The sequence below is a fragment of the Streptomyces sp. NPDC093094 genome (genome assembly GCF_044754345.1).
In the GTDB taxonomy this organism is placed as follows: Bacteria; Actinomycetota; Actinomycetes; order Streptomycetales; family Streptomycetaceae; genus Streptomyces.
The window spans coordinates 49,994-106,042 of the sequence record NZ_JBIVOX010000022.1 but is presented as its reverse complement, the minus strand read 5'-3'; the positions used below and the strand labels follow the sequence as shown (position 1 = coordinate 106,042).

At 70.3% G+C, this 56,049-nt stretch carries 52 protein-coding genes and 3 pseudogenes; 18 read left to right on the top strand and 37 right to left on the bottom strand.

Annotation, left to right across the window (positions count from 1 at the left end):
* Window positions 1-1,135: 1,135 nt before the first annotated feature.
* The gene (locus tag ACIQGV_RS33760) at window positions 1,136-1,420 is read left to right on the top strand and encodes a hypothetical protein (protein ID WP_402501646.1); all 285 of its coding nucleotides are present in this window, start codon (window positions 1,136-1,138) and stop codon (window positions 1,418-1,420) included.
* A 532-nt stretch (window positions 1,421-1,952) separates the two neighbouring features.
* On the opposite strand, the gene ppk2 is transcribed toward ACIQGV_RS33760, so the two are convergent.
* Together ppk2 and ACIQGV_RS33750 are read right to left on the bottom strand one after the other, a co-directional pair.
* The gene (gene ppk2, locus ACIQGV_RS33755) at window positions 1,953-3,104 is read right to left on the bottom strand and encodes a polyphosphate kinase 2 (protein WP_402501644.1); all 1,152 of its coding nucleotides are present in this window, start codon (window positions 3,102-3,104) and stop codon (window positions 1,953-1,955) included.
* 46 nt (window positions 3,105-3,150) lie between these two features.
* Complete coding sequence (locus ACIQGV_RS33750) at window positions 3,151-3,393, bottom strand: DUF6411 family protein (protein WP_402501641.1); 243 nt, start codon at window positions 3,391-3,393, stop codon at window positions 3,151-3,153.
* Between the two features lie 84 nt (window positions 3,394-3,477).
* Here ACIQGV_RS33750 and ACIQGV_RS33745 point away from each other — a divergent pair.
* Window positions 3,478-3,882, top strand: a pseudogene (locus tag ACIQGV_RS33745) (helix-turn-helix domain-containing protein); the annotation flags it as partial.
* Between the two features lie 576 nt (window positions 3,883-4,458).
* Here the strand turns inward: ACIQGV_RS33745 and ACIQGV_RS33740 are convergent.
* The 3 genes from ACIQGV_RS33740 to ACIQGV_RS33730 all read right to left on the bottom strand — a co-directional run bounded on the left by ACIQGV_RS33740 (window position 4,459) and on the right by ACIQGV_RS33730 (window position 7,182).
* Window positions 4,459-5,295, bottom strand: a complete 837-nt coding sequence (locus tag ACIQGV_RS33740; protein WP_402501690.1) for a class II glutamine amidotransferase — start codon at window positions 5,293-5,295, stop codon at window positions 4,459-4,461.
* 1,141 nt (window positions 5,296-6,436) lie between these two features.
* A complete protein-coding gene (locus ACIQGV_RS33735; protein WP_402501639.1) occupies window positions 6,437-6,712 on the bottom strand; it encodes a hypothetical protein in 276 nt (91 codons plus the stop codon).
* Between the two features lie 104 nt (window positions 6,713-6,816).
* Entirely contained in the window at window positions 6,817-7,182 is a 366-nt protein-coding gene (locus ACIQGV_RS33730) for an STAS domain-containing protein (RefSeq protein WP_402501637.1), read from the bottom strand.
* 153 nt (window positions 7,183-7,335) lie between these two features.
* Between ACIQGV_RS33730 and ACIQGV_RS33725 the strand changes: the two genes are divergently transcribed.
* Window positions 7,336-7,800, top strand: coding sequence for an ATP-binding protein (locus ACIQGV_RS33725; protein WP_402501687.1), 465 nt, complete (start codon window positions 7,336-7,338; stop codon window positions 7,798-7,800).
* 262 nt (window positions 7,801-8,062) lie between these two features.
* Here the strand turns inward: ACIQGV_RS33725 and ACIQGV_RS33720 are convergent, their stop codons facing one another.
* Both ACIQGV_RS33720 and ACIQGV_RS33715 read right to left on the bottom strand, forming a co-directional pair.
* Complete coding sequence (locus tag ACIQGV_RS33720) at window positions 8,063-8,725, bottom strand: response regulator (RefSeq protein WP_402501634.1); 663 nt, start codon at window positions 8,723-8,725, stop codon at window positions 8,063-8,065.
* On the bottom strand, window positions 8,700-9,872 hold the full coding sequence (locus ACIQGV_RS33715; RefSeq protein ID WP_402501632.1) for a sensor histidine kinase: 1,173 nt from the start codon (window positions 9,870-9,872) through the stop codon (window positions 8,700-8,702). The genes ACIQGV_RS33720 and ACIQGV_RS33715 overlap by 26 nt, the downstream gene beginning before the upstream one ends.
* A gap of 175 nt (window positions 9,873-10,047) precedes the next feature.
* Between ACIQGV_RS33715 and ACIQGV_RS33710 the strand changes: the two genes are divergently transcribed.
* Window positions 10,048-12,315, top strand: coding sequence for an MMPL family transporter (locus ACIQGV_RS33710; protein ID WP_402501630.1), 2,268 nt, complete (start codon window positions 10,048-10,050; stop codon window positions 12,313-12,315).
* A 439-nt stretch (window positions 12,316-12,754) separates the two neighbouring features.
* Here ACIQGV_RS33710 and ACIQGV_RS33705 read toward each other — a convergent pair whose 3' ends face one another.
* A complete protein-coding gene (locus ACIQGV_RS33705; protein WP_402501628.1) occupies window positions 12,755-13,156 on the bottom strand; it encodes an STAS domain-containing protein in 402 nt (133 codons plus the stop codon).
* Between the two features lie 111 nt (window positions 13,157-13,267).
* Between ACIQGV_RS33705 and ACIQGV_RS33700 the strand changes: the two genes are divergently transcribed.
* From ACIQGV_RS33700 to ACIQGV_RS33680, 5 genes are all read left to right on the top strand, one after another.
* Window positions 13,268-13,600 (top strand): helix-turn-helix transcriptional regulator, encoded by a 333-nt coding sequence (locus ACIQGV_RS33700; RefSeq protein WP_402501626.1) that lies wholly within the window; start codon window positions 13,268-13,270, stop codon window positions 13,598-13,600.
* Window positions 13,601-13,744: 144 nt separating this feature from the next.
* Window positions 13,745-13,888, top strand: coding sequence for a hypothetical protein (locus ACIQGV_RS33695; RefSeq protein ID WP_402501624.1), 144 nt, complete (start codon window positions 13,745-13,747; stop codon window positions 13,886-13,888).
* A 14-nt stretch (window positions 13,889-13,902) separates the two neighbouring features.
* Window positions 13,903-14,034 carry a hypothetical protein gene (locus ACIQGV_RS33690; RefSeq protein WP_402501621.1) on the top strand — a complete coding sequence of 44 codons (132 nt, stop codon included), beginning with the start codon at window positions 13,903-13,905 and terminating at the stop codon, window positions 14,032-14,034.
* 203 nt (window positions 14,035-14,237) lie between these two features.
* A complete protein-coding gene (locus tag ACIQGV_RS33685) occupies window positions 14,238-14,870 on the top strand; it encodes a class I SAM-dependent methyltransferase (RefSeq protein WP_402501619.1) in 633 nt (210 codons plus the stop codon).
* Window positions 14,871-14,932: 62 nt separating this feature from the next.
* Window positions 14,933-15,508, top strand: a complete 576-nt coding sequence (locus ACIQGV_RS33680; protein WP_402501616.1) for a transposase — start codon at window positions 14,933-14,935, stop codon at window positions 15,506-15,508.
* A 181-nt stretch (window positions 15,509-15,689) separates the two neighbouring features.
* On the opposite strand, the gene ACIQGV_RS33675 is transcribed toward ACIQGV_RS33680, so the two are convergent.
* Window positions 15,690-16,316 (bottom strand): methyltransferase domain-containing protein, encoded by a 627-nt coding sequence (locus ACIQGV_RS33675; protein ID WP_402501614.1) that lies wholly within the window; start codon window positions 16,314-16,316, stop codon window positions 15,690-15,692.
* A gap of 45 nt (window positions 16,317-16,361) precedes the next feature.
* Between ACIQGV_RS33675 and ACIQGV_RS33670 the strand changes: the two genes are divergently transcribed.
* Window positions 16,362-16,841 (top strand): MerR family transcriptional regulator, encoded by a 480-nt coding sequence (locus ACIQGV_RS33670; protein ID WP_402501612.1) that lies wholly within the window; start codon window positions 16,362-16,364, stop codon window positions 16,839-16,841.
* 171 nt (window positions 16,842-17,012) lie between these two features.
* Here the strand turns inward: ACIQGV_RS33670 and ACIQGV_RS33665 are convergent, their stop codons facing one another.
* The 5 genes from ACIQGV_RS33665 to ACIQGV_RS33645 all read right to left on the bottom strand — a co-directional run bounded on the left by ACIQGV_RS33665 (window position 17,013) and on the right by ACIQGV_RS33645 (window position 22,995).
* Window positions 17,013-18,200: an ABC transporter ATP-binding protein gene (locus ACIQGV_RS33665; RefSeq protein WP_402501610.1), complete on the bottom strand. Its 1,188-nt coding sequence runs from the start codon at window positions 18,198-18,200 to the stop codon at window positions 17,013-17,015.
* 90 nt (window positions 18,201-18,290) lie between these two features.
* A complete protein-coding gene (locus ACIQGV_RS33660; RefSeq protein ID WP_402501607.1) occupies window positions 18,291-19,124 on the bottom strand; it encodes a carbohydrate ABC transporter permease in 834 nt (277 codons plus the stop codon).
* The gene (locus tag ACIQGV_RS33655; protein ID WP_402501605.1) at window positions 19,124-20,074 is read right to left on the bottom strand and encodes a carbohydrate ABC transporter permease; all 951 of its coding nucleotides are present in this window, start codon (window positions 20,072-20,074) and stop codon (window positions 19,124-19,126) included. Before ACIQGV_RS33655 ends, ACIQGV_RS33660 begins: the two co-directional genes overlap by 1 nt.
* Before the next feature lie 70 nt (window positions 20,075-20,144).
* Window positions 20,145-21,452 carry an ABC transporter substrate-binding protein gene (locus tag ACIQGV_RS33650; protein ID WP_402501603.1) on the bottom strand — a complete coding sequence of 436 codons (1,308 nt, stop codon included), beginning with the start codon at window positions 21,450-21,452 and terminating at the stop codon, window positions 20,145-20,147.
* A gap of 490 nt (window positions 21,453-21,942) precedes the next feature.
* Complete coding sequence (locus ACIQGV_RS33645; RefSeq protein WP_402501601.1) at window positions 21,943-22,995, bottom strand: saccharopine dehydrogenase family protein; 1,053 nt, start codon at window positions 22,993-22,995, stop codon at window positions 21,943-21,945.
* A gap of 142 nt (window positions 22,996-23,137) precedes the next feature.
* Here ACIQGV_RS33645 and ACIQGV_RS33640 point away from each other — a divergent pair, with 142 nt between their 5' ends.
* Window positions 23,138-24,082, top strand: a complete 945-nt coding sequence (locus ACIQGV_RS33640) for an AraC family transcriptional regulator (protein ID WP_402501599.1) — start codon at window positions 23,138-23,140, stop codon at window positions 24,080-24,082.
* Between the two features lie 80 nt (window positions 24,083-24,162).
* On the opposite strand, the gene ACIQGV_RS33635 is transcribed toward ACIQGV_RS33640, so the two are convergent.
* Window positions 24,163-24,630 (bottom strand): hypothetical protein, encoded by a 468-nt coding sequence (locus ACIQGV_RS33635; protein WP_402501685.1) that lies wholly within the window; start codon window positions 24,628-24,630, stop codon window positions 24,163-24,165.
* Between the two features lie 112 nt (window positions 24,631-24,742).
* On the bottom strand, window positions 24,743-27,574 hold the full coding sequence (locus tag ACIQGV_RS33630) for a hypothetical protein (RefSeq protein WP_402501597.1): 2,832 nt from the start codon (window positions 27,572-27,574) through the stop codon (window positions 24,743-24,745).
* Window positions 27,575-27,732: 158 nt separating this feature from the next.
* Between ACIQGV_RS33630 and ACIQGV_RS33625 the strand changes: the two genes are divergently transcribed.
* Window positions 27,733-27,861 carry a hypothetical protein gene (locus ACIQGV_RS33625; RefSeq protein ID WP_402501595.1) on the top strand — a complete coding sequence of 43 codons (129 nt, stop codon included), beginning with the start codon at window positions 27,733-27,735 and terminating at the stop codon, window positions 27,859-27,861.
* Between the two features lie 49 nt (window positions 27,862-27,910).
* Here the strand turns inward: ACIQGV_RS33625 and ACIQGV_RS33620 are convergent, their stop codons facing one another.
* The 3 genes and pseudogenes from ACIQGV_RS33620 to ACIQGV_RS33610 form a co-directional block, all read right to left on the bottom strand.
* Window positions 27,911-28,519 carry a hypothetical protein gene (locus ACIQGV_RS33620; protein WP_402501592.1) on the bottom strand — a complete coding sequence of 203 codons (609 nt, stop codon included), beginning with the start codon at window positions 28,517-28,519 and terminating at the stop codon, window positions 27,911-27,913.
* A 185-nt stretch (window positions 28,520-28,704) separates the two neighbouring features.
* Window positions 28,705-29,679 carry a helix-turn-helix domain-containing protein gene (locus ACIQGV_RS33615; RefSeq protein ID WP_402501590.1) on the bottom strand — a complete coding sequence of 325 codons (975 nt, stop codon included), beginning with the start codon at window positions 29,677-29,679 and terminating at the stop codon, window positions 28,705-28,707.
* Window positions 29,680-30,064: 385 nt separating this feature from the next.
* Window positions 30,065-30,286, bottom strand: a pseudogene (locus ACIQGV_RS33610) (VOC family protein); the annotation flags it as partial.
* Window positions 30,287-31,184: 898 nt separating this feature from the next.
* On the opposite strand from ACIQGV_RS33610, the gene ACIQGV_RS33605 reads away from it, so the two are divergent.
* The gene (locus tag ACIQGV_RS33605) at window positions 31,185-31,583 is read left to right on the top strand and encodes a hypothetical protein (protein WP_402501587.1); all 399 of its coding nucleotides are present in this window, start codon (window positions 31,185-31,187) and stop codon (window positions 31,581-31,583) included.
* Between the two features lie 228 nt (window positions 31,584-31,811).
* On the opposite strand, the gene ACIQGV_RS33600 is transcribed toward ACIQGV_RS33605, so the two are convergent.
* The 12 genes and pseudogenes from ACIQGV_RS33600 to ACIQGV_RS33545 form a co-directional block, all read right to left on the bottom strand.
* Entirely contained in the window at window positions 31,812-33,734 is a 1,923-nt protein-coding gene (locus ACIQGV_RS33600) for an Ig-like domain repeat protein (protein ID WP_402501584.1), read from the bottom strand.
* Between the two features lie 297 nt (window positions 33,735-34,031).
* A pseudogene (locus ACIQGV_RS33595) lies at window positions 34,032-34,263 on the bottom strand (hypothetical protein); the annotation flags it as partial.
* A gap of 145 nt (window positions 34,264-34,408) precedes the next feature.
* Window positions 34,409-34,843, bottom strand: a complete 435-nt coding sequence (locus ACIQGV_RS33590; RefSeq protein ID WP_402501581.1) for a YdeI/OmpD-associated family protein — start codon at window positions 34,841-34,843, stop codon at window positions 34,409-34,411.
* A gap of 133 nt (window positions 34,844-34,976) precedes the next feature.
* On the bottom strand, window positions 34,977-35,390 hold the full coding sequence (locus tag ACIQGV_RS33585) for a VOC family protein (protein ID WP_402501578.1): 414 nt from the start codon (window positions 35,388-35,390) through the stop codon (window positions 34,977-34,979).
* Between the two features lie 108 nt (window positions 35,391-35,498).
* Window positions 35,499-36,164 (bottom strand): glyoxalase, encoded by a 666-nt coding sequence (locus ACIQGV_RS33580; RefSeq protein ID WP_402501575.1) that lies wholly within the window; start codon window positions 36,162-36,164, stop codon window positions 35,499-35,501.
* Window positions 36,164-36,706 carry a helix-turn-helix transcriptional regulator gene (locus ACIQGV_RS33575; RefSeq protein ID WP_402501572.1) on the bottom strand — a complete coding sequence of 181 codons (543 nt, stop codon included), beginning with the start codon at window positions 36,704-36,706 and terminating at the stop codon, window positions 36,164-36,166. The genes ACIQGV_RS33580 and ACIQGV_RS33575 overlap by 1 nt, the downstream gene beginning before the upstream one ends.
* Window positions 36,707-36,922: 216 nt before the next feature.
* Window positions 36,923-37,333: a VOC family protein gene (locus ACIQGV_RS33570; RefSeq protein WP_362135024.1), complete on the bottom strand. Its 411-nt coding sequence runs from the start codon at window positions 37,331-37,333 to the stop codon at window positions 36,923-36,925.
* 792 nt (window positions 37,334-38,125) lie between these two features.
* Window positions 38,126-38,575: a hypothetical protein gene (locus ACIQGV_RS33565; RefSeq protein WP_402501568.1), complete on the bottom strand. Its 450-nt coding sequence runs from the start codon at window positions 38,573-38,575 to the stop codon at window positions 38,126-38,128.
* A 299-nt stretch (window positions 38,576-38,874) separates the two neighbouring features.
* Window positions 38,875-39,558, bottom strand: a complete 684-nt coding sequence (locus ACIQGV_RS33560; RefSeq protein WP_402501565.1) for a response regulator — start codon at window positions 39,556-39,558, stop codon at window positions 38,875-38,877.
* Window positions 39,555-40,793, bottom strand: a complete 1,239-nt coding sequence (locus ACIQGV_RS33555) for a sensor histidine kinase (protein WP_402501562.1) — start codon at window positions 40,791-40,793, stop codon at window positions 39,555-39,557. Before ACIQGV_RS33555 ends, ACIQGV_RS33560 begins: the two co-directional genes overlap by 4 nt.
* Before the next feature lie 23 nt (window positions 40,794-40,816).
* A complete protein-coding gene (locus ACIQGV_RS33550; protein WP_402501559.1) occupies window positions 40,817-41,551 on the bottom strand; it encodes a hypothetical protein in 735 nt (244 codons plus the stop codon).
* A 458-nt stretch (window positions 41,552-42,009) separates the two neighbouring features.
* On the bottom strand, window positions 42,010-42,501 hold the full coding sequence (locus tag ACIQGV_RS33545) for a GNAT family N-acetyltransferase (RefSeq protein WP_402501556.1): 492 nt from the start codon (window positions 42,499-42,501) through the stop codon (window positions 42,010-42,012).
* 599 nt (window positions 42,502-43,100) lie between these two features.
* Between ACIQGV_RS33545 and ACIQGV_RS33540 the strand changes: the two genes are divergently transcribed.
* Window positions 43,101-43,667 carry a dihydrofolate reductase family protein gene (locus ACIQGV_RS33540; RefSeq protein WP_402501553.1) on the top strand — a complete coding sequence of 189 codons (567 nt, stop codon included), beginning with the start codon at window positions 43,101-43,103 and terminating at the stop codon, window positions 43,665-43,667.
* Window positions 43,668-45,250: 1,583 nt separating this feature from the next.
* The gene (locus ACIQGV_RS33535) at window positions 45,251-47,518 is read left to right on the top strand and encodes a fibronectin type III domain-containing protein (protein WP_402501550.1); all 2,268 of its coding nucleotides are present in this window, start codon (window positions 45,251-45,253) and stop codon (window positions 47,516-47,518) included.
* Between the two features lie 134 nt (window positions 47,519-47,652).
* Here ACIQGV_RS33535 and ACIQGV_RS33530 read toward each other — a convergent pair whose 3' ends face one another.
* Window positions 47,653-48,666, bottom strand: coding sequence for a helix-turn-helix transcriptional regulator (locus ACIQGV_RS33530; RefSeq protein ID WP_402501547.1), 1,014 nt, complete (start codon window positions 48,664-48,666; stop codon window positions 47,653-47,655).
* 150 nt (window positions 48,667-48,816) lie between these two features.
* On the opposite strand from ACIQGV_RS33530, the gene ACIQGV_RS33525 reads away from it, so the two are divergent.
* On the top strand, window positions 48,817-49,503 hold the full coding sequence (locus ACIQGV_RS33525) for an alpha/beta fold hydrolase (RefSeq protein ID WP_402501544.1): 687 nt from the start codon (window positions 48,817-48,819) through the stop codon (window positions 49,501-49,503).
* Window positions 49,504-49,773: 270 nt separating this feature from the next.
* Here ACIQGV_RS33525 and ACIQGV_RS33520 read toward each other — a convergent pair whose 3' ends face one another.
* Entirely contained in the window at window positions 49,774-50,265 is a 492-nt protein-coding gene (locus tag ACIQGV_RS33520; protein WP_402501541.1) for a hypothetical protein, read from the bottom strand.
* A 684-nt stretch (window positions 50,266-50,949) separates the two neighbouring features.
* Complete coding sequence (locus tag ACIQGV_RS33515; protein ID WP_402501538.1) at window positions 50,950-51,885, bottom strand: alpha/beta fold hydrolase; 936 nt, start codon at window positions 51,883-51,885, stop codon at window positions 50,950-50,952.
* A gap of 106 nt (window positions 51,886-51,991) precedes the next feature.
* Between ACIQGV_RS33515 and ACIQGV_RS33510 the strand changes: the two genes are divergently transcribed.
* Both ACIQGV_RS33510 and ACIQGV_RS33505 read left to right on the top strand, forming a co-directional pair.
* Window positions 51,992-52,606 (top strand): TetR/AcrR family transcriptional regulator, encoded by a 615-nt coding sequence (locus tag ACIQGV_RS33510; protein WP_402501535.1) that lies wholly within the window; start codon window positions 51,992-51,994, stop codon window positions 52,604-52,606.
* A 186-nt stretch (window positions 52,607-52,792) separates the two neighbouring features.
* Window positions 52,793-53,500: a GNAT family N-acetyltransferase gene (locus tag ACIQGV_RS33505; RefSeq protein ID WP_402501532.1), complete on the top strand. Its 708-nt coding sequence runs from the start codon at window positions 52,793-52,795 to the stop codon at window positions 53,498-53,500.
* A gap of 214 nt (window positions 53,501-53,714) precedes the next feature.
* On the opposite strand, the gene ACIQGV_RS33500 is transcribed toward ACIQGV_RS33505, so the two are convergent.
* The 3 genes from ACIQGV_RS33500 to ACIQGV_RS33490 form a co-directional block, all read right to left on the bottom strand.
* Window positions 53,715-54,392, bottom strand: a complete 678-nt coding sequence (locus ACIQGV_RS33500; protein ID WP_402501529.1) for an FkbM family methyltransferase — start codon at window positions 54,390-54,392, stop codon at window positions 53,715-53,717.
* Complete coding sequence (locus ACIQGV_RS33495; RefSeq protein WP_402501526.1) at window positions 54,389-55,594, bottom strand: hypothetical protein; 1,206 nt, start codon at window positions 55,592-55,594, stop codon at window positions 54,389-54,391. The genes ACIQGV_RS33500 and ACIQGV_RS33495 overlap by 4 nt, the downstream gene beginning before the upstream one ends.
* 90 nt (window positions 55,595-55,684) lie before the next feature.
* Window positions 55,685-56,049 (bottom strand): hypothetical protein (locus tag ACIQGV_RS33490; protein WP_402501523.1); only part of this gene is annotated, 365 nt, incomplete at its 5' end.

Below are 56,049 nucleotides of genomic sequence, written 5' to 3'. Positions count from 1 at the left end.
GGGACCGGATCTCCTTTGACGCCCAGCCGGCCGGTGCAGGACCCGAGTGCCCGCTCGCACTGCTCACCCGCGTGGGAACACCGGGCGGCGCCCTGATCCTCGGTCCCGGCAAGCTCGTCGACGTTCTGCGCTGCCGGCGCTCGCGTCGGGTCGGTGCGGTACCCGATGAATCTGTGGCCAAGATCTATCCCTGTGGCTGGTTTCTGGTGCATGGTGTGCGGGCGGGTACCGATCCGATCCCCCGGGACCGGACCCCATTGCCGGGCCCTGCCGTGCCGCCGCTCTTCGGCAGGGCCCGCCGCACCTCCCGGCTCCCCACGGGAGGCCACGCGGCTGCCCCCAGCCCACCGCGCACAGCTCGATATCCGGCCGGCAGCCGGGGAGTCGTCCTTCACTCAGCCTGGACCGGACGGAAGGCAAGGGAGCGGTGATGTTCCTCCTGGTGGGCGGGGTCGTCACCGGGGTCGGGGGTGAAGGGCAGCTGAAGACAGACGCACAGGACGTCGATGCAGGTCCGGCGAAGGCCGCCGTCGGGGCATCCCCGGCGACCGGGTACTGCACGAAGCACCAGCCGCCGGCGCCGACCCGCTCCATCTCGCCCCGGTCTTCAACCTGTTCCACACCACCGCAAGCCGCTGCGTGGCTATCTCCCAGGAGCTCCTCGACGACCGGTCCGCCGGCGCTCTTCGAGCTTGGCGCTGACTCCTTCTCGGATCAGTCGGATGCCTGTAGCTCTGCGCGTCCCAGCAGGTCGGCGAGGGGAGTACCCGTTCGTGCTGCTGCGATTCGGCGGGCGCGCAGCTGAGCTCGGGTGCGGGGACGGAACTTGGGTTCCTTGCCGCAACCTGCACGGTTCTCGGCCCTCGTATGGAGAGGCGACGAACCCACCGCGCTTTCGAGCCTGCCTGCCGAAGACGCCATGGGTTCCCGGTGAAAGCTCCTCGGTCACGCTGAACCCACGACCGTCGCGCGGGTAAGAGCACTGTCACCGGTCCTGTCGGCTCAGACCGTAGGGCGACCCTTTCCACGGCGCGACTGGAGGGGCCTTGACCCAAGGCCCGTCCGGGTCCCGCCGTCTTCGTCCCGTGACGGCGGGACCCGCGGCTTCGACGCAGCCGGGCGGGATGATGGAGTCATGAACGGACGTATCAGCTACCGCGGGCCAGCCACGATCGACGGCGTGCTGATCCCGAACGTCCAGCTCCGTGAGAAGGCGTCCGGCAGCGGCCCGCGGACGTGGGAAGGCCGCTCGTCCTTCAGGGTGGCCGAGGCGCCGGAGGGCTTCGGGCTGGCCCCCGGCGGACCCGTGGCGATCGAACTGGCCGACGGGCGTCGTGGCGATGTCCTCGTGCGGAACGTCAGCTTCGACGGACGCCGCTGGACCATCGACTTCACAGGCACCGGTCCCGCTCCGAGGTGACAGCTGCACTACGTCCGTAGTTGCCTCTCGTGCGATCACGCCTCACCCCGGGCCGCAGAGCCGGGACGCCCGCAAGGCCGGCAAGGGCTACGAACTCACGAAAGCGCAGGTCATCCCCATTTCCGAAGAGGAACTGCGCAGTATCCCGTTGCCGACGGCCCGGGCCATGGAGATCGTCGCGTTCCTGCCGCTCGGCAGTACCGGCTCCCTCCGGATCGGCCAGGGCAAGGCAGCCACGCAGACGGCGGCGGGCCGACGCCCGCGAAATGCATGAGGTATCGCTTCACCCGCCGGCGTAACCGGGAGCGCCATACGTCCGCCGCCCGTGAACACGGGCACACCCTGGCCTCTTGTCGCTGTGCTCAGGGCGTGAGGTCCGGTACGCGGACCAGTTGTGCGCGGCGGCCCACGCCTCCTGACGCGCAATGGCCAGGGCGCCGGCCAGAGCCTTCTCTCCGCTCCCTCGGCCCGTTCAGCCGGAGTCGGCAGCGTTTCGGCGAGACGCGCCGGGCAGGAGCGCAGCGATGGTCCCTCAGCCGCAGCTGTCGCGGCCGGCCGGTCCCGGCCTCCTCAGGGAAGGGATACGAACATCAGCGCCTTCCCCCGCAACGAAGTCTTCGGCACCGTCCCGGGACCGGCGCGGCTCCCCGCTGCCTGACAGCGCGTGCCCGAAGGCTCCGGCAGTCGTCCCGCCGGCCTGGGCCGGGTGTGTGCCAGGGCCCTGCCCGGGCCCGGCCAGGGGGGTGGGAGAGAGATCGGTGGGTTCCTCGCCGGCTTCCAGGAGGGTGTCGGCAGCGCCCACGATCAATGGATCCGGCCTGCCCACTGCCTCCGGATCCTTGGCCGGGTAGTCGCAGCGGTCGAGCAGGCTGCGCATCGCTTCGAGGCGGCCTCTGCGCTTGTCGTTGCTCTTCACCACCGTCCAGGGGGCGTGCTCGGTGTCCGTGGCGCGGAACATGTCGACCTTGGCGGCGGTGTAGTCGTCCCAGCGGTCGAGGGAGGCGAGGTCGGTCGGGGAGAGCTTCCAGCGGCGTACGGGGTCGACCTGGCGGATGGCGAAACGGGTCCGCTGCTCGGCCTGCGAGACCGAGAACCAGAACTTCACCAGCAGGATGCCGTCCCTCGCCAGCATCTGCTCGAACTGCGGGGCCTGCTCGAGGAACGTCCGGTACTCGTCCTCGGTGCAGTAGCCCATCACGCGTTCGACGCCGGCCCGGTTGTACCAGGAGCGGTCGAAGAAGACGATCTCACCGCGCGAGGGCAGATGGGCGACGTAGCGCTGGAAGTACCACTGGCCCTGCTCGTGCTCGGTGGGCTTCTGCAGGGCGACGACGCGGGCGCCGCGAGGGTTGAGCCGCTCGGTGAACCGCTGGATCGCGCCGCCCTTGCCCGCGGCGTCGCGCCCCTCGAAGAGCACGACGATCCGCCGGCCGGTCTCCTTCACCCAGCGCTGCATCTTCAGCAGCTCGATCTGCAGAATTCGCTTGGTCCTGTCGTACTCCCGGCGGCTCATCCTGCTGTCGTAGGGATGGTTCTCCCGCCAGGTCTCCACAGGAGTGCCGTCCGCGGCCAGCAGTACAGGTCTCTCCGGGCGGCGCCGGTCCACGCTGAGGCCGTCGAGGAGCGCAGCCTTGATCTCGGGCTCCTCGTCGTCCGGCGGGCCCATGTCCTCGTGCTCCGACATCCGTGCTCCGACATCTGTGCTCCGACATCCGTGCTCAGATCTGCGCTCAGAACGGCATGCGGCCGCGGGCCCGACGTCCGGCGGCGCCGCTGCGGCCCATCGCCCGTGAGCTGGAACTGAACGGTTTGCTCAGCAGGCGGCCGAGGACGCCGGGCGCCTTCGATCCGGCACGCGAACCGGCTCCGAGACCGCGCTGGGCACCGTTCTGCGGGTGCCGCGACAGACGCGGCAGCAGGAAGGCCAGCACGGCCAGAACCACACAGGCAGCAAGGACAATGCCGATGACCATCGCAGTCTCCCAATCATCTTGGCGTGGCACCCCTCTGTGCCTTTGCTCCACCGGCTGCCCCGCTCTCCTTCGCCCACACCACTCATGACTCATGCCTGTCGTGCAAGGTCGCCCGCCCGCAGGCCCGCTCCACATGGGCCGCCAGTGACCCGATGCAGAGATCTGCCTTGGTTCGGCATGAATCGTCATGGCCCGAAGATCCCGTCGTTGTCGGTGACGGGTGTGTCGCCGGTCGACGGCCCAGGCTCCGGCATTGCGGTCCCGGATCGTTCCGGAGCGCGCCCAGAGGCACTCCGTCATGGAGGTCTCACGTCGGCTGAAGATCGCTCCGGAGCGGTCCGCACCTGGCGAAGGCGCTTCCTCGACCGCGGTCCGGGCGGCCTGTCCGACGAGCCCGGGCCGGGTGTCCCCAGGAAGATCACCGATGCCGATGCGGAACGGGTCATCGTCAAGACGCTCGGGGAGAAGCCGGCGAACGCCACGCACTGGTGGACCCGGTCGATGGCGGCGGCGACCGGGATGTCCCGGTCGGCCGTGTCCAGGACCTGGCGTGCCTTCGCCCTGGCCCCGCACCGCTGCGAGACGTTCAAGCTGTCCACGGACCCGTTGTTCATCGACAAGGTCCGTGATGCGGTCGGTCTCTGCCCCGGCCCGCCGGAGAAGGCCCTGGTGCTGTGCGTGGACGAGAAGTCACAGATCCAGGCCCTGGACCGGTCCCAGCCTGTCCTGCCGATGACGCCCGGCGTCCCCGAACGCCGCAGCCACGACCACGTCACTCACGAGACACCCGCCGTCAAGAAGTGGCTGCCGGCACACCCGCGTTTCCGTCTGCACTTCACACCGACGCGTTCGTCCTGGCTCCACCTGGTCGAGCGGTGCTTCGCCGGGCTGACCCGGAAGAAGCTCAAGCGCGGCGTCCACCGCTCCGTCCAGGCCCTCGAACGCGACATCCGGAACCGGCTCGTCGACCGGAACGAGCACCCCCAGACCCTTCACATGGACCAAGACCGCCGACGAGATCCCCGACACAGCAGCCACCTGCCGCCGGTGAATCTCCGGCTCAGGTCACCGGAGGTCGGGCCGGAAGGCGTGGAGCACGTCCTGGCCCGGCTGGATGATGCCGAAACTGTTCTCCGGTACTTCGTTCCAGGCGCCGGGGAGGTCGCCCAGCGGTTCGGACACGACGAGGCGTGTCGTGTCGGAGATGTCCCGCAGGTACTCGGCGTCCGGATGGAGTGCGCGCAGGGTCTCCACCTCGGTGCTGTAGTACAACGACCGCGAGCGGCCTTCGCTGGAGTGACGGAAGGCCCATACGCGCTCGCCGTCGGCGACCGCGACGGTCATCTGGAGCGGGTGCCGGACGTCGTGCGCCTGCCCCGTTCTCTCGATCAGGCCCGCCATGCGCGCCACTGCACCGGGCGGATCCTCGGTGAGGCCGAAGGTGAGGGCGAGGAAGAACATGAGCTCGGAGTCGGTGGAACCCTCGATGTCGGGGTACAGCACCGGATCGACGGCCAGGGCGAGGTCACGCCGCAGGAGGCGGAAGCCGTTGATCATCCCGTTGTGCATCCACATCCAGCGGCCGCTGCGGAAAGGGTGGCAGTTGGACTGCTGAACGGCTGTCCCGGTCGCCGCCCTGATATGAGCGAAGAACAGACCCGAGCGAACGTGATGGGCGACCTCCCGCAGATTGCGGTTGTTCCAAGCCGGTCCCACGTCCCGCAGGACAGCCGGAGTACCGGCCGCCTCCTGGGCGTACCAGCCGATACCGAAGCCGTCGCCATTGGTCGTCTCGACTCCCATGCGGGAGTGCAGGCTCTGGTCGATCAAAGAGTGTGCCGGCTCGAACAGGACCCGGCTCAGCAGGACAGGGGTACCCGAGTAGGCGATCCAGCGGCACATCTTGGACCCTCCGCTCATGGGATCGACAGCGGCCTTCGGCCGGCGCGGGCCCGGTATGGCTGTGCGGCACCGAGGGGACCGGCGTACAGCATGGGCCAGAGGTGACATCGACGCCCCTGGCGGGCGCCGGTGTGGTGTTGCGCCGTACCGATCCAGGCGGGCCCTGATGCAGCCGACTGGGAGCGTTGTGCAGGTAATCACCAGTGTCGCTGGCACGGGCCTCCGGGGCACCCTGGGCGTGGCCCGGACTCCCGCGGGCATTGCCGCCCTGGCGGATGGCCTGCAGTGGGCGCGGGTACGGCCCAGGACGCCGACACGAGTGCGGCCGCGGTGACGTCGTGGGCAGCCAGTTCCCCGGCCGGGCCCTCGAGCTCGGGCTCGTCGGCGCTCTGCAGCCGAAGGAGCCGAGGGAGCCGACACGCCCGCCTCCCGGTGACCGCGCGGCACCGCTGTCGGGGCAGCCGCCGTTCCGCGGCCGGTGGCTGCCGCGAAGCAGCGCTGATGAACCTGCCGCCGTCTCGGTGGGCCCATGGCGTGCGTGCCTCGGCGAGCTCCACATCGAGAGGTTCGAAGCGGCATGCGGTCCGGCGCGCCGCGGCCTCGTCTCCCCGATGGTGAAGCGGGGTCGTCTCGGCGCAGCCGGCGCGCAGCCGAAAGCGCGTCGGAGATCTGTGTGTTCGCCTGCTGCGCCCTGTGCCGGTACGTATCGCCGCCGGGGGGCGCCATGCGAGCGCCTGCCACGTCGACAGGGTGCAGCAGGGCGTCGGCAGGCGGGCGGGACGAGCAGGGATCATCGGTCATTGCGTCACCACAATCTGGAGGGTCAGGCTCCGCCGCGCGTTGTCCGACCCTTCTACCGTTCGTGCGACTGCCGATCCGGCAAGCAAAGCTGCGGTGGCCGTCACTTCACGCGATGGGGCGGCTCTGCCGCATGAACGCGCCTGGCCGTGAGCCGATCGACCGCCGGGACAGCCGCTGCCCGCAGGTTGGTTCGCCGGTGGTGACGACGGGACAGGGCAGGCGACCGGCCCCGCGTCACCAGGGCCATCGGCTCGGCCGTACGGTCCTGCCCGCCGTGGAACCTGACGCGACCTCCCGGCTGCGGCCAGGCGTCCCGGCCGCGGTCGGGACGCCTGGCCGGTCAGGCAGCAGCGCGGGCCGCGAGTGCAGCGGCCACGGTGAGCATCGCCACCAGCATCATGACGGTGCGTACGGGGATGCGGCCCACCCGGCGCACACACCGGCCGGGTCTGCCGGCCGCGCGGTCATGGGCGTCGTCATGACCGGCGGGGGTGTCGGCCCGGGCATCGGAGCCGTTCATGGCGTCGCACCAGCCGCACCAGCCGTCGTCCCTGTCCGCCCGGCCCGGGAGGCGGGCGGTGAAGAGCGTTGTCCTGCTTTCGTCGATTGCCGTCATGCCGCGCTCAACGACGGCCGACCCGGGCGGCCACCGGCCGGCATCGCTTCGTGATGCCACCGTTGTGGCCCTGTTGCAAAGCCCGCCACCGGCAACGGTGCAGGTCAGGCGTTCAGGGCTTGCTCAAGGGTGGAATGACAGCCGATGATCTCGTCGAGGCCGACCAGCTGCATCGTGCGCTGCACGGCCTCGGTCGGGCCGGCCACGCGCAGCCAGCCGCCGCTGTCGCGGGCGGCGTTGTGGGCGGCGATGAGGAGGTTGACGCCGCTGGAGTCCATGAAGGTCACCCCGGCAAGGTCCACCACGATCCGGCGGACGCCCGTCTCCTGAGGAAGGGTGAGTGCGTGGCGCAGGGGCGCCGCGGTGTGGTGGTCGATCTCTCCGCGTACGGTGACGACGGCGGCACCGGCCGTACGGCCGGAAGTGATCGTCAGACCGTTCCGTCCTGCAGCCCCGTGGTTGTCTGTCACACTTCCCCTCGATCCCGGCGTCGGTCGCATGGCTTCCTACGGGGACTTCAGCATGGTGCCGGGTGAGGGCGCGTGCAAGTGTGCCTGCCCGGACAGGCGTGAGGTACGCGCGCACGTGTGAAAGGGGGGTGGGAGGTGACGCAGACGCAGCCGATGCCTGCACGCTCGCAGGCTTGTGCCCCGGGGCCGTGGCGCGTGTCCGCCGCGTTCGGGGACGGCGGGGCGGGCCTCACCGAGGCCCGCCGTCTCGCGGCCGGCTTCCTGACCGGGCTCCACACCGGCCACGGGGTCGCCGTCTCGGCCCGGGCGGTGGAACTCACGCAGCTGGTGGTCAGCGAACTGGTCACCAACGCCCGCAAGTACGCCCCCGGACCGGTGCTGCTCGAACTGTCCGTCACGAACGCGACGGTGGAGGTGACGGTCTGCGACAGCAATCCTGTCCTGCCGGTGGTCCAGGCCGCCGACCCCACACGGGTGGGACAGCACGGACTGGAGATCGTGACAGCGGTCGCCGAAGAATTACAGGTACACCGCGAACCCGTCGGCAAACGCATCACCGCACGTCTCGCTCTCCAGGACGACTCAGGCGATGCCGCGGGGAGCCGCTGCCGGGTTTGACCGGCATCTGGGCCCACAGGCGTGCATCGTTTCGCCGTGGGACCACGGACCGGCCACGGACTCATGCCCCGCTGCCCACTCGCCCCAGACAGGCTGAACGTTTCTGCGTCGCTCCCCGCCTGCCGCGACGGAACGTGGGAGATCGGCACGGTCGACTCCGAGCGCTCCCCTCCGGGGCGGGTGAGGCACGTGGAGCCGACGTGAGCCGGCCGGTGCACTGATGTCCGGGCGGGGACTCATGGGACACGGCCCGGCATCCGGCTCAGGTTCCGGGGAGGATACGGCGCGTTTCGTAGGCCCACATCGCGATCTCGACCCGGTTGCGGGCGCCGAGTTTGGCCATCAGGCTGGCCAGATGCGTCTTCACCGTGCTGAGGCTGATGTGCAGTGCATCGGCGATCTCGGTGTTGGTCAGCCCGCGAGCGACGGCGAGGAGCACCTGCTCCTCGCGGGCGGTGACGGGGGAGACCGGCTGGGCCACGGGCCGGCCGGCGGGCAGGTCCGCGAACGCCTGGAGCAGACGGACGGTGACGCTGGGCGCGATGAGCGCCTCACCGTCGGACGCCGACCGTACGGCCTGCGCCAGAAGGTCCGGTCCCGTGTCCTTGAGGAGGAATCCGCGGGCGCCGGCACGCAGTGAGCCGTAGACGTACTCGTCGAGGTCGAACGTGGTGATGACGACCACGGCCAGCGGGTCGGCGACGCCCGGGCCGGCGACCAGCCGGGTGGCCTCGAGCCCGTCGATCACGGGCATGCGGATGTCGAACAGGCAGACGTCGGGGCGCAGTTCGCGGGCCAGACGTACCGCTTCCCGCCCGTCGGCGGCCTCGCCGACCACCTCGATGCCGGGCTGGGCGTTCAGCATGATCCGCAGCCCGGTGCGGATGATGGTCTGGTCGTCAGCGACGAGGACGCGGATGGGCACCGCTCTCGGTCCTCCCTCTCGGCAGCTCGGCTTCGACATGCCAGCCCTGGTCGGCGCCGGGGCCGGCTTGCAGTGTGCCGCCGAGCAGCGTCGCGCGCTCGCGCAGTCCGGTGAGTCCGTATCCGGCACGGCCTCGGCCGGTGCGGTGGCCGTTGTCGCGCACGCTCACCCGTACCGTGTGCCGTTCCGCGGTGACCCGGACGACGACCTCGGTCGCGTCGACCGCATGGCGCATGGCGTTGGTCACCGACTCCTGCACGATGCGGTAGACGGCCGCGTCCACGGCCGGGGGCAGCGTGTCCAGTTCGCCGTCGAGACCCAGGTCGACCCTGAGGCGACCACCCGGGGTGCGCACCAGGCGCTCCAGATCCGCGACGCCGGCAGGCGGCGCCAGCTCGGCGCCGGCCCCGCGGTCGCGCAGCGCGGCGACCATGGCGCGCATCTCCTCCAGCGTGCGCGCCCCTTCCTCCTCGACCCCCTCCAGCGCCTCGACGGCGGCGGACGGGTCGGTGCCCGCGAGCACCCGGCCCGCCTGGGCGCTGATCACCATGGCCGAAACGTGGTGGGCCACGGTGTCGTGCAGTTCCCGGGCGAGCTGCTCACGCTCGCGGGAGCGCACCTGCTCCAACTGCCGCTCGCGAGCGGTCCTCCAGAACCGCACGGCGGCCCCGATCAAGCCGGGCAGCGACAGGAAGACGAAGCCCCCGACCTGTTCGGCGGCCGGGGTGTCGTCCGCGGTGACCCCCAGCGCGAAGGCCGTGAGGATCACCGCGCTGCCCAGCACGATCTCCCGTCCCGATCCCCACCGGGGCAGTGCATACACCAGCACGAGCACGACCACGCCGGTGTCCAGGCCGACGGGCTCGCGCGGCGCGGCGACCAGTGAGGCCAGCTGGAGCAGGATCACCGAGCCGAACGCCAGCGTGACCATCGCCAGCGGGCGGGTCCGGCGCCACAGGGGCAGCAGGCACAGCCATACGGCGAACACCACCGCCACCGGCCGCCACACGACGTCCTCGCGCAGGGTGGCCTCCAGCACCACAGCGCCCAGGCTCGCGGCGAGCAGCGCCCAGTCCCGCCACACCCGGGCGGGCGCGTCGGGCGGCCGGGGTTCGGTCCACAGGGTTCGCAGGTCGTCTCGCAGCACGGTTCTCAGCCTAGGCGCCGCGCAGTGCCGCGCATCGGCCGAAAGGACGGGTCGTCACTCCGCCCCGGGGCCGACGGATCCGCGGCCCGCGGGCCGATGCCGCGGAGCGCCGTGGCGACGAACCTCGGCATCGGCGGCCGTACAAGGACGGCCGACGAGGTGGTTGGAGGACCCGATGCTCTCGAAAGCCCTGTTGCGCCTGGGCACAGGCGCCGCCCGCCATCCCTGGCGGGTGATCGCGGCATGGCTGGTCGCCGCCACGCTCGCCGTCCTCGCCGCCGTCGCCTTCGGCGGGCGGACCGCGGACTCGATGACCGCTCCGGGACTGGACTCCCAGCGGGCCGCGCAACTGATCGAGCGGGCCGGCACCGGCCAGGAGGGGATGACCGCCCAGGTGGTCGTCACCCCCCTCGACAACGGTGCGACGTTCTTCGACGACGGCGCGCGCACCGCTCTCACGCGGCTGCGGGCCGAGGTGCAGCGGCTGCCGCACGTGCTCGGCACGAGCGACCCGGCGGGGGCGCTCGGCGCGGGCGGGGACACCGCCGTGCGCGGCGGCCTCGTCTCGGCCGACGGGCGGATCGCGGTCGTCCGGGTGCAGTACCCCGACCAGAGCCGGCTGTCGGCCGAAGACCTCGACGCCCTCGTCGATCTCGGCGACCGGCTGCGCGCCGAGCTGCCGCTGCGCATCGAGATGGGCGGGAACCTCTTCTACGTCTTCTCCGACCCCGACGGCGGCGCGAGCGAGCTGATCGGCCTCCTCGCCGCGGCCGCGATCCTGTTCCTGGCGTTCGGTTCGCTCGTCGCCGCCGCGCTGCCGATCGGCATGGCGGTCTTCGGGCTGACCGTCGGGGTCGCCACGATGACGGTACTGGCGGGCGTGACGGACGTCCCGACCTTCGCCCCTGTCCTGGGCAGCATGGTCGGGCTCGGAGTGGGCATCGACTACGCGCTGTTCGTGCTCGCCAGGCACCGGGAGCACCTCGCGCGCGGGCTCGATCCGCAGGCGGCGGCCGGACGAGCGGTGGCAACGGCGGGGCGGCCGGTGGTCTTCGCCGGCGGCACCGTCGTCGTGTCGATCCTCGGCCTGGCGGTCGCGAACGTGCCGTTCATGACGGTGGGCGGGGTTGCCGTCTCGATCGTCGTCCTGATCATGGTGGTCGCGTCGGTGACGCTGCTGCCGGCCTTCCTCGGTGCGGCGGGCCCGCGCCTGGCCCGGGCCGGCCGGATCGGCCGGGCTCTGCAGGCCAGGAAGCCGGGCCGGCTCGCACGGCGGCGGGACCTGGTGGCGGGCGCCGCCCACGCCGCCGGGTGGCGTCGCTGGATCGGGCACGTCAGCCGGCACCCGGTGCCGTACGCGGTCGGCGCGGCGGGGCTGCTGCTGACCGCGACGCTGCCCGTGCTCGGCCTGCGCGTCGGCCTGCCCGACGACGGCTCACTGCCGCAAAGCCGTACCGAGCGCCGGGCCTACGACCTCGTCGCCGAGGGGTTCGGCCCGGGCACCAACGGTCCCCTCGTCATCGCCGCGGACCCCACCGGTGATCCGGGAGTGCTGGACCGGCTCGTCGGGGCGGTCGCGGCGGATCCGGGCATCGCATCCGTCGCGCCGACGCACATCGATCGGGCCACCGGCATCGCGACCCTCGTGGTGTTCCCGGCCACCGGCCCTCAGGACAAGGCCACGGCCGACACCATCGCCCGGCTGCGCACCGACGTGCTGCCCACGGCGATCGGGCACGGCCCGGCCAGGGCCCACGTCGGCGGCGCCGCCGCGAGCCTGTCCGACGTGGGGCAACGCACCAGCGAACGCCTGCCGGTGTTCGTCGCCGCCGTGCTGGCGATGTCGTTCCTGCTGCTGATGCTGGTCTTCCGCTCGATACTCGTACCGCTCAAGGCGGTACTGCTGAATCTGCTGAGCATCGGCGCGGCCTACGGCATCATGGTCGCGGTCTTCCAGTGGGGCTGGGGAGGCGCACTCATCGGGCTGGAAGCGACGGTTCCGATCGTGTCGTTCATCCCGATGTTCCTCTTCGCCATCCTGTTCGGCCTGTCGATGGACTACGAGGTGTTCCTCCTCTCCCGCGTACGCGAGGAGTACCTGCGCACCGGCGACAACGGCACGGCGATCGTCGAGGGCGTCTCGCGCACCGCCCGGATCATCACCTCGGCCGCCCTCATCATGGTGGCGGTCTTCCTGTCCTTCGCCGTCGCCGAGGACCCCTCCACCAAGATGTTCGGGCTCGGTCTGGCCACCGCGATCTTCATCGACGCCACGGTCGTACGCATGGTGCTGGTACCGGCGACCATGACACTCCTCGGCCGGACCAACTGGTGGCTGCCGAAGTGGCTGGACCGGATGCTTCCCCGCGGCCCGGTCGGCACCGACGGCACCGACGCGGAATCCACGGGTGAGGCCCCGCGTCCCCGGCTGGTCGACCGTTGACCCGACTCCTGCCCGCCCTTGGTGTCCGGCACCTCGGCGCGTCACCAGGGGCATATCGAGTCGTGATCATCGGGTGGTCCTGGTGAGGTCCTTGAGCCAGATCATCGAGGCGCGCAGGTGGAGACCGGCGAGGCAGCTGCCGGGAGTCCTGTCGTATCGGGTGGCGATGCCTCGCCGTGCTTCGAGCTTGTCGATCAGGCGCTCGAACTGCTGCCGCGGTCGCTCGGGGTACGGGCCGTACTCGCCGATCGGCAGGTACGGCTCGATACGGGCCCCAGGCCGAGGGCCCTGCAGCGACCGAGCAGACGGTTGCCTGTCGGCCGTGCCCGGGGCCGAGCCAGGCGGACCACCTGGAAGAGCCCTTCCGTGATGTGCCTTCGACAGCAGCACGCTGCCGGCAACCGCGGTGGCGGCTCCAGGCTGGGGCCGGAGGCGGTCGTCAGGCCGCGGCGGCGTCGTCGACTGTGCCGTGGACGGCGAGGAGGCTGTCCATGCCGGTGATCTCGCACAGCCGCTGGACCTGGAGGGACGGCGCGACCAGACGCAGTGCGGCCGTGCGGTGGATGCGGACCAGCAGGTTCAGGAAGGAGGAGTCGGCGAAGGTGATCTCGGAGGCGTCCAGGACGATCTTGGGATACTTCCCGGCCGCAGTGTCCAGCGCGTCCGCCAGCGGTTTGATCGAGTCCATGTCCCAGGCGCCGTGAGCGGCGATCACACCGGCCCCGTGCCGTTCGTACTGCCGCACCCGGGCCTCCTGGGGACCGTGGCCGGCGGTCTGCGGCAGCCGCGTCGTCCCGGTGTCGCTCGTGGGGGCCGGTGTGGCAGTCCCGTCCCAAGGCACCTCGGGCTCCTCCCTTTTACGGCTCTTCCAGCGGAGCACACGTCATCGATTGCACGACAACTATGTCATGTATCTGGATACCGGCAACAGGGGGCCTGTAAAATCCTCGCCATGGCAGGAGTTCCCGAACCACACAGCGGATGGACGTTCATCACCAGCCACGCGCGCGTCCTGGCGGCCATCGCCGACGACCCGAACATCCGCATCCGCGACATCGCCGCCCACTGCCGGCTCACCGAGCGGGCCGTCGCCCGGATCATCTCCGATCTCGAGCAGGCCGGCTACCTCTCCCACACCCGCGTGGGACGCACCAACACCTACCGCATCGCACCCGACAAGGTGCTGCGCCACCCCGCCGAAGCCGGACTCCCCGTGGCCTCCCTGCTCTCCCTGCTCGTGCAGGACGAGACCCGACGCACCATGACTTCGGCAGCACAGCCCTGACCGCACCGCGGCCTGTCGGCGAGTCCGTCCCGCGGGGCCTCACCGGGACTGGGCCGACCGCGCACACGACGCCTGATCCGCTTCACCGGCACTCTGCCCGCCCGCACACCGGCGATGCCGACCGCAGGCGGCAGTGCCCCGGCCGTGGACGAGCAGCTGATCGACGAGCCGGTGGGCCGGGCAAAGGCTGAGGGCCTGCAGCCGACCGGCGAGGGCGCACTGCTGCAGCAGCTGACCAAGCGGCTTCCGGAGTCCGCCCTGTCGTCAAGAAGCGGCAGAAACGCCTGACCGGCGTCGACGAGATGGTCATCTCGCCGGCCGCGAAGGGCCTGACCACCGGCAAGGGCCAGGCCCGCTGGACCATGCGCTGGGAAACGGCATTGACCGCCTTCGACATCACCTTCGACGGCCGCCTCTCAGCAGCCCGCCAGTAACCCCCACTGCCCCAGTTGCACCACTCGTTCGACAGTCCCGATGGACAGGCGCAGGTTCTGTGATGACGGAGTCGCCGGCGCTCTGTGACGGTTCGATCCGGCTCAGGCCGGGCTGTCCCAGTGCCGGATCGGCGACGAGCTTCGGCGGGTTCCCGATGGGGCTGGCTGGTCATGGAGTTGAGGGCGTGTCTCATACTGCCCGGATGGACAGCACCTCCATCCGGGACTCCTACGACGCGGTCGCGGACGTGTACGCACAAGGTTTCACCGCGGATCTGGCCTCCAAGCCGCTGGACCGCGCCATGCTGGCGGCCTTTGCCGAGCAAGTTCCGAACGAGGGCCCTGTTGCCGACGTGGGATGTGGACCTGCCCAGGTGGCGTGCTTCCTGGCCGGTCTCGGAGTTCCGGTCCTGGGCTTTGATGTGTCACCGGGCATGGTGGAAGTGGCCCGGGCCCGGATGCCTGGCCTGGATGCGCGGGTCGGATCGATGCTCGGTCTTCCGCTGGGCAACGGAGAACTGGCTGGTGTGGTGGCGTTCTACTCGCTGATCCATCTCCAGGTCGAGGAGCGGCCGCTGGCTTATGAGGAGTTCGCCCGGGTGCTGCGGCCGGGCGGCCTTGTCCTCGCCGCCTTCCACGCGGGCCAGGAGGTTCGGCACCTGGACTCCTGGCTTGACCGCCCAGTCTCGCTCGACTTCTTCGCTCTGCGCCCCGAAGAGGTGGCCGCGGGCCTTACCGCTGCCGGGTTTGCGGTAGAGGCAACACTGATGCGAGGACCGTATCCGGGCGAAGCGGACACCGAGCGCGCGTATCTGCTGGCCCGCAGGTTGGGATGACTCGGGACCGCACAGATCGGTGGCCGCTCAGGGCCGACGTTGAGGGTGCATCCCGTGGGTGGGTGATCGACGAGTGGGAGGGGATGCCGGCGGGGTTGCATGCCCGGTTCGCGTCGCGTTTCGTGAGGTCGGAGCCGCGTGGGCGGGCGCTTGCGTATATGCGGGGGCTGATCGCGCCGTCGGAGCGGAGGAACGGCTGGACGCCGGCGGAGCGGGCCGGTGACCGGCTTCCGATCGAGATGCAGCGTCTGCTGGGCGAGGTGGACCGGGACGAGGTTCGTGACCACGTGCGGGACTTCGTCGTCGGGACGATCGACGACAGGAACGCGGTGCTGATCGGTGATGACACTGGCTTCCTGAAGAAGGTAGACCGATGCGCACCACGGCGGGGAACCCGTCGGAGTTCCGGCCCGCCGGCCTCTCCCGACAGGGCGTCCGTCACGGCAGCAGACATGCCGCAGGTGCGCCGGCTCGGTGAGGCTCTGGCCTTCCCCGTGCCTGGCGCGGCCAGCGGATGGGCAAGGCTCGCGACTGTCCGCAGCAGCGCGGAGCAGGCCGACGACGCCGCGGGACAGACCGACGAAGCGTGGGAACGGGGAGCAGCCCCGGGCCTGTACGACTCCGCGCTCTTCGCCTGAGGTTCATTCCCGCGGGTGCGGGGAGCAGTCGGTGCCGAGTGCCGGCGAGCTGCGGATGTGGGATCCGTCCCCGGGGACGCGGGGACGGACCCGGCCCGAGCTTCTTGCCGAGCGCGCCCTTGATCTGCTCCCCGCACCCGTGGCCGGCTCGAGCGCCTTCAGCGCCGGCCGGACACCGAAGTCAGTGCCGCACTGCTGTGAAGACGTCGAGACTGCGCAGCTGACTGCGGGTCACGTCCGCGAAGAGACTCTCCAGTTGGTGGTGGATCCGGCCGAGCTGCTCCTGTGTCATCTGCAGGCCCCGGGCCGTACGCCCTGGTGAGAATCCACCGTGCCATGCGATCAGGACTGTTCCGCCGGTGCGCACCACCCTGTGCAGTTCCCGCAGCCCCGCTTCCAGGTTGTGCCAGATCGCGACATTGTTGACCGAGACGGCCCAGTCCACGCTCTGATCGTCCAGGCCGGTGCCATCGGCTGTGCCGCGTCGCAGCAGGACGCGGTCGGCGTGCTTGACGCCGCGGATGGTTTCGGCCGCGGCACGGCACATCTCGGGCGAGGGATCGACACCCTGGATCAGGGCGGCTTCGGTGCGGTCTGCCAACAGCCGAAGGAGCCCTCCAGGGCCGTACCCGACCTCAAGCACCCGGTCACCCGGCTGGATGTCGAGGACTTCGAGCACGTCCTGCTGGTCGTGCATGTTCGTCCGCAGCATCAGTCGTCCGGCGAGACGGCCCAGGACGCCGCTCGGACGGGTGAAAGGTGAGGAGAAGCGCCGGTTCATGGCCCACGAGCGCTGGTTCTTGTTCATTTCTCCAGGCTGGTACTTCAACTCGGCTTGAAGTCAAATGGTGCCGTGGAACTCATCGGAATCGGCGAAGCAGCCCGCAAGCTGGGAGTCAATGCCTCAACGCTGCGCTATTACGAGGACCGGGGCCTGGTGCGCCCCGCGGTCCGCCGAGCCGGCAGGCGCATGTACGGCCCCGAGCAACTGCGCCGTCTGGCTTTCCTGCAGCTCATGCAAAAGCTCGGGATGAGCCTGGACAGCGCGTGCGCGATCCTGGACGAACCCGGTGGCCGGTGGCGGGACGAGGTACATCACCAGATAGCGGAACTCGACCGGCTGATCGCCCGGGCGGAGAGCGCACGCTTCTTCCTCCGCCACACCCTGGAATGCACCGTCGACCACCCCACGCGGGAATGCTCGTCCATGATCGAAACCCTGGACCGACGGCTGGCCGGCGTCCCCTTCGAGGACCTGGCGGTCGAGCACGGCCAGGCCCTGCCCCCAGAACACCAGCCACCGCCCGGAGGTCTGCGTCGGAGGCACACCTGAGGCCGGCCGTACAGCGGCGTGCCGGCGCAAGCAGGTGACTGCACCATCCAGGAACGTTCCGCCTCGCCACGGCTCACGGCGGGGGAACACCACAGGGCCGGTACCCGCCGAGTCTCCCGCCCTGCACCCGGGCCGTTCCGCCGTCCGAGCGGCTGAAGCCGGGCGCGGTCGTCAGCGGTCCCGCTCCTCCGGATGCGTCAGGTTGGTGCCGGTCGACGGATCGAACACATGGGCCTTGCCCATGTCGACAGTGAGCTCCAGGCTCCCTCCCTCGCGGGCGCGGGTGGCGGGGTCGAGGCGGGCCACCATCTGTTGAGCGGCCCCCGCCCCGATGTCGCTGCGGCCCGAGTCCGTGGCGAGTTCGTCGAGTTCGGCGGACCGTGCCGGTCCGCCCTCTTCGGTGAAGTACACGTACACGTCGGAGCCAAGGGACTCCAGCACATCGACGGTGACGGTGACGACGGCTCCGTGCCCGTCATGAGCGAGCGCCGCGTCCTCGAACGCCTCGGGCCGTAGTCCGACGATGACTTCACGGGGCGCGTCCCGCCGTTCGAGTGCTCGGCGCGTGGCGTCGTCCAGCGGCAGCTCGCCCAGGGCCGAGCGCAGGACGGGCCCCTCCACGGTGGCGTTGAAGAAGTTCATCGCCGGGGAGCCGATGAAGCCCGCGACGAACAGGTTGCGCGGCAGGTCGTACAACTGGGCGGGCGTCCCGATCTGCTGGACCACTCCGAGCCGCATCACCACGACCCGGTCCCCGAGCGTCATGGCCTCGGTCTGATCGTGCGTGACGTACACCGTCGTGGTGCCCAGACGGCGTTGCAACCGGGAGATCTGGGTGCGCATCTGGACGCGCAGCTTGGCGTCCAGGTTGGACAGCGGCTCGTCCATCAGGAAGACCTTGGGGTCACGGACGATGGCCCGCCCCATGGCCACGCGCTGGCGCTGACCGCCGGACAGAGCGGCCGGCCGACGGTCCAGGAAATCGGTCAGATCCAGGATGCGGGCGGCTTCGTCGACCTTGCTGCTGATGGTTTCCTTGTCCACCTTCGCGAGTCGCAGGGGGAAGCCCATGTTCTCGCGGACGGTCAGGTGCGGGTAGAGGGCGTAGCTCTGGAACACCATGGCCACGTCGCGGTCCTTGGGGGACAGGTCGTTCACGACCCGGTCGCCGATGCGCAGCGTGCCCGACGTGATGTCCTCCAGGCCCGCGATCATGTTGAGGGTGGTGGACTTGCCGCAGCCGGACGGTCCGACGAGAATGACGAACTCGCCGTCGGCGATGGAGAGATCCACGCCCTGGACAGCGAGCGACCCGTCGGGAAAACGCTTGGTGACGCCCTCGAGGACGATCTCGGCCATGGGTGGTGCCTCCTTGCCTTCACGACTTCCAGGTCCGGGCTGCGGTGACGTCGAGCCGGACCGGTGACCGGTCCGCCGGCAGGGCGCCGGTCACCCCTTGACCGCCCCGGAGGTCAGTCCGGCGACGATTCGCCGCTGGAAGAACAGAACGAAAATGATGATCGGGACGGTGATCACCATCGCCGCGGCGGCGATCGATCCCGTGGGCTGCTGGAACTGCGAGCTGCCGGTGAAGAAGGCGATGGCGGCCGGCACGGTGCGCGCCGCCTCGGTGGAGGTCAGCGAGATCGCGAACAGGAAGTCGTTCCAGCAGAAGATGAACACGAGGATGGCCGTGGTGAACACGCCGGGCGCCGCCAGCGGCACGATGACCAGACGGAACGCCTGGGCCGGCGTGGCCCCGTCGACCTTCGCGGCCTTCTCCAGGTCCCAGGGGATCTCCCGGAAGAACGCCGACAGCGTGTAGATGGCCAGCGGCAGCGAGAAGGTCATGTACGGGATGATCAGACCGATCCAGGTGTCGAAGATTCCCAGGATCCGCTCGATGTTGAACAGCGGGGACACCAGCGAGATCGGCGGAAACATGGCGATGAGCAACGACATGCCGATGAGGAGCCGCTTGCCCGGGAACCTCAGTCTGGCCACCGCGTAGGCCGCCATGGTCCCCAGGACGACCGCGATGGCTGTGGCGATCAGGGCGATGCCGATCGAATTGATCAGCGCGCGGGTGAACTCGCTGGTGCGGAAGATGCCCTCGTAGTTCTCCCAGGTCCAGTCCGTCGGGATGTAGTCGCCGTCGGTGAGGGTGCTGGGATCCTTGAACGACAGCGCGGCGATCCACCACACCGGGAAAAGGGCGTACAGCACCACCACGACGTTCACCACGGCCCATCGGGTGGCATGGGTCTTGCCGGCTGCGGCCATCAGCGCTTCACCTCCGCGCCAGGAGCGGCCGCGCCGAACAGTCTGACGAAGGTGAAGGCGATGATCGCGACGCAGATGAAGATCAGCACCGAGACGGTCGAGCCGATACCCAGGTTCAGCGCGGTGAACAGGTTGTCATAACCGAGGATCGACACGGATCCGGTGTCGTGCGCCCCCGCGGTGAGGATGTAGATGTTGTCGAAGATCCGGAACGCGTCGAGCGTACGGAAGAGGAGTGCCACCAGGATGGCAGGCTTCATCAGCGGCAGCATCACCTTGGTGAAGCGCTGCCATGGGGTGGCGCCGTCGACCATGGCGGCCCGCAGGGTCTCCTCGGGGACCAGGGCGAGACCGGCGAGCAGCAGCAACGCCATGAAGGGCGTCGTCTTCCACACCTCGGCGAGGATGATCAGCCACAGCGCGGGCCAGTGCTCGGTCAAGGGGGCGCTGCCGTCGGGCAGGAGGGCGGCCAGATAGCCGAGTTGGGGCGTCCAGGCGTACTGCCAGGAGAACGCGGCGACCACGGTGACGATGCCGTACGGGATGAGCACCGAGGTGCGGACGACGCCGCGGGAGAAGATCGTACGGTGCATCACCAGGGCGAGCGCCATGCCGAGGACGAGTTCGACGGTCACGGAGACCACGGTGACGAACACCGTCACCCAGAACGCGTCCCACCAGTACGGGGAGGAAAGCACCGCCCCGTAGTTGCTCAGCCCGATGAACTTCGCCCGTCCCGGAAACCGCAGGTCGTATCGCTGAAGTGACAGATAGACGGCATAGCCGACGGGGTAGGCCGTCACGGCGACCATCACGACGACGGCAGGCGCGCACAGGATCCAGCCGAGGCGCCGCTCCTGGCGGGCACCGGCCGACAGGGCTGCCCGGTCGCCCTGCGGCTGCTCCTTTGCGGGCGGCCGGCTCGCACCGGGGCGCGTCTGCTCACTCATCCGGCACCACCCCGGTGCGGGCGCAGCGCCCTGCGGCACCGGGCCGCGAAGGGATACGGGCAGGAGCGGTTCACGGGATCACACCCTTGGATTGCAGGGCATCGCTGATCTGGTCGCTCATGGTGTCGACGGCGCTCTCGGGGTCGATCCCGGACGGCGGAGAGAGAGTGTGGGAGACCACGATCGATACATTCTGATAGGCCGGTGTCTGCGGGCGCACACTCGCCGATTCGAGAGCGGCGAGCACATCGGCAGCGAACGGGTATTCCTTCACGAGCGCGTCCTCCTGGTACAACGCCCGTAGTGTCGGCGGGAGTCCGCCCTCCAAGGCGGCGGTGAGCTGGTTCTCCCGGTTGCGCAGGCACAGGGCCGCCTCGAAGGCGAGATCGGGCCGGCGCGAGTAGGCACTCACGGCAAGATCGATGCCTCCGATCGTCGGCCGCGAGGGACGGCCGGCGTCGACGCGAGGGTACGGGGCCCAGCGGAAGTTCTTGAAGAGCTTCGGGTTGTTCGCCTTCATCGACGGATAGACGAACGGGTAGTTGAGTTCGAACGCCGCTGAACCCGATTCCATGGCCAGCCGGTTCTGGTCCTCCATCTGGTTGGACAGGGACGGGTCACCAGCCGGGGAGCGAGCGAGATCACGCATGACGGAAGCGGCCCGCACGGCGGGCGGGCCCAGGGAGGGTTCGGTCGCGGTCGCGTTCAGAATGCTGCCGCCCGCACTGTTGATGAGGGTGTTGAACCAGACGGTCAGCCCCTCGTACTGGGCTCCCTGGACCTCCACGTAGTGAGGCTTGCCCTCCTCGGCGAGGCGGGCGGCCATGTCCAGCATCTCGGCCCAGGTCCTGGGCGGCTCGGGCACCAGGTCCGTCCGGTACCAGAGGAGTTGGGTATTGGTGTTGTACGGAACCGCGTACAGCTTGTTCTTCCAGGTCGAGGTCTGCAGCGGAACGCGCAGGGTGCCTTCGATCGCCTGCTGCTTCATCCGGCCGGTCCACTCACGGATCCAGCGCGCCTCGGCGAACTCCGGCGCCCAGGTGACGTCCAGGCCGAGGATGTCCAGCGAGTCGTCCTTGGCCGCGAGCCTTCGAACCATTTGCTGGCGCTGGCCGTCGGCTGCGCGCGGGAGCTTGTTGTAGACGATCTTGTAGCGGCCTTTGGATGCCTGGCTGCACCGGTCGGCCGCCTTCTGCAGAGCGCCCGAGTCGTCCGGGAAGTTGTACCAGTTGATGCTGCGCGGCCCGGACCCCTCGTCGTCCCCGCACGAGGCGAGCAGGGACGCCAGCAGCGGCAGTACGGCAAGAGCTCGCAGCCGCCGCATCCCCACGTCACGCACCTTCTTCCCACTCGTCCGCTCGACTCCGAACCTGCGCATGCGGCCACCTCGTTTCCTTGCGGCGTACGGGGCGCCCGGCCCGGCGGCGTCTCACTCCACACTCACGGTAGGCATCACGGAACGGCAGGTAAGCGCGCGGCGCCGGTTTTTCACACGCATCGCCCAATATGTAAGACCGGACCTCCGCCGTGCGACGGACGTGGGACGCCTCGCGGCCGAAGGACGGACCGAGAAGGCGAAGGGCGTCGTGGTCGCGGACAACGGACCTGGTCCGCTTGCGGGCGGTGTCCTGCCGCTGCCGGGCGACCTTCTTGTGCACCCTGACGCCCGGTCCACGCCGAGCACGTGTCCCGTGGCGGGGAGCGGCCGGGTCTCGGTGGCGACGAACGAGGGCTACAAGTGCCCCAGGCTGTCCTGGTGGACGCGCACGCCGGAGGGGACGGCCGTTCGGCGTCACCACCGGCCACGGGCCGGAGCCAGATCGCTGGCACGCCCGAAGTCAGCGATCGTTACCGGAGAAGGCTCATCGTCAGATTGCCGGCGCGTCCTCGATGGCCCACTGGATCCCGTACGGGACAAGAAAGTCGAGGAAGGCGGCCGGGTGGTATGCCTGGGCGGGTGCGAGTACTCCCGGCTTGGCAGGGTCGGCGACGAGACGGCGGGCGCTTTCGACGGCGATCACCGCGGTCGTGCCGTAGGTGTCGGGGCCCTGGACGATGCCGCGGACGCGGCGGCCGTCGGTGCTGGTGGCGTCGAGCACGTAGGTGAAGTGCTGGGTGCGGCGGCTGTCCTCATCGGGGCCTTCAGGCAGGCTTTCGATGATCTCTGGTGTGAGCGGGGTGTTCAGCCGGTCGCCCAGCGCCGCTTCAGTCAGGCCCTGGACATGCCGGACGCGGATGTGGCGGGGAATGGTCACCACTTCCGGCACGGGGAAGGCCGTCACCGGGGTCGCCTCCGACTGTCCGGGCAGCGTGATCGCGGTATGACGGGCGGGCACGCCGGGGCGCCAGTCGCCGTCGTGGTAGGCCATGCCTCCCGTTCTGATGGCGTCGATCGTTTCGACCACCGAACGCAGCGAGCCGCGTGACATGCCGCCGCCCCCGACGACCACGTGGGTGGTGATGATCTCTTCGACCGGTTCAAGGCGGTCGGCCAGGAGGTGGGCCATGAGGTCCACCGGGACGCAGCCGTCGTTGGCGGCCGGTACGACGGTGACACCGGCGTTCTCCGCCTCCGTGGTGAAGGTGTCGAAGATCTTCTTGACGTAGAGCTGCTCGCCCGAGGTGTCGACGTGATGACAGCCGACGGCGATCGCGGCGCGGACCACGGCCTCACCTGACGAGGTGAACGGTCCGGCGCAGTTGATGACGCCGTCGCAGCCGCGGAACGCGCTCACAAGCGCCTCATGGTCGCTCGTGTCGGCCAGGCGTCGTTCCGCGTCGGGGAGGCCGACCGCCGAGGCGGCCTCCTCTAAGCGCGCGAGATTGCGTCCCGCCAGGACCGTCTCGATGTCACGCCGCGCCAGTTCGGTGAGCACGAGCTTTCCCTGGTATCCACTCGCGCCGTAAACAGCGATCCTCATGTCGTCTCCTCACGATGGGAGCTGCGCGGTTGATCAGCTCACCGGCACAGTAAGACGCCGACACAAGACTGTTGAATGCGTGATGCGCTCCGGAGTTTGCGCCATCGTCTTCACACAGGTCGTGGCTGGCTATTCTGGCTGCGTGGACGTTCTGTCTGACGTGGTGAGTGCGGCGCGTACCGGTCGACCCCACTCGGGCCGGGTGACCAGGTACGCCCCCTTCGCCCGGCGGTTTCCGGCGGTGCCCTCCGCCGGGTTCCACATCGTTCTCCAGGGAACGTGCCTGCTTCTCCCGCCGCAGGGCGAGCCGATCGCGCTCGGGCCGGGCGACGTGGTGTTCCTGCCGCGCGGATCCGCACATGGTCTGGCCGACGACCTGTCCACCCCGGTGAGCGAGTCGCCCGCAACGCTCACCGGAACCCATGACAGCCGCGGCGACGAGACGTCAGCCGACCGGCCACCGACAGTGGTCATGCTCTGCGGCGCCTATCTCCTGGACGGATCCGGGTCGCATCCGCTTTTGAACGACCTGCCCGAGGTCATCCATCTACCGGCACGGGTAGGGCGCCGCAGGGAACTCGGCACCGCGGTCGAACTCCTCGGCGTGGAACTGGACGGCGACGCCCGCCCAGGCTCCGACACCGTCCTGCTCACCCTGCTGGATCTTCTCCTGCTCTACATCCTGCGCGCGTGGTTCGAGGAACAACGCGTCTCCGGCCACTCCGCCACCGGCTGGGCTGCGGCCCTTCACGACCCCGCCGTCGCCGCCGCCCTTCGCGCCATCCACGGAGAGCCCGGCCGGCAATGGACCGTCGAGGAGTTGGGTGCGCAGGCATGCCTGTCCCGCGCTGCCTTCGCCCGGCGGTTCACCCATCTGATCGGCCAGCCACCGCTCACCTACCTGACATGGTGGCGGATGACCACCGCCGCCCGGCTTCTGCGCACCTCCGACGCCCCCGTCGGCACGATCGCCCGGCAGGTCGGCTACAGCTCGCAGTACACCTTCACCCATGCCTTCAAACGCCAGTACGGGTCACCGCCCGGCAGCTACCGGCACCACGCCGGCTCAAGCACAACACCGGCGTGAGGCCGCGCGTACCCACAGCATGATCGACGCCCCGGAGGGGGCCGAGCAGTCGTCGATTCCTGTGGATCACCGTGGAAGCCTCAAGTGGCCCGCAGCCGTTGACCGAGGGCTGCGAAGTCTTCGTCGGTGAGGCCGCGGGACGACGCGATGTGGTGGAGGAGGGCCGGGGCGGGGTGGTGGGTGGACACCCAGTCTCGATCGGCGTCGGTGATCTCGTCGTCGACCCAGACGAACGGGCGTCCGTCCGCCCATGACACCAGGGTTCGGGTCTTCCAGTGGAGCCCGAACCACTTGTCCTCGCGTTCCTGCGCGTCGGAGGTTTCCGGCCAGGTCACGACCGGCAGGGGCGGCAGGCCGAGCCGCGGTGCCATGTCGGTGTTCGCTTCCTCCCCCCAGGTGGTGGCCCAGACCAGCTCGCACGGCAGTGCCGCGAGGCGAGGCCCGACGCGCGGGTCGAGCCTCGTCAGGTGCGAATCCGTCGCGGTGCTCGACGGCTCGTGCTGCGGTCCGTCGCCGAACGGGCAGCCCGACCCACCTGGTGGACGCAGTTCTTCGGAACGCTCTGGTGATCGGCCCGCCCAGGGGGCGGCATCAGCGATACGGACGCTTGATCTGCCAGCCGGTGCCTACCCTGACGAAGACGTTTTCAACACGGGTGGATCATTGCCACAGGGGCGTCGGCGTGCCGTCCGGGTCCAGGCCGTACGGCCACAGCCTTTTGAGTGCTTCCCACATCCGTAGGTGGTACAGGGCGTCGGTGTTGCTGTGGTCGGCGGCCTGCCCGTAGAGGGTCTCGGCACCCTCTCGGTCCCCGGCCTCCTCCCTCACCTGGGTGAGGCGGTACACAGCGAAAGTGTCGCCGTGGTCGGCGGCCTGCCGGTAGAGAGCTTCGGCGCCCTCCCGGTCTCCGGCCTCCTCCCGCATCAGAGCCAGGCGGGCCAGGACATCGGTGTTGCCGTGCCCGGCAGCCTGCCGGGCCAGCACTTCGGCGGCCTGCCGGTCCCCGGCCTCCTCCCGCATCCGGGCCAGGTTCCACAAGGCTTGGGTGTTGCCGTCATCGGTAGCCTGCCGGGCCGGCGTTGCAGCACCCTTCTGGTCCCCGGCCTGCTCCCGCATCTCGGCCAGGTGGAACAACGCGTCGGTATTGCCGCGGTGGGCGGCCTGCCGGGCCAGCACTTCGGCGGCCTGCCGGTCCCCGGCCTCCTCCCGTGTCAGGGCCAGGTTCCACAGGGCATAGGTGTTGCCGCGGTCGGCAGCCTGCTGGGCCAGCAGTTCGGCGGCCTGCCGGTCCCCGGCCTCCTCCCGCATCCGGGCCAGGCGAACCAGGGCGTGGGTGTTACCGCGGTCGGCGGCCTGCCGGGCCAGTTTCTCGGCACCTCTCTGGTCCCCGGCCTGCTCCCGCATCAGGACCAGGTGGTACAGAGCGTGAGTGTCACCGTGATCGGCGGCCTGCCGGGCCAGCGTTGCAGCACCTTTCTGGTCCCCGGCCTGCTCCCGCATCAGCGCCAGGCGGGCCAGGACGTCGGTCTTGCCACGTTCGGCGGCCTGCCGGGCCAGTTTCTCGGCATCTCCCTGTTCCCCGACCTCATCCCGCATCAGGACCAGGTGGTACAGAGCGTCCCTGTTGCCGTGATCGGCGGCCTGCCGGTAGAGGGTCTTGGCACCTGTTTGGTCCCCGGCCTGCTCCCGCATCAGGGCCAGGTGGTACACGGCGTGGTGGTTGCCGTGGTAGGCAGCCTGCAGGACCAACGTCTCGGCACCTGCCTGGTCTCCGGCCTGCTCCCGCATCAGCGCCAGGCGGGCCAGGGCGCGGGTGTCGCCGTGGTCGGCGGCCTGCCGGGCCAGCGTTGCAGCACCCTTCTGGTCCCCGGCCTGCTCCCGCATCAGCGCCAGGTGGTACAGAGCGCCGGTGTTGCCGTGGTCGGCGGCCTGCCGGTAGAGGGGCTCGGCGCCCTCTCGGTCCCCGGCCTCCTCCCGCATCACGGCAAGGCGGTACAGCGCGTTGGTGCTGCCGTGGTCGGCGGCGCGGTGTCGCAGGTGGTGGGCCCATTGCAGACGGTGCCGGTCTTCAGCTGCCCGTGTGAGGTTGTACAGGTCGTCGGGGCGGGAGAGGTGGGTGTGGGCGGCGTGCCAGAAGGAGGCGTGCGGGCACAGGTGGCGGCGGGCGGTACGACCGTACTGCTCGAGGTAGTCGGCGAGGCGGAACACTGGCCCCGACGGCTGCGGTAAGAGGGCATCGACAGGCGCTGAGGGGCCGGGCGGGCGGCGTTGCGGACGCGGGGTGACCCTGCCCAGAGGGGCCTGCTTGCCGTGCACCTGCTCAGCGAGTTCGGCGTACGCCTTTTCTGCCCAGTCGTCGGTGAGCTGGTTCCAGTCGGCGTCGTGGAGATAGTCGGGGGCGGCGTCGGTGAGGAAAGCCTGCGGCAGGTGCGGACCGACACCGAGCCGACGCGCGTCCATCGCCGCTTCCAGCAGTGCCCTGGCGGCCGGACCGGCGGTGCGGTAGCGCTCCAGGAGGGCGGGACCTCCGGCGAGGTCCTGGGTGAGGCGGCCGTCGGTACGGGCACGGGTGAGGGCATCGGCCAGCAGCCGGTCACCGCCCTCGGCCAGGGCAGTCGCCGCGGCCAGGGCGCGAGTGTCGAAGACGTCGGGGACGCTCACGGTGCGCCCGGCGAGCAACTCCCGGACCCGGCTGTACGGATCTGGTCCGGCGGGGGCGGGCAGGGCGGTGTACTGCTTGACGTAGTCGGGCCACAGCGTGGCCAGGACGAGGACCGGCCCGCGCTGCGGTCCGGTCAGCAGGTGATGCACGGCCGCCGCGATCCGCTCACCGACCGCCTGGTCGCCGAGGTAGTGCTGGGCCTCGTTCAGCCACACCACCGTGCGCGGCCCGACCCGGTGCAGATCCTCCAGCGCGGCCTGTGCGCGGGTGGGGTCGAAGGGATGCCACAGCAGCCACCCCCGCTCCGCCAGCGGCTGCACCGCCTCCCAACACGCCCGTGTCTTCCCCGTCGAGGACTCCCCCACCAGCACCAGCATCCGGCTGTAGCCCTGCTGGGCCTCGTGCACCGCCTCCGCCAGGATCCGGTCGTGCTCGCGGGACACATAGCCGGACAGCAACCGCTGCTCCGGCGAGCCGGATCGGTCCTGGGCGGTACCGGCCGGGTGGACCTCCAGCGCGTGTGGATCCCACTGGCCGATCGGCCGTCCCGGCCCCGGCCGTTCGCTGTTCCCGCCGCCGGCCGCGACCCGCTGCAACTCCAGCAGCTCCTCCACCGGCAGTCTCAGCGCACCTGCCAGCGCCGACACCGTCTGCGCCGACGGCACCGGCCCGCCGGCCTGGAACGCCTGCTGCACGGTCGTACGGCCCAGCCCGGTCCGGCTGGCGAGCTGCGTCTTGGACAGCAGGGACCGGGCCAGCCCGCCCTCCAGTTTCCTGCGTAGTTCGGTCAGAGCCGCATCCGGGGTGTGACCGGTCCGTTCATCGTGCACGCGCTTGCCCCCGGGTGGTGATGTGTCAGTCGATGTTCATCTTCGTCCCGGCGCACCACGACGGACACCGATTCCGAAACCTTCGTCCATGCCGACACCCCACCCGCTGAAAAGAGTCTGCCGCGAACGTCGCCTTCGTCTTCTTCACCACCGCACTCGTGATCATCGTCGCGGCACCGGCCGATGCCGGCGCGGGCAGGCTCGCCCGTATGGCCGACGCCGTCTACCCCGCTGTGCTCACCCGCGCCGCCACCGTGAGCGGCAGCTTCGCCGCCCTTCTCGCCTGACCGCCGTAGGGGTGAGAAAGACCGACTGCGCTTTCCCGCTGCTACGGGTTCAGGAGCAACTACGTCCAGGGCATGGTGACCGTTGCAGGAGCAGAAGTGCCGACAGCAGCGAGAAGCTCCACGGGCGCTGGACCACTCGCGTCGTCGAAGAACACTGTGGCGCCGGAGAACCTTGCGCCGCTGAAGGACGCCACGTCAACGGTGTGCCGGATCTTACGGAAGGCCAGGTAGTCGTGGCGTGCCTCCTGGTGGCCGGGTCCGATGCCGGAGCCGGGAGGAAGGGGAGCTGGAGGCAGGCGCACAGGACGTCGATGCAGGTCTGGCGGAGGCTGCCGTCGGGGGCGTCGTCGGCGAGGCCGGCCAGAGCGTGGACACCGCCCAGGCGGACGGCCGGTGAGTCGGAGCCGAGTTCGTCGACGGCCTGGGAGAAGCGTTCGGTGTGCAGCCGGGTGGCTTCGAGGTGGGCTCCGGCCTCGTCGACGCGCTGGCGGTGGTGGGCGACCACCAGGGCGACGAGCGCACCGGCCCCGGCGACCACTCCGAAGAAGAGTTTCACCAGGTCGAGCAGCGTGCCGGCATCGAGCTCGGCGGTGCTGTCGATCTCCCGCACGTCCAGCAGGACGACCAGACCGCAGAAGACGCTGCCCGCCGCCAGCACTGCGGCGGCGAAGGTGACCGTTCAGCTGAGGCTTGGCTGCGCGGGCCGGAACGCCGGTGGTGTACCAGCCGCCGGACCGGTGCACCCCCTCGGGGTTGCGCCCGGGGGCAGGCGGTGCCTCGGCAGAAGTGAATCTAGGTCCGAGCGGCGCGTGGCGGTGTGCGTGAGGTGCAGGGTTTCTGTGCTCAGCGTGCCGTGGGGACGGCCAGGGAGAGCGCGCGGTGTTCGGTGGGGGTGATCCCGTAGGCGTGGCGGAACGCCCGGCTGAACGCGGTGGCGCTGGAGAAGCCCCAGCGGGCCGCGACCGCCTGAACGGGCTCAGCCCGCAGTTCCCGGCGTGCGAGGTCGGCATGCGCACGTTCCAGTCGGCTCTGCCGGATTTGCGCGGCGACACTCAACTGCTGCTCGCCGAAAAGGGCGTAGAGGCTCCGCAGGGACATGTTGTGCCGGTCGGCGATCACCTGAGGCGTCAGTCCCGGGTCGCCGAGGTTGTTGTCGATGAAGCGGTGGATCCGCTGCAGCGTCTCCTGCGCACGGGCCTCGGCAGGCGCCTCGCCGGGGGCACCGAGCTGCTGCGCGAGATACACGGTTGCCAGGTCGAGAGCTGTCGAGCCCATCCCGCGCAGCTCCTGCGGACGGCAGTGCGGCCCGTTTCTGAGCAGTGTTCCGAGGAAGTCGGCGAAGACGGCCCCGGACCCCGAGTCCGATGGCAGTCCCTGGGCGAGAAGCCGGTCCACCCGGTCGGGGCGCAGTGCCAGGGCGGAACGGGGAATCTGCAGCACGACCGACTCGATCTGCCCGCCTGAACAGGCTCCTTCACTCGGCCGGGAGGTGTCCGTGAGCACCAGTCCTCCCGTGATGACCGATTCACTGCCCCGCTGAGAGATGCTGAGAGCACCTCGTGTGATGAGCGCGAGCTGCAGGTGCTCGGGATCGCCACGCCGGACATGGGCCGGGGTGCGGCGCGAGACCACCGGCGAGCAGGCCATGGCGGACAACCGCACCACGCCGAGATCCAGGTCTGTCATGCTCGCGTGGAAGCCGGCCGTATGCCGGGTGCTGAGCATGACCGGCATCACTTCAGTTGACACCGCCTCGCAGAACCAGTCGAACCTGTCCTCACGTGCCACGGCAGCGTTCGACACAACCAGCGATTCCATGTGCCCCCCTTGGACGTGGCAGCGCCCCGGCCCCCGCCGGTTGTCGCACGGCAGTGCTCCGCCCCCACTGTTACGGGACCGATTATCGGACCCGCACCTTTCGGACATGTCCTTTGGCCCGTCGCTGATGGCGCTCGCTGATGGCGCTCTTCGGAAACGGCCACCCCCCGATCGGGAGTCATCCCGTACCTGCTCGACGGAGCATCCCGTACCTGCTCGATGGATCTCCCCGGTCATGGACCACCTGCCACCGGGCGCGACACGGGAGAGGCCGCCATGGGCAGCCGGTTCCCCGGGGTCCAGGGTGTCCTGGAGCCGGCGCGTAGCGCCGCCGACGGCTACGGTCCGCTCGTGGCCTTGCCCCGTCGTCACCCGGGTAGGGGCAGACGTCGAGGTGCACGCGGTTCTTGACCGTTCCGGGTTCCGGGCGGGCGACGATGTCGATGCAGACGGCCACGGGGGCGGGGGAGGCGAGGCCCACGGGTTCGAGGCTGGTCACGCCGGGCCCCTCGCTGTCGACACCCCAGCCGAGTGCCTCCGCCCGGAACCGGCCGAGCGCGGAGTCGTCCTGGGCCTTCATGTTGATCTGCACGAGTCGTGTCGCCATGTCGCAGATCCTGGAAGCTCCGCAGGCCCGGGCCGCCGCGATCGGACATGTGCTCGACCAGGTGCCGGCCGTGGTCGCGCTTGCCGGGACTTCCGACCGGGGCAAGTCCTTGTGCACGAAGGCAAGTCCCGACGCCCTGTACTGTCGACCGCATGGACGCACAGTTACTGGACCGGGTCGGGGAAACGGTTCTGGAGTGGGCTGTCGCATGGGGGGAGCAGCATCCGCACAACGCTCTGATGGTTGTCACGACACATGCGGCGGCGACCCAATGGCTCCACGGTGCTCAGACTTCGTCCAGGCCGGATCAGGTCTGCTTCGTCACAGTGCAAGGAACGTTCCGACAGCGCAACAGGTCGGGCAAGTGGGCGGCTTTGTTCGTCGAACCCGCAACCTTCCGGGTCGTGACTTTCTCGGTCCGCCCGCCGGAAGCGGTCCCGCCCCACCCACTCGAACAACTCGGGACCGTACATCGATTGAACCGTTCCGGGTTCGGCCGGGATGGTGACGTGCCCCGGTGAGGTCGATCGCCGGGAACGGACACCGGATTTCATGCGGCGGGTCACAGCGTACGTGACACGATCAGTTGCTGTTCGAACTCGGCGGGCGTGAGGGAGCCGAGGGCGGAATGCCGACGGCGCCTGTTGCAGCACGACAGCCGGCGGAACGGTTCGAGCCGACCCGGCCCGCTGTCGCCCGCGTCGCGGCGTACGGGCACGGCCTGGGCCTCGCCCTCGCGGACCCTCGTCCGCAGCGACTCCGCTGTATCACCGCCCCATCGACCAGGCCGTTTCACACCTGGGGTGCAGGACGAGAGACGCTGGGTGACCTGTGTGACGCACACGTTGGCTGAGACTGGTGTTCTAATCCCGGCAGCTGGGTGATTAGCGTTCCGTTCATGCCGATCCACAACGCAAAACTACGCACGTTCGTCACGATCGCCGCTCTCGGTACCATTCTCGGCGGCTCCACTGTGGCCCATGCCGCCGAGTCACCTGCACCCCGATCCAGCGATTTATCTGCTCACACCTACTATTGGGACCGGTTCGACAGGGAGTGGAAGCTGAACGGGGCTTACCCGTGCCAGCTGGACTCCGCCTACGAGTACCGGAATCCGAGCTGGCCGATCGATCTGATCAACACCACCCAGTGCAACCGGCGCGTGTGGCTGTACGCCAATCTCGACAAGTCCGGCGACAAGAAGTGCATCCCGCCGGGCGCCGCGCGGAAAATCACGGATGAAGATCTCAAGCTGGCAATGATCATTCGTATCGGCGCAAGGGGTGGGTGTCCGTAGAGGGACTGTGAAGCCCGCCCGTCCGTGCACCTGGCGTGCAATGCGTTTGATGTGGCGTCGACTCCGGTTCCTTGAGCTCTTCGAAGAGGTGACTGACGGGGGCAGCCGGGTTCTCGGTCCGGCATGTGCGCAGGTGTTCGCGGTACGAGCTGACCGGTTCGCCCTGGACCTGGAGGCCGGGGGTGTCGAAGCCACGGTCGGGCAGGGCTGGTGCGGCGTCGCTCGGCGTCAGTCGGTGAAGTACAGGTGCTTCCAGGCGCCGTACGTCGTCGAGTTCACCGAGTCACCGGAGCTGCCGTTGACGTACACCGAGCGCATCCTGGCGCGGATGCCGGCCTCGCCGGGGGCGCCGAGGGAGACGGCGGACCGTCCGGTGGTGCCGAGGGCGAAGTACTGCGAGCCCTGGGTGTGCCAGGCGCCCTGGTAGTAGACCTGGAGGTCGAAGCGCTGCCGGCGGCCCGGGTGGTAGGTCATCGTCGTGGTCAGCAGCGGGTCGGTGTTCTTGCGGAACCAGTGGTACGTGGTGGAGCCGATCTTGCCCGTGCGGTAGTGGCGGGAGACGGCGGTGGAGACGCGGACCTTGGCGTACGCCGTGACCGCCACGGTCCGCGGCGCGTAGCGGGAGTCGCCCTTGAAGACGGCGTAGACGGTGGTGTCGCGGGCCATGTCGACGGTGGCGGCGAGGTTGCCGGAGGAGTTGACGGTGCCGGAGCGGATCAGCCGCTTGGGGCGGTCGGTGCCGAAGGGGTCGGCCCAGATCTCGACCTTGCGGTTCTTGTACGTCGTGCCCAGGTGGGCGGTGAACACGACGTCGGCGCCGTAGCCGTAGATCCTGCCGTTGTTGTTCAGGGTCAGGGCGGGCGTGGCACGGGAGACGGCGACCTTGTCGGAGGCGCTCGCCGTGGTGTGCTCGGCGTCGCCCGCGTAGGACACCTTGTAGGTGACGGTGCCGCCGGAGTACGGGGTGTCGGAGAAGGAGTAGGTGCCGTCCGCCTTCACCGTGACCGCGGGGAGCGTCTTTCCGGCCGGGCTCTCCAGGTCGGTGCGGACGACCTTCAGCTGCGCCCCGGCGGGGAGCCTCACCGTCGCCGTGACCTTGCCGGTCACGGTGAGCGGCTTGGCGCGGGTGGCGGTCGAGGGGGCGTTCACCGTGAGGGCAGGGACGCTGAGGGCGGGGTCGGTGAGGACTTTCAGCGTGTAGCCGAACTCGCCGTGGGCCAGGGCGAAGACCCGTGAGGAGTCCCCCGCCCAGGCGACCTCCTGCTCCACTGCGGTGCTGAGCGTGAAGACGCGTACCGCCTTCACGTCGCCCGGCTTGAAGACGGACACGCTGTGGTCGTAGACCTGAGCGATGGTGCCGTTCGGCGCGACGTCCCCGGAAAAGGCCGGGCCCGGCAGCACGGCTTGCTCGGTGAGCTGCCCGTCCGCATACGCCCACTTGCGCAAGCCGCCGGCCAGCACCTCGTCGGCGCCGGGCACCAGGTCGATGTCCCCGAAGAAGTTCCCGCTGCCGCTCTGGGCGACCAGCTGCGGCAGCTCGCCCCTCACGTCGAGCACCCTCGCCCCGCCGTAGGAATTGCCGCTGTCGGCCAGGGCCAGCAGGCCCGGAGCGCCAGGGTTGGCGTCGAGGAAACCGCCGTCGTAGTAGGGCCTCACGCTCTCCGGGAGCTGTTCCAGGCGCAGCGACTCGGTCTCGGCGGTCGGGTCGATCGAACCCAGGTCACCTTGGACGAAGTTGTTGGGACCGGTGGTCTGGTAGGAGAACCACAGCTTGCCGCCGGCAAAGACGATCTTCCGCACGCCGGTGCCGAGGTCGATGCTGTGACGGGCTCTCACTGCAAGAGTGCCCGCGTCGAGCTCCAGGATCTCCTGGTTCAGGTGGTCCCTTCGGGCCGCGTACAACATCTCGCCGTCCGCTGACACAGCGAGGTCGAAAACCCCGGGGAAACCCCACGCGTCCCGGAGCACGGTGCCGGAGTAGTCGGCCGCCAGGATCCTCCCGGTCAGTCTGTCGCCGAAGAACACCCGCCGGTGCGCCCCGTCCACGACAATGCCGCCCGGCATCTCGATCACGACGGACGCAGCCGACGCCGAGCCCGCCGTGACGACGGTCAGTGCCGCCGAGCTGAAGAGGACCGCGAGCGCCGTCACGGTCGAGATGCTGCGCGTACGCACAGTGTTGCCCACCCCCACAAGAGACCGGCCCCCCAGGCCGGAAGATCCGAGACGCAACGCCCTGACATCCGCACGAAGCAGACAGCGTCCAGGGCGTGACTGCCCGGGCAGGGTATGGCATGGCTGTGACCGTCGAGAACGCGGTTCCCGCTTCCGGGCTCCTGCGGCCTCGGGTGTCAGGTCACCCGCGACCTGCTTCATCTGCTTCCACACGGCGGCGGGGTCCGGCGCGCGTCGGCAGTCCTGTACGGCCGGACTCGCATCAGCCCGCAGTCAGCCGCCGTGGAGGCCCCGTTCGTCGAGGCCGGTGCAGACATGGGCTTCAAGGCATTGCGGAGCGTCGAGGCCCACGGCCTCGCCTCGGTGCAACGCGACGAGGGAGTCCTTGCCGCGCCACCAGGTGTCGGTCACCCCCTGCACCTCAGGCACCGGCTCGTAGCCGCCGAGGTCCAGCGACTCGACGGCCTTGCCCGTGATTCCGTGCAACGGCCTTGGCCCAGCGGCGGCCGAGCGGGCAGCCGTCCGGCTCGGGCCCCTGGCCGCCACCGCACGACGGCGAAGGTCGCCGTGCTTCTCCCCCAAGGGGAATCGGCCGGGGCCGGGCCTCCGCACGGCGATCGCGGTGCCGTCGGCGTCTTTGCTTCCGGGGGTCAGCCCCGCAGAGCGGCGACGGCCTTCTCGATGCGCCGCCGGCGCGTCTCGGGCCTCTTCGCGCTCTCGACGGCGCGCACATGCTCGTACTTGCGGCTGTGGGCGAGGTTGTCGTACGCGGCGCGGGCGACCGGGTCGTCGTCCAGGGCCCGGGCGAAGTCAGGGGGCTCGACGACGGCGCGCGGCTCGGTGTCGAGCTCGACCTCGACCTCGACCTCCTCGCCGATCGCGACACCCGCGGCCTGCCGGTTGGCGTTGCTGAAGCCGAGCAGGCGGCGGCCTCGCATGACGGCGACCCGGCTCCTCCAGGAATGCCCGTTGACGGTGATCGTCACCGGCGGCCGCGCGCCCCCGCCGAGCGCTGCCACCACCTCGGGCGGAACTTCCAGACCCCGCATGGGCTCGGGTGGCTCGACATGGGCCCAGAACTTCATGGTCTTCCTCCTGTTGTCGTGCCGGCCCACCGCGGGTCCGGCCCGTCCGGCTCCGACAGCCGCTCCCGCTTCCCGTACCGGGACCGTCGCCGTGTCCTGGACGTCCGGACGCCTGCGGGGCAGGAGAGCGCGGCTACTCGGCGTAGGGCTGGTCGGTTCCCGAGGCGCTGTGGCCGAGACTCCAGACATAGCCGTCCGGGTCGGCGAAGGTGCCGCCGTACCCGCCCCACGGCAGAGCACCGGCGGGCTTGAGGATCGTGGCACCGGCCTTCCGGGCCTCCGCCATGATCTCCTCGACCCGTGCCTCACTGCGGACGACGTAGGTCAGGACCAGCCCGCTGAAGCCGCTGCCTTCCGGGTCCGTGCCCACCTGGCCGGCCAGACCCTCGCGAGCGTAGAAGCCGACCGGTGAGGCGCCGTCCGATTCGAAGAACACCGAGATGCCGTAGTCGTTCTTGATCTTCCAGCCGAGTCCCTCGGTGTAGAACCGCTTGGCCCGGTCCATGTCCCGGACACCGAGGAGGATCGAGCTGACGTGCGCTTTCATGCCTTGCTCCTTGCACTGTAGGGGTGTGCGTGCCGGACATCCCGGGCGAGGGCCCGGATGTCCCTTCGGCGGGTGTCCGCCGGTCGGTCGGTACGACAGGGCCGTGGGTCAGGACAGCGTGGGGGCGAGCGAGGGGGCAGCCTCCCAGGCGAACCCGTCCGGGTCGGTGAAGGCGTCGGCGGTGCCGCCGAGGACGACGCGGTGCGAGCCGGTGCCGTCGGCGGGGACGCCGAGGTCCTTGGCCAGGGCGCGGCGCTTGTACAGCGCCAGCTTGACGAGGCTGGACTGGCCGGGGGCGAACTCGGCGTACTTGCCGCCGAAGCTCTTGGCCACGGTCAGGCCCCGGCCGGCGTAGAACTGCTTGGTGGCCTTCACGTCCTCGACACCGAGCAGCAGGACGACCTCGTCGATCTCGCGGGTGGCGGGGCCGGTGTCCTTCTTCGCCGAGGTCGCGATCTTCCAGATCGTCCCGTCCGGGGCCTGGACGACGCCGCCGTAGCCCCACAGCGACTTCGCGGCGGGCTTCAGCACCGTGGCGCCGGCGTCCACGGCGGCGCCGACGAAGCCGTCGACGGTGGCCGGACCGGACACCGTGAGCCCCAGGGTGAAGCCGCGGAAACCGGTGGAGTGCGCGTCGGACACCCGCAGGCGTATGTACGTGTCCACGCCGAAGGCGCTGTAGAAGCGGCGAGCGGCCTCGGGGTCGGCCACCTCAAGGGTGACGGACGCGAGGGACGTGCCGGCTGCGGTGGAAGTGGTGGTCGCCATGACCATCACGTTAGGGGCTGCTCGGCGGCCGGGGCTTCTCGATTCCTGACCGGTCTCGAGACCTGCTTCGCCACGCACGCCGGCATCCCCTCCACCTTGATCGCCGGCCCCGCGCCACGGGCCGTACCCGCGGCATCGGCGTGATCGGACGCCGCATCGGCATGGCCGGCCGCCGCATCGGCCGCCTGGCGCCGGAAGGCCCCGGGCGGCATGCCGACCAGCTCGGTGAAGCGGGTGGTGAACGTCCCCAGCGACGCGCAGCCGACCGCGAAGCAGACCTCGGTGACGCTGAGGTCGCCCCGCCGCAGCAGGGCCGTCGCCCGCTCGATGCGACGCGTCATCAGATACGCGTACGGCGATTCACCGTAGGCGGCACGGAACTGCCGGCTCAGGTGCCCGGCGGACATGTTCACATCACGCGCGAGCGCCTCCACGTCCAGCGGCTGCGCGTATTCCCTGTCGATCCGGTCGCGGACCCGGCGCAGCCGCGCGAGATCAGCCAGACGCTGCGCCTGGACGCGTGCACGCCGCCATTCAGGCTTGCACATGAGAACCCTCCCCTTTGTCTCTCATCTTCCCTTTCCCTCCGACGACTTCGAGCGTCCGGGGCGCCCGCCTCGGCAGGTGCGCCGGACGCTCGGTGGTGCGGACCGGCCCGCCGGACGGCAGCGGAACGGAGTCCGGGCTCATGACCGGTTCGCCGCCGCTTTCCTCATGGGTGGCCGCGATGTCGGCCCGCACGGCCGCATCGACACCCGCACAGCTCAGCGCAGCTCCTGGATGCGGACCAAGTTGCCCGCGGGGTCGCGGAACGCGCAGTCACGGATGCCGTACGGCTGCTCGGTCGGCTCCTGGACGACCTCGGTGTCACCGGCCTGCACCTTCTCGAACGTGGCGTCGAGGTCCGGGGTGGCCAGCAGGATCCAGCCGTAGGTGCCCTTGGCCATCATCTCGGTGATCGTGCGCCGCTCGTCCTCGGTGACGCCGGGATCGGCGGCAGGCGGCGCCAGAAGGATCGACGTACCCGGCTGACCGGCCGGGCCGACCGTGATCCAGCGCATCCTGCCCTGCCCGACATCGCTGCGGACCTCGAAACCGAGGACGTCGCGGTAGAAGGCGAGCGACGCGTCCGGGTCGTCGTGCGGAAGAGAAGTCGTGTGAATGGTGATGTCCATGGTGAGCAGGCTAGAGATGAATCCATGAACCGCGCTTCTCGATTCCTGATCGGCCCTCCCGGTTCCTGACCGGTCCGGACACGCCCGGACGTTCACGGGCATGTCACGCGGAGCGCGCCCGCTTCCCGTGACGGTGCACCCGATGCCCCGTCAGCCGCCTTCCGGAGGCGACGGAGACGACGGAGACGACGGAGACGACGGAGACGACGGAGACGACGGAGGCTTGACGCCGGTCTTTCGTTCCGGTGCACCGCTCTCCCCCACCCTGGCCTGCGTCACGGGCACCAGCCTCGTACCGCCTGCATCCTGACCGGCCGGAAGAGCATCGGGAACCGGCCCCGGCCCTGGAGCCGGCGCGGCTGGACACCTCTGCCCCCGGGCCGGCGCATCGACCGGCCCGCCCTGCAAGTCCCGCCTGCCGCCAGCGCGATCCGCGGCAGGGCCGGGCACCGGTGCCGTGCCCGGCGTCGCCCGCGCTCACCACTACGGCCGACGGGCCAGCCGCTCCTGAAGGCGGTCGTGCCGGAACTCGTACGCGGACCCGCTCGCCCGCAGCAGACCGCGCCGGTGCGCGTCGTCCAGAAACGCCATCAGGCGCAGGGGTGTGCCCTCGCGGACGGAGAGCTGCAGGGCGGCTGCCCGCTTCCGCGTACCAATGTCTGCCGACAGCGTCGGCCAGTTCGTCGGCGGCCTGGTCCAGCTCGCTCTCGGTGATCGTGACGGCCAGGCTGTGGATCTCGGCGTAACTGTCAGGGCCGTTCAGGACGGCCGCGGGCCTGAAGAAGTTGTTGATCACCCGGCCGTCCCGAAGTTGACCACCGCTCGGCTGTGCGCACCGTTGAGGACCACGGGGGAACCACCGTGGAAGTTGTTGACCACGCGCGCCTCATCGGAGCCACCGCCGACGGCGAACTCCGCCGCCAGGGCACGCGCTTCGGCGGCTGCTCGGCTCCGCTCGGCGGGTTCCATGCTCTCCAGCAGCTCGGTGAGTTCCGCCGTCCACATGCGCGTGTGCTCCGTGCGTACCCGTTCCCGCGCGTCGTCGTCCGGTGCTGCGTCCAGCGCGGCGACGGTCTCCTCCCAGCGCACCTCCACCTCGTTCTGCCGTTCGGTGTCGCCCCGGCCGAGAAGCCGGGTGAACCGGAGCACACCAGCGCTGCAGCCGTGGTTCACCGCCGCGAGCACCGTGGTGCCGCAGAACGCCGCCGGCTCCGGGACATCGTCCAGCCGGTCCATGGCCATGCGTAACCCCCTGTCACGTGCGGGTCTCCCCCGCATTCGAACCAGACGGTCTTGCCGTCGTCGGCCCCCCGGGAAAGTCCCCACTTTGTCGACCACGGCATCCATCAGACCGATCCCGCGACCACTCTCCGCCCCGACGGGGGGCACTCTCTGTTGCAGAAGCGACGTGGGTGAATCGGCCGGATGCCTCGGCTCAGGTACGTGCCGGACGACGCTGGAGATCACTGCTGTTGAGCGTCCTGATGCAACTGACCTGCTCCGGCCACGGTTGAGAAGGTCTCACTTACCGTTCCTGCTCATCAATCAGCCGGTTGATGAGCGGCGCTGACGAGCCCCGACTCGTAGGCGCTGATCACCAGCTGCGCGCGGTCCCGTGCACGCAGCTTGCTCAGCAGCCGACCGATGTAGGTCTTGACGGTGCCGTTGCTGAGGTGGAGGTACTCGGAGATGCCGGCGTTGGAGAGGCCACGTGCCACGAGCACCAGGACCTCACGCTCGCGCTCCGTGAGTTCTTCGAGCGAGGAGCCCGGCGCATGGTGCGCAGGGGGAAGACGGGCGAACTCGGCGATCAGGCGCCGGGTCACCGAAGGGGCGAGAAGGGACTCTCCGGCGGCGACGGTGCGGATGCCTGCCAGCAGCACCTCGGGAGACGTGTCCTTGAGGAGGAATCCCGCTGCCCCCGCACGCAACGCGCCGTACACGTACTCGTCGAGGTCGAAGGTGGTGAGGATGAGAACGCGTGTCCCGGCTGTCTCGGGGGATCCGGCTATGCGCCGTGTCGCTTCGATGCCGTCCATGCCGGGCATCCTGATGTCCATCAGCACCACGTCCGGGCAGAGCCGCTGCGCACCCTCGACGGCTTCGGCCCCGGTGCCGGCCTCGCCCACCGCTGTCAGCCCGGGAGCGGTGTCGATGAGCACCCGGAAGCTGCCTCGGAGCAGGGACTGGTCATCGGCGACGAGCACCCGGATCGGTTCGGTCACGCGGTCTTCTCCTTCCGGCTCCGGGCCATGCCGTGAGCGGGTCCGGGCAGGAGACGAGCCGACACAGCGAATCCGCCGCCGGGCCGTGGCCCGGCGGCCAACGTCCCGCCGTACAGCATCACACGTTCGCGCATTCCCACGAGTCCGTGACCACCACCGAGTTCCGCCCGGTCGGACGCGGCCGCGTTCCCTGCACCGTCATCCGCCACCTCTATGTGCGCGTCTCCTCGCGAGTCGACTGTGATCGTCACCTGGCAGTGTGTTCCGGGGCCTGCGTGCTTGACCACGTTGGTCAGCGCCTCCTGCACGATCCGGTAGACGGCCAACGCCGTCCCCGCGGGGAGGCCGACGGCCAGTCGGGTACGGAGTTCGGTACGGACTCCCGCCCGCTCGGCACGCTGGATGAGGGCCGGCAGGTCGTCCAGCCCGGGAGGGGGAGCCGTCTCCGCCGAGCCTGGCTCTCGCGTGCGCCGTCCAGCAGTGTCGCCGCGCAGCACTCCCAGGGCACGGCGCATCTCGGTGAGCGCCTCCCGGCCGGTCTGCTCGATCGCCTGGACGGCATCGCGCGTCTCCTGGGGGCGTGCCTCGGCCACATGGTTGGCCACCGCTGCCTTGACGACGATCACACTGAGGCTGTGCGAGACGATGTCGTGCAGTTCTCTGGCGATGCGCAGGCGTTCTTCGGCCAGTGCCTCCTCCGCAAGGCGACGGTCCCTTCGGGCCGCTCGGGATCTCCGCTCGCGCACGACACGTCCTGCGGCCCACGCGGCCCCGATGATCAGCCAGACGAAGGCGGCGGTTCCGGCGGCTTCCGTCCACGGGCCGGAGGGCGTCAGGACCGCTTCGCCGGTGACGACCGCGGCTGCCGAGACCACCAGGGTCAGGGCCAGCGCCGCCGAAGCCCGGCGTGTCGGCTCGATGAGCGCCACCGCGTAGACGGCCAGGGCCGCAGAGATGTAGGGGTCACGAGTGATGTCGAGCAGTGTCGCCGTCGCCGAAGCACCCACGACTACGGCCAGGGCCGGCAGGGGCCACAGGCGCCGGACGGCCAGCGGCACTCCCACACAGACGGCCACCAGCCAGCCCAGCCACCACGGACCGGAGAACCGAGGCAGACCGTCTGAGGCACTCTGGTGGGCCAGTGCCACATGACAGGCTGTCACGACAGCCGCCACGCAGGCGTCGATCGCCAGCAGATGCGCGCCGGTCCGCAGATGCCGCCCCATTCTGTGCATCGCCCGACGATACCGATGGCCGCTCATCCGGCCTGCCCGAAGAGGAACATCGCGGTACCCACGGCGACCACCAGGAGAAGCCTTCCGGCGACCGTGGCCGCCCGCGAGGCCGTCCCGCCGCGCAACGCGGCCACGCCCAGGGGAACAAGCGCGACACACAGTCCCGCAGCGGCCGCGACCGACAGAGGGGTCGTTCCCTTCAGCACCCCCAGCGGCATCGCCGATGCCGAAGCCAGGGCCGCCGCCCGCAGCGGTCCCAGCGCTCCGGAGCGGTACGCGCCGATGGCCAGCAGGAGCCAGCCGCCCATGATGGCTGCGTTGAGTGTGCTGAAGACGTGGAACGCGCCGTAGGTCTCGCTCACCGTACGCGTCGCCGATGCCGCCCCCTGGACGGCCGCCAGCTGGAAGGCCAGGTGGTCCACACCGGCGTGAAACGCGCGGGCGAAGAGGCCGAGGACCGTGAGTGCGCCGCCCCACGCAGCGAGTTCCCTGGACATCTCGCCGATCCTGGCAGCGAGAAGCACGACTCCCGGCCAGAGCAGCACCCACCCTGCGGACACAAAGCTGTAGGAGGCTGTCATGAGGTCCGGATGGTGCCCGTACGCGTTCAGTTGCGCGGGGAAGAAGAAGTCGAAGCGCAGGCGCAGCAGCACGCCGGTGAGCAGCAGCAGGGGGCCGAGGACGAGAGAGGTGCCGCCCACCCAGCGGCCCGGAAAGACAGGGTGAGGAGCGACGATCGACGCAGTCGTGACGGTCATGGGGCAACGATGCCGCCGCCGCACGTACGACGTCGTCGGAGCACGGACCACACTTTCGGATCGGACCGTGGTCGTACCGCTTGCCTCGTGTTTGCTTCCGGTCCGATCCCCGGGCCGGACACCATGCTGCTCAGCTCACGTGCGCTTGGCCGATCCGGTGCTCGTCGGCAACGGAGCGTTGCCGACTCCGCTGTGGGTGACAGCTCCAGGTCAGCGGGCGTTCCGGTCCGCACGCCCGCCGGTTGGTACCGGGCCGGGCGGCCCGATCGCAGACCTCGTCCCCCGCTCCCCGGCTCACGCGGTGCCCGGCGTCCGGGAACCGGCCGATGATGCGGGCGGCCGACTCCGTTCCGGCAGCGAAGGCGGTGTCCTCGGCCAGACCCGCAGTTCTTGCGCGGCAGGTCCGACAGCGACCCCAGCACCAAGCCCCTCAGCCGGTCCACCAGCAAGATCACGGCCTACCGCCGCGGTACCAGGTCGCGCTGGTACCAGGGGCCTGACCCGCCATCGAGGCCGGCCGGGTCGACCAGGACGAACCCGGCCTTGATCAGCACCCTCTGGGACGCGACATTCTCGCGGGAGGTGCCCGCCCGCAGGGTGCGCAGCCCGTGCCGCGCCACCGCCAGCCGGCACAGCTCCCGGACGGTCGTGGTCGCCACGCCGCGGCCGGCGACGTGCTGTGCGACCCGGTAACCGAGCTCAGCAGTGCCGTTCTCGAGGTCGTACAGGTTGAACCGGCCCACAACCGAGCCGTCCTCGGCGACGAGCACGTAGAAGGCGCAGATGCCGGCCTCCTGCTCAGCCAGCAGGGCGCTGTACCGGTCGGTGAACTTGTCGAAGAAGCCGTCACCGCGGTCGGGGACCGAGGCGGCGAAGTAGGCGCGGTTCGCCCGCTCGAAGGCCAGGACCGCCGGGGCATGGTCGGCATGCAGCCGTTTCAGCTCGGGCACCGCCCGACCCTATCCGGGTGGTGCGTCCAGATCATCCGAGTTTCCGCCGACGGCGGACCATCCCAGGACCAGGGCACATGACGGTCTACGGCTGGAGTGGTCAGCGCGAGCAGGACGGTCTGCGCGACGCGTCCGCGGGCGAGCTGCTTGGTGGGGTCGGAGATGTCGGTGCTGGGGCTCTTGGCCCTGCCGTCGAGGCTCTCGGTGTCTGCCCGCTCCGGCCGACAGGCGTCCTGCCAGGTGGGGTGGAGGCGGTGCCGGTCCTGGCGGAACTTGTCGAGTTCTTCGAGGGCGCCGGGTCGGGCCGCCGACGCGACGGCATGGCCTGGACTTGTGGGATCTCGCCGCTCGTGACATGTCGGTCTTGCGTGAACTGGGCGTTCTCGGCTGTCTCACGGCCTTGTCACCCATGATCGGGCTCGGATCCGTGGCGTTTCCTCGCGCGAGGGCGAGGGCAGACGGCTTGCCCGTGTCGGCCGAGTACACCACGCTGAGCCCCGAGCACGAGGACTGCCGGCGAGCCCGGATCGCGCACCGATGAGTTTCCCGCGCCGCGCTGGTCCATACACCGGACACCCACGGACGGAAAAGGCTGGACCATGCGGAAACTGATCTACGGCATGAACCTGTCCCTGGACGGCTACATCGCCGCGGCCGGCGACGACATCGGCTGGGGCGGAACGCCGAGCCCTGAGCTGTTCCAGTGGTGGCTCGGCCACGAGCAGGCGAGTGGCCTGTCGCTGTACGGGCGCAAGCTGTGGGAGGCGATGAGCTCCCACTGGCCGACCGGCGACCAGCAGCCCGGCGCCACCCCGGCGGAGATCGAGTTCGCGCGGAACTGGCGGGACACGCCGAAGGTGGTGTTCTCCTCGACGATCGACAAGGTCGACTGGAACACCCGCCTGGTCACCGTCGACGCGATCGCCGAGATCACCCGGCTCAAGGCCGAGGACGGCGGCCCGATGAACATCGGCGGCGCAACGCTCGCCGGGGCGGCCATGCGCGCCGGGCTGATCGACGAGTACGTGATCGCCACCCATCCGGTCCTGGTGGGCGGCGGCACACCGTTCTTCACCGCGCTGGACAGCTGGGTGAACCTGAACCTGGTGGAGACGCGGACGTTTCCCGGCGGTGTGGTCCTGACCAGGTACGAGACGAGGCGCTGAGCGGCTTCCCGCTGTCTCACGGTTCGGATGGGCGTTCCCTCTCACCGTCGCGGCGATCTCCCCCAGCGCACACCCCAGGCCCACGAGCGATGCCCCGTGAGCCCGCGGTGTCAGCGGGCCTCCACCAGGGCACCAGCATCGGAGCCCGGCCACCCGTACAAGTGGGCGGCTTGACCTGTCAGTCCCAGATCCGTGTCGGACATGCCATCGCTCGGCCGTCGCTCGTGAGATTCGGCCACGAAGTCTGAAGACCCTGGGGTTTCCCCGTGACGGTGGACGCGCGTTCTTGGTCACGCGGCGGGCGTGAGTTCAGTGGCGTGGTGCCGGCGCTCGTATGCGTTGGGGCCGAGGTGGCCGTCGGCGGAGTGCCGACGGCGGGTGTTGCAGCGGGTCAGCCAGGCGAGAACGGTCTTTCTGCAGGTGCCGACTTCGCCGTGGCCGGGGGCGCCCTGGAGGGTCTCGCGTTCGAGAGGCGTGGAAGCTTTCGCAGGCAGCGTTGTCCGCACTCGTGCCGGCCTCGCCGTGCACCTCCCGGATCCGCTCGGCCAGGACCCGGTCCCTGTGCCGGCGGGCCGTCCTGGCTCGCCGGCCGGAGAGCCGCTTGCGGTAGCGGATCAGCTCGTCCTTGCCGGTTGCCGGGAGCGAGCGCATGGCCCCGACTCCTCGTCGGAGAACACCCGCGTCACCATCTGCCCACCCCTCTCGCCGCTGCATTCACCCGTTCAACCCAACGGGCCGGCGGCTTCACAGCAACGGGCCAGGCCGGGGGCTGCTCCGTTGTTCTTCGGCGAGTGCCACCGGGACCCCCGTTCGGGCAGGATCGCCCACATGGGCGGTGCCGCCCACGGGATGTCCACCTGACGAAGGATCCATCCCCGCGGGTGCGAGGAGCAGCTCTGCTGCAGGGACCGAAGGGACTGGGGGTTCAGGTCCGTCCCGCGTGCGCGGGGGGGGCTCCCACCACCCGGCGCCCCCGGACGGCGGGGCGGATCCGTGAGGGGCAGATGCGCTTCAGGCAGGGAGCGGGCACCTGGCCGCCGCGTCAGGCGCGGCTGTCGGGGACGATGCGCCGGTCGTGACCGCCGCGCCCGCACGCCAGGCAAGCCGGCCCTCCGGAGCTGCGGCCGGTCGCGGTCATGCCGGACGTGACGTCGCCGCGGTGCAGGTTGTTCAGCCTGTGAGCCAGCCGGGGTGCCTTCGCAATGCGCGTGGTCGGGCCTCGATGCAGGCGACTGCGGCCACGATGCGCAGGGCGATGACGAAGTACAGGAAGCGCGGACGGAGTCGAGGCCGCCGGCAAAGGCGCGCAGCCGGAGGCCGGCGGTCGTGCCGGGCAGCGGTTCACCGGTGCCGGGGCCGACGGGGAGCACGGCCACGGCATGGATCCGCACTGCGGTGGGAGCGACGTCAAAGCCGAAGCGGCCCGGCCGCCTCATGACTGCGTCTCGTCACCCGAACAGCCCTGTTTCGTCGGTGACTTCACCGCACAAAGCACCTATCGCAAGTGATCTTTCAAATGGCACGATTGGGGCGGCATACACGCCTTGTCCTCATCTCCTCATCGAAAGTGTGAGCATCCGTAGATGCGAATATCCCTCGGCGCAGCGCGCCGTACAGGTGGTGCGGCCGTGCTCTCCTTGGCCACAGCCCTGACCGGGCTCGCTTTCCCCGCGACCGCGCACGCGGCCGTGACCTGCCCGGCCGGCGTGTGGAAGGCCCAGTACTACGCCGACACCACCCTCTCCGGCACTCCGAAGGCCACCGTCTGCGACACCGCCGTCGCCGAGAACTACGGCTCCGGCGACCCCTCCGGCGTGACCCTGCCGAGCGACAACTTCGGCGTCCGCTGGACCACCACCCGCGACTTCGGCTCCGGCGGCCCCTTCGACCTGAGCCTCGCCGTCCAGGACGGCGCCCGCGTCTACCTCGACGGCAACCGCAAGATCGACCTGTGGCGAAACGTCACTTCGACCCAGCGCAAGACCGTACGCCTCACCGTGCCGCGCGGGCCCCACACCCTGCGTGTGGACTTCGCCGCCTTCACCGGCACCGCCGACATCTCCTTCTCCTACAAGCCGGTCACCGGCGCCACGTACGACAAGACCGCTCCCCTGGCCCCGGTCGGCGTGAAGTCGAGCTACTCGGCGTCCGCCCTGAAGACGACCCTGACCTGGTCCCGCAACCACGAGATGGACCTGGCCGGTTACCGCGTCTACCGCCGCGTCGCCGGCACCGGCGGCTGGAGCCTGCGCAACTCCACCCTGATCACGGGCACCGCCTTCACCGACGCGCCCCCTGCCACCGGCACCACCTACGAGTACGCCCTGCGCGGCGTCGACCGCGCCGGCAACGTCTCCGCGCTGTCCGCGGTGACGAGCGTCGTCAGCGCCGACAGGACGGCCCCCGCCGTGCCCACCGGGCTCACGGCCACGTACGACCCCTCTGCCGGCGCCCGGCTCTCCTGGTCCCCGGTGAGCGGGGCGAGTTCCTACGAGGTGCAGCGGGCCGTCGGGCCCGAGGGGACCTTCGCCCCGGTCGGCACGCCCGTGCAGAACGCCGCGCTCACCGACCCGTCCGTCCCGGTGGGCACGAGCTACTCCTACCGCGTGCGGGCCAAGGACAGCGCGGGCAACGCCTCCGCCTACTCCGCGCCCGTCCGGCTGGACGCCACCGAGGCCAAGCCGCTGCCGCCGACGGCCGTCTCCGCCGACGGCTGGGCCGACCGCAACACCGTCGGCTGGCGGTACGACGGTGACGCGTCCCACCGGTTCCACGTCTACGGAGCCGAGTCGGCCTCCGGTCCGTGGACCCGGCTGACCGGGACGCCGGTCACCGGCACCGGCTACGACGACTACGCGGCGCCCGTCGGCGAGGTGCGCCACTACCAGGTCAGGACGGTCACGGCTCTCGGCACGGAGTCGGACCCGTCAGCGACGGCCTCGGCCACCCGCACCCGCGACACCGTCCCGCCGCACATGCCGTACGGCCTGGACGCGTGGGACGCCACTGACGGCGTGCACCTCACCTGGACGCCCAACACCGACGACACGGACCACTACCTCGTCATGCGCAAGCCGATGTTCGGCGCGTGGGAGCAGATCGCCGTGGTGCGGGACGGCAAGTACCTGGACACCGGCACCGCGGCCGGCGTGCAGTTCGGCTACACCGTCCGTGCCGTCGACGCGGCCGGCAACGTCTCCCGCATGCCCGAGCCCGGCTACGGCACCGTCTACGGCAAGCGCCTGCCGGTCCACGAGAAGCCGGCCGCGCCCGCCTCGGTCACCGCGACGGCCGACAGCGGCAACGTCAAGGTGGAGTGGACCGCGAGCACGTCGACCGATGTGGCCGGCTACTACGTCTACCGCACGACCGCCGCGGACCCGACGACGGCCTACTCGGTCTCCCCACTCATCACCGGGACGACGTTCACGAACGTGGACGTGCCCGCCGGCAAGACCTGGTACTACGTGGTGCGCGTCGTCAGCACGCACAGCCAGTGGTCCGACTACTCGCCGATGGCCGAGGTCACCGTGCCCTGCCCGGTCATCACCGGACCGCCCACCCCCAGGATCACCGGGGGCGGCAGGGGCGCGGACTACGTCCAGCTCAACTGGGCGGTCGGAGCGTGCGACCAGGGTGCGACCGTCTCGTACAACGTCTACCGGTCCACGTCCGGCTCGGACGTCTTCACCCCTGAGCACCGTATCGCCACGGGCGTGACGGCACTGACGTACAAGGACCCCGGCCTGGCACGGGCGTACTACTACTACGTCGTCACCGCCGTGGCCGCCGACGGCACCGAATCGGCCCCGCAGGCCACGCCGTTCGGGATATCGCTGATGGCGCCCTGACGCCCCGCTCGATCCCTCGGCCCCGTCGTCCGGACGCCTCGTGCTTCCGGACGGCGGGGCCTTCGCGTCGGAGGACGGCAGTGCGATCGAGGTGAGGGCTCCGTCGTGACCCCGCGCCAGGGCCACCGGTGAGTTCACTCGCCGCCGACGCCTCGGCGCCGGCCCTGTCCCACCCCCGATGCCGGTTCGGACACGGCCGCGCCGAGGCGGGACGCCAGGGCGGCAACCGCGTCCCGAAGCTCCGTCCCGCCCACGACATGGAAGGCGAAAGGGACCGCCGCCAGCCATTCCTGCGCGTACATCGCCGGGTTGCGGGTGCTGCCGACGAGCACGCAGTGCTCTCCCGCCGCCCCCGCCGGTTCGAGCCGTCCCATCGGCGGCCCGACCCACGGGGCGACCCGCTCCACCGGTGCGTCGAAGAGCACATGCGTGGGATAGGCCCATCCGGTGCCCAGGTTCTCCTCCAGCACCGCGACCGGGTCGAGGTCCTCCGGCATCCGGAACCCGACCGCGCTCTCCTCGGCCGCCAGGACCCGGTCGACCCGGTAGGTGCGCACGGCGTCCGCGCGATGGGAACGGCAGAGCAGGTACCAGCGCGCCCGGCGTACGACGACCGCCCACGGGTCCACCTCCGCCTGCCACTCGTTGCCGGCCTCGCTCCGGTAGGTGATCACCACACGCCGCCGGGACGCGATCGCGTCCACCAGGGCGCTCGTGACGGCGGGATCGGCGTAGGCCGCACTCGGGTCGGGCGCGGCAGCGGCATGCTCGCGCAGCGCGGCCGCCTGACGCCCGATCCCCTCGGGCAGTGCGTGGATGACCTTGCCGAGGGCGGAGCCGACGAGGTCCCCGGGGTCGGTGGCGGCGGGCCTGCCGTCGAGCACCGCCATGACCAGGCCGAGCGCTTCGCTCTGGGTGAAGCTCACCGGCGGCAGCCTGGTCCCGCGCCCCAGCCGGTAGCCGCCGTGCGGGCCGCGCACGGAGTCCACGGGGATGCCGGCCTCCCGGAGGATCGCGACGTAGCGACGTGCGGCGCGATCGGTCACCCCGAGCCGTTCCGCGAGCTGCTCGGCCGTCGTGCCGGGGCGGGTCCGCAGGATCTCAAGGGTGCGCAGCGCGCGGGCGGTGGGGCTCGTTCCGGTCTCCACCCCGGACAGCGTAGGCGGCTCCCCGCCAATCAGGAAGCCGATCGTCCTGAACCCCTCCTAGCATGGCGGAGCCCGGTCGGGCAGGCCGCGTCCACTCGACGCTTTCGGCCGCTGTCTCCGCTCCCACCTCGACGGAAAGTTGATCCCACCATGGAAATCCTGCTCATCGGCGGTCTGTGGCTGGACGGCACAGCATGGGATGCGGTGACACCGGCCCTTGAGACGCTCGGGCACCGCCCGCGGCCGGTGACCCTTCCGGGCCAGGGCGACGGACGCTCCTCCGCCACGCTCGACGAGCAGCTGGCGACGGTCCTCGCCGCCGTCGATGCAACGGTGGAGAAGCCCCTGCTCGTGGCGCACTCGGCCGCCTGCACCCTCGGCTGGATGGCCACCGACGCGCGCCCGGGGCGGGTGGCCAAGCTGGCGCTGATCGGAGGCTTCCCCAAAGAGGACGGCCAGACGTACGCCGACTTCTTCGAGATGCGCGACGGCGCCATGCCCTTCCCCGGCTGGGGCCCGTTCGAGGGTGCGGACAGCGCCGACCTCGACGAGGAACTGCGGCAGCGCATCGAAGCCGGTGCCGTCCCCGTCCCCGAGCAGGTGGCCAGGGGTGTGGTCCGGCTGACGGACGAGCGCCGCTACGAGGTTCCGGTCGTGGTGGTCTGCCCGGAGTTCACCCCGGAGCAGGCCCGCGCATGGATCGCCGCCGGCGAGGCGCCGGAACTCGCCCGGGCCGAGCAGGTCGAGTTCGCCGGCATCGACTCCGGCCACTGGCCGATGTTCACCGAGCCGGCCGAGCTCGCCCGCCTCCTCGACGGGGCGGCGTCCCGGGACTGACCGGGCACGGACTCCGGCCATGGCTCGTTCGGCGAAGAGAGGGAAGCGGGCGAGCAGCACGTTGAGGGTTCAACGCACCCATGCCGGCAGCGCTGCGGGCGGCGGCGGACCGCCGCCGCGACGCCACCCCGCCGACAACCGTCCCGACGCGCACGACCGCTGCGAGCGCCGCCCGAACCCGTGAACATCTGCCCTTCGTTCCCGGGCTCTGGCTCATGTTCCGTGCTCCGGCCGCCATGCCGACACGACCATTGCGTGGAATCAGCGGTGTCAAGCCGTGTGCTTGTGCATCACGCCGAGGTAGTGCCGATCTCGGTGCGGAACGTGGTGGTCCTGGCGGGGCGAGCTGAAGACGGCGCAGACCTCGGCGGGCCGGGTGAGGATGCTCGACTGCTCGCCGAAGGTCAGGACAGGGTTGGCCTCGTGGTGGCAGCCTGCGGTGTCGAGGGCGGTGGTCAGTTCCTCGCGGAGCACGGTGGCTTCGAACGACTCGGAATCGGGCAGGACGAGCGGCGGGAGGCCGGCGGCGGAACCGGGCCAGAGGTTGATCCAGATTCCGCTGACGGCCCGCTGCGTGACCACCAGCTGCAGCCCGTTCCAGGAGTAGGGATAGCCGTCGATGTCGGGCCCCATCATGATGTGGGCGGGGTGCGGGCGCCCTCGGCCGAGAAGGTCTTCAGCCTCGACCAGGGACATTCCGCAGCGAAGCGGCCCGATCCGGCCGGTTCGGGCGAAGTCGACGAGCACGTTCATCAAGGTCACGGCAGTGACTGTGACACCCTCCCGGACTTGTGCGCACCCCGGTATCGGCGCGGTGCGGAGCCTGTCCCGCCCTGCCGGACGCCGACGAGCGGCAGAAGGCGGGCTGCCGCCGGCATGTCCGGTCCGCGTGGTGTCGGGCCTGCCTGAGCGGGTGTGTCGGCGGGGCGGGGCGGCACGAGGAGGTCGCGACGATGACCAGCGTGTCCTGGACACCGGGGACACCGAAGCCGCGAACGACCTCGGCAATCCGCTGCACGGGATCAGAGTGACGCGGGGCGGCCGAACCCCCCTCTGATCCCGTCAGGTTGCCGGTCCGGCGGGCGCAGTGCGCTCTGCTGCAGCGCCACGTCCGAGGCCGTCCTGGTCGGCCACGTGCCGGCCTGGACCACTCGCGCCGCTCTGCTGCCGCAACCGCCGCTGCTCGGGTGACCGTACGAAGCTCTGCCGCCCGAGCACGCAGGGCACGGTCCTGCGCCTGCACCGCGTCCTGCGGCCGGAGGACGACCCGGCGCTCACGGCGCTCACGGCGCTCACGGCGCTCACGGCGTTCACGGCGCGAGGAGGGACGGGCCATGTCGCCGCGGCGTGGCGGAGTGCCGGAGGCCGCGTCCGCGGGGTGATCGCGACCCTCTGGCACCCGCCGGGGACCTCTTCGGCCGCTGCCGTGCCGAACGGTGCGGGCGTCTACCGCTTGCCCTGTGCATGACGCAGGATCTCGTCGGCCAAGCGGTCGTCCAGCACCCGGGGAAGGGTGTGGCCCATGCCTTCGACCATCACCAGCCGGGCGCGGGGAAGGGCGGCGGCGGTCGCCTCGGCGTGCGGCGGCGGGAACATCGGGTCCTCCGTACCGTGCAGCACCAGGGCCGGCGCGGTCACGGACGACAGCTCCGCCGTGGCCCCGGACCCCGCCGCTCCGGCGAGCGTGTGGTGGAGACCGGCACGCAGATCACGCGCCCGCTCGTGGACCCGCCGCTCCATCGCGCGGTACTCGTCCTCGTCGAACGGCAGCACCGGTCCGTGCAGCACGCGCCACAGCGGCAGCCGGGCGGCGAGATGGTCCTCCGGGCCGGCCTCGGGGTCGGGCAGCGTCGACATGAGCGCGGTCAGCAACTCGGCCGACGGGGGAGGCAGTTGTCCGGGAAGCGCGGGCACGCCCTCCAGTGCGCGCTGCACCGCTCCCGCCGTGTCCGTGCCGAGGGGCTGGGACGACAGGCTCGTCAGCGTCAGCACGCGGTGCGGATGGGAGACGGCCAGGCGCTGAGCGATGATCCCGCCGAGGGACGCCCCCACCAGATGGGCTCGTCCGGTCTCGAACGCGTCCAGCACGGCGAGGGCGTCGGAGGCCATGTCGGCGATCGTGTACGGCCGGGCGGCGAAGTCCACGACGGAGGAGCGTCCGGTGTCGCGGTGGTCGTAGCGGACGACCCTGAGGCCCCCGTCGACCAGCCGGCGGACGATCCCGTCGTTCCACTGGATCCCCTGGGCCTGTGCGCCCATCACCAGCAGGACCACCGGACGGTCCGGGTGCCCGAACTCCTCCGCCCACAACTCGACGTCGCCCGCGCGGACGTACCGCTCGCGGCCCGTGAGGTATTCGTGCTCGCTTCTATTTTCCTGCATGGTTGTTCAAGATAATGGCTGGGTGCGGGCTGCGCACCGGAATTTCCCGGCCCTGGGGCGAGGATCCGGTTGGACTCCGTGGGGTCCCGGCGGGCAACCTGATCGCATGGCCGGAGTCAAAGGGCAGGTGCAGCAGCGCGGTGTGGAGCGCCGGCGCGCCATGGTGGATGCCGCGATCGAACTGTTCGCACGTCAGGGGGTGCGCGGCACCGGCGTGGCAGCGATCGCCGAGCGCGCGGGCGCCACGCCCTCGGCCCTCATCCACCACTTCGGCAGCAAGGACGGGCTCGTGCGAGCGGTTCTGGAGGAGGCCGACCGGCGCGCCCTGGAACGGCTGTCCGTCCCGCGGGACGCCGAACCCACTCTCGCCCGTGCCTTCGACTGGTTCGTCCGGGACGCCGAGCACACCGCCACCGCCGAACGCCAGCTGACCGCGCTGCACATGACTCTCACCGCGGAGAACCTGGAGCCGGGTGCCGCGCTGCACACCTGGTTCCGGGACCGCGGCCGGGCGCTGCGCGGCCATCTCTCCGCCTTGTTCGCACGCGCCGTGGCCGACGGTTCTGCCCGGGCGGGCCTCGATCCGCAGATCCTGGCGGCGGAGACGGCCGCCTTCGTCGAAGGCGCCCACCTGCTGTGGCTGCTCGACCCCGAGAGGGTCGACCTGGCGGCCGTGCACCGCAGCTACTTCGAGGGCTTGTCCGCGCGCCTGCACCCCTGAACGAGGCCGGGGCGGCCGAAACCGCGCGGCGGAGCGTCCGCGAAGACGGCCACTCGCGCCGGGAGGCCCACCCGGCTCCCGGCACCGCCCTCCACCGCCGACTACGATGGATCACCGGCATCCGCCGACACCGTGCCGGGCCACCGGTCGGCCCGGTCCCGGGCAGGGCAGGAGAGGCGCAGCACGATGACGGGTCCCCGGGACGCGGCCGTACTCGACGATCCGGTGGCCGCGTCGCTCCACGGTCACCACGCCCATCTCGCCCGGCGGCTGGGCGGTGCCGTCAGCTATGTGCCGGACGTCGCGACGTTCTCCGCGGTGTCCGCCGGGTCGGGCGCCGCCGCGTGGGACGACCTCGCCGAGCTGCTGGGCGGCGCTGCGTTCGCCGACATGTTCAGCTGCCCCGTCCTGCCCCCGCCCGACTGGCCGCCGGTCTTCGTCCTCGAAGGCCGCCAGATGATCTGGACCGGCGACGGCGATCCGGGGGTCCTCGGCACCGCGCCGGACCCCGGCATCGTCGAACTGGGCGCGGACCACGTGCCCGACATGCTCGGCCTCGTCGAACGGACCCGGCCGGGACCCTTCCGGGCCCGTACCCGTGAACTCGGCACCTATCTGGGCATCCACGAGCAAGGTGCCCTGGTGGCGATGGCGGGCGAGCGGCTCCGGCCTCCCGGCTGGACGGAGATCAGCGCGGTCTGCACGGCGCCGCAGGCGCGAGGGCGCGGCTGTGCGGCCCGCCTGGTCCGGGCGCTCGTCGTGCGGATCACGGCCCGCGGTGAACGGCCCTTCCTGCACGTGGCCGAGGCGAACACCGGCGCGATCGCCCTCTACGAACGGCTCGGTTTCACCACCCGCAGACAGGTGACGTTCCGCGGCTTCCGCACCCCGTGAGCCGTGACCGGGCGACGCCTTCTCCCCCGTCCACCGGCCTGAGCCGGAGGTTCGTCGTCGGTCTGGTGCGGATCGTCGTGGACCGGAGATCCCTCCGTCGTCGGTGACGGATGCCCGGCGGGCTGTGCTCGGGGGACGGGTGTGTCGCCGGTCGACGGCTCAGGCCCTGGCATTGCGGTTCCGGATCGTTCCGGAGTGAGCCGGGGACACTCGATCATGGAGGTGTCACGCCGGCCCGCCTCCAAGCGCCGCTTCGCCAGGACGGGCGGTGGGCGACGTCGTGCCGGACGTAGCAGTCGTCGCAACCGGCCTCCCGCACCCATCGATATCCGCGTCTCTCCAGGAAGGTCCTGATGCGGGAACGGACCGGCAGCCAGTTGTGCTCGATCGTCAGTACGCGGAAGGAATACCGGTCGAAAGGGAAGCTCGACAGGATGGCCAGTTCCGACCCTTCGGTGTCAAGGCTCCAGTAGTCGATGACGGGCGGAGCCGCGCAGGCTTCGAGGACCGAGCGGACGGTACGTGCGGCCCTGCGGACCGTGGGAGGGGCGCTGCCTTCAGCGACCCGCAGAAGGTCTTTCGCGCACCGCAGGAGGGAGGGATCGTATTCGTGGAGGATTCCCCCGACCGTCCCGGCCTCCAGGAATTCGACATGACCTTCCCGGTCGTAGAGGCAGCAGTTCACGCAGACGCACCGACGGTTCTCCAGGAGGCGGGCGAAGAACTCCGTGTTCGGTTCGATGCAGATGCCCGTCCAGTCGAAGGACTGCTCGAGCAGGCGGGTGTTGCTCGCCTGCAGACCGTCCGAGGCCCCGGAGTCGAGGAAGAACCCCTCCCGCATTCCTCCGAGGACTTCGACGACGAATTCGTCCTGGCCGTACTGGGAGGTCACGGCCGATGTCCGCGCACACGGCCGAACGCCCCGGACCGCCAGGCCATGGACGCGCCGTCCCGTGACGCGGCCGAGGAGAGCTGCCGGTGGTGGGTGTCGTTCTCCCGCTCGCCGTAGAGCATCGTGATGTTGATGCGCCGGTTCTCGTACCCCGGCCGGAAGGACAGGCCGTCCGTGCCGTGGAACAGGTCCGAGTTGAAGAGAATGGCGCGGTTCTGGCGATAGGGGATCTTGAAGGATTTCGCGTGCTGCTGCCGAAGGTAGGGCTCGATGACGTCGGTACGGTTGTTGTACGTGGCGAAATCCCAGTCGAGCGGGGCATCGACCCCGTAGACGACGAGTCCGCCCGACCCCTCGTCCAGATTGGCTTCGGTCGGGGTGATCCAGAAATTCAGATTGACGGCGGCGAAATCCGCGTGCGTGTTGGAGTCGGCGGGGAAGTTGCTCTGGTTCTTGAACGCCCACAGCTGGCGGAGCGGGTAGCGCTTGCCGATCACCCGGGGCAGGGCGTCCCGGACCTCCTCGGCGATCTGGAGGAGCAGCGGGCAGTTGAACCCGTCCCGGAAGAAGGCGCCGAGTCGTCCGTGCGCGTAGCGGTTCCCCGTCCACACGGTCGATTCCAGACAGAAGCGCTGAAGTTCCTCGAGCGCACCGGGAGCCAGGAAGTCGTCGATGACCACGACGCCCGGCGGCTGGTCGAGGTACTGGTTCTCCACCTCCCGGGGCTTCCATGCGTCGGACAGGGCACGCCGTACGCGGGGAGTGTCCCGTACGTGGACGAGTCGGCCGTAGACGTGCTCGATGGCCCGCCACGCCGAGGCGTCTGCCGGCGCGTGCCTGCCCACACCGGCCGACTCCAGGTGGGAGGCCGTCTCCTCGTAACTGCTGATGATGCCGGTGAACTCGTCACCGAGGACGCCCCGCTGTTGCAGGTAGCGGAACTGGTCGATGTCGTGGCGCAGCTTCGGGACCGTGAGGCGGATGTCCGGGGCGCCCGGGCGGGGCGGCGGGGCGGACCGCGGGTACCAGGCGCTGCCCAGGCGAACCGCCGCATGGATCCGCGCGTACTCGCCGGCGACCGGGAGGTCGTGTTCCAGCAGGGCGAGCCAGGACCGGTGTTCCAGCCAGGCGAGATCCTCGGCGTCGTAGGCCGCCTCGGTGCGCCACAGGGCGATGCACTCGCCGCTTCGGCCGCGGCGCACGAGAGATGTCGTGAGGTCCCGGCGCGCGTCACGCCGGCCGGGGTCGACGGGTGGCGGGAGGCTCGCGTCCGGAGCGCGGTCGTCCTCCACCTACCGGCCCCCGACGCTTTCCAGCACCCCGCGGTCGCGCAGCCGGACGGAGTACTCGACGAGAGCCTCCAGAGCCGGGACGTAGTGACCGGCGAAGAGACTGACTGTGGTGCTGACTTGCGTCCCGCTGACCTGGGTGCCGAACTGAGTGCCCGTACTGATCTCAGTACCGGAGACGAGGGGGCCGGTGCTGATGTGCGTACCGCTCTGCTCCGTACCGAACGCCGTCCCCGTACTGATCTCAGTACCAGAGACAACAGGACCGGTACTGATGTGCGTACCGCTCTGCTCCGTACCGAACGCCGTCCCCGTACTGATCTCAGTACCAGAGACAACAGGACCGGTACTGATGTGCGTACCGCTCT

Excerpts from the sequence above, each read along its gene's own strand:
- ACIQGV_RS33660 (WP_402501607.1), bottom strand. The coding sequence starts at position 19,124 with ATGGCCGCAGCCGGCAAGACCCATGCCACCCGATGGGCCGTGGTGAAC.
- ACIQGV_RS33735 (WP_402501639.1), bottom strand. The coding sequence starts at position 6,712 with ATGACGGCAATCGACGAAAGCAGGACAACGCTCTTCACCGCCCGCCTC.
- ACIQGV_RS33525 (WP_402501544.1), top strand. The coding sequence starts at position 48,817 with ATGGAAATCCTGCTCATCGGCGGTCTGTGGCTGGACGGCACAGCATGG.
- ACIQGV_RS33675 (WP_402501614.1), bottom strand. The coding sequence starts at position 16,316 with ATGAACAAGAACCAGCGCTCGTGGGCCATGAACCGGCGCTTCTCCTCA.
- ACIQGV_RS33555 (WP_402501562.1), bottom strand. The coding sequence starts at position 40,793 with ATGCACAGAATGGGGCGGCATCTGCGGACCGGCGCGCATCTGCTGGCG.
- ACIQGV_RS33570 (WP_362135024.1), bottom strand. The coding sequence starts at position 37,333 with ATGGACATCACCATTCACACGACTTCTCTTCCGCACGACGACCCGGAC.
- ACIQGV_RS33650 (WP_402501603.1), bottom strand. The coding sequence starts at position 21,452 with ATGCGCAGGTTCGGAGTCGAGCGGACGAGTGGGAAGAAGGTGCGTGAC.
- ACIQGV_RS33575 (WP_402501572.1), bottom strand. The coding sequence starts at position 36,706 with ATGTGCAAGCCTGAATGGCGGCGTGCACGCGTCCAGGCGCAGCGTCTG.
- ACIQGV_RS33665 (WP_402501610.1), bottom strand. The coding sequence starts at position 18,200 with ATGGCCGAGATCGTCCTCGAGGGCGTCACCAAGCGTTTTCCCGACGGG.
- ACIQGV_RS33510 (WP_402501535.1), top strand. The coding sequence starts at position 51,992 with ATGGCCGGAGTCAAAGGGCAGGTGCAGCAGCGCGGTGTGGAGCGCCGG.
- ACIQGV_RS33655 (WP_402501605.1), bottom strand. The coding sequence starts at position 20,074 with ATGAGTGAGCAGACGCGCCCCGGTGCGAGCCGGCCGCCCGCAAAGGAG.
- ACIQGV_RS33750 (WP_402501641.1), bottom strand. The coding sequence starts at position 3,393 with ATGGTCATCGGCATTGTCCTTGCTGCCTGTGTGGTTCTGGCCGTGCTG.
- ACIQGV_RS33565 (WP_402501568.1), bottom strand. The coding sequence starts at position 38,575 with ATGGCCATGGACCGGCTGGACGATGTCCCGGAGCCGGCGGCGTTCTGC.
- ACIQGV_RS33515 (WP_402501538.1), bottom strand. The coding sequence starts at position 51,885 with ATGCAGGAAAATAGAAGCGAGCACGAATACCTCACGGGCCGCGAGCGG.
- ppk2 (WP_402501644.1), bottom strand. The coding sequence starts at position 3,104 with ATGTCGGAGCACGAGGACATGGGCCCGCCGGACGACGAGGAGCCCGAG.
- ACIQGV_RS33760 (WP_402501646.1), top strand. The coding sequence starts at position 1,136 with ATGAACGGACGTATCAGCTACCGCGGGCCAGCCACGATCGACGGCGTG.
- ACIQGV_RS33540 (WP_402501553.1), top strand. The coding sequence starts at position 43,101 with ATGCGGAAACTGATCTACGGCATGAACCTGTCCCTGGACGGCTACATC.
- ACIQGV_RS33550 (WP_402501559.1), bottom strand. The coding sequence starts at position 41,551 with ATGACCGTCACGACTGCGTCGATCGTCGCTCCTCACCCTGTCTTTCCG.
- ACIQGV_RS33645 (WP_402501601.1), bottom strand. The coding sequence starts at position 22,995 with ATGAGGATCGCTGTTTACGGCGCGAGTGGATACCAGGGAAAGCTCGTG.
- ACIQGV_RS33740 (WP_402501690.1), bottom strand. The coding sequence starts at position 5,295 with ATGTGCCGCTGGATCGCCTACTCGGGTACCCCTGTCCTGCTGAGCCGG.
- ACIQGV_RS33580 (WP_402501575.1), bottom strand. The coding sequence starts at position 36,164 with ATGGTCATGGCGACCACCACTTCCACCGCAGCCGGCACGTCCCTCGCG.
- ACIQGV_RS33710 (WP_402501630.1), top strand. The coding sequence starts at position 10,048 with ATGCTCTCGAAAGCCCTGTTGCGCCTGGGCACAGGCGCCGCCCGCCAT.
- ACIQGV_RS33725 (WP_402501687.1), top strand. The coding sequence starts at position 7,336 with ATGCCTGCACGCTCGCAGGCTTGTGCCCCGGGGCCGTGGCGCGTGTCC.
- ACIQGV_RS33590 (WP_402501581.1), bottom strand. The coding sequence starts at position 34,843 with ATGAAGTTCTGGGCCCATGTCGAGCCACCCGAGCCCATGCGGGGTCTG.
- ACIQGV_RS33615 (WP_402501590.1), bottom strand. The coding sequence starts at position 29,679 with ATGGAATCGCTGGTTGTGTCGAACGCTGCCGTGGCACGTGAGGACAGG.
- ACIQGV_RS33685 (WP_402501619.1), top strand. The coding sequence starts at position 14,238 with ATGGACAGCACCTCCATCCGGGACTCCTACGACGCGGTCGCGGACGTG.
- ACIQGV_RS33505 (WP_402501532.1), top strand. The coding sequence starts at position 52,793 with ATGACGGGTCCCCGGGACGCGGCCGTACTCGACGATCCGGTGGCCGCG.
- ACIQGV_RS33535 (WP_402501550.1), top strand. The coding sequence starts at position 45,251 with ATGCGAATATCCCTCGGCGCAGCGCGCCGTACAGGTGGTGCGGCCGTG.
- ACIQGV_RS33585 (WP_402501578.1), bottom strand. The coding sequence starts at position 35,390 with ATGAAAGCGCACGTCAGCTCGATCCTCCTCGGTGTCCGGGACATGGAC.
- ACIQGV_RS33690 (WP_402501621.1), top strand. The coding sequence starts at position 13,903 with ATGGTCATCTCGCCGGCCGCGAAGGGCCTGACCACCGGCAAGGGCCAG.
- ACIQGV_RS33700 (WP_402501626.1), top strand. The coding sequence starts at position 13,268 with ATGGCAGGAGTTCCCGAACCACACAGCGGATGGACGTTCATCACCAGC.
- ACIQGV_RS33605 (WP_402501587.1), top strand. The coding sequence starts at position 31,185 with ATGCCGATCCACAACGCAAAACTACGCACGTTCGTCACGATCGCCGCT.